The organism is Agromyces marinus, from assembly GCF_021442325.1.
Taxonomy (GTDB): domain Bacteria; phylum Actinomycetota; class Actinomycetes; order Actinomycetales; family Microbacteriaceae; genus Agromyces; species Agromyces marinus.
Map to the genome: position 1 here is coordinate 3,118,576 of NZ_CP087879.1, position 56,049 is coordinate 3,174,624.

General features: G+C 71.7%; 56 protein-coding genes (2 of these 56 cut by a window edge). 12 read left to right on the plus strand and 44 right to left on the minus strand.

Features of this window, described 5'->3' with window-relative positions:
- On the minus strand, window positions 1-1,084 hold the 5' portion of the coding sequence (locus DSM26151_RS14720; protein ID WP_234660269.1) for an AI-2E family transporter. Its footprint begins 50 nt before the window's first position; only the first 1,084 of its 1,134 coding nucleotides appear in the window; the start codon lies at window positions 1,082-1,084; its stop codon lies beyond the left edge, outside the window.
- The gene (locus DSM26151_RS14725) at window positions 1,081-3,438 is read right to left on the minus strand and encodes an arylsulfatase (RefSeq protein WP_234660270.1); all 2,358 of its coding nucleotides are present in this window, start codon (window positions 3,436-3,438) and stop codon (window positions 1,081-1,083) included. The genes DSM26151_RS14720 and DSM26151_RS14725 overlap by 4 nt, the downstream gene beginning before the upstream one ends.
- Window positions 3,439-3,583: 145 nt before the next feature.
- On the opposite strand from DSM26151_RS14725, the gene DSM26151_RS14730 reads away from it, so the two are divergent.
- Window positions 3,584-3,889: a carboxymuconolactone decarboxylase family protein gene (locus DSM26151_RS14730; protein WP_234660271.1), complete on the plus strand. Its 306-nt coding sequence runs from the start codon at window positions 3,584-3,586 to the stop codon at window positions 3,887-3,889.
- A gap of 31 nt (window positions 3,890-3,920) precedes the next feature.
- Here DSM26151_RS14730 and DSM26151_RS14735 read toward each other — a convergent pair whose 3' ends face one another.
- The 4 genes from DSM26151_RS14735 to DSM26151_RS14750 form a co-directional block, all read right to left on the minus strand.
- Complete coding sequence (locus tag DSM26151_RS14735; RefSeq protein WP_234660272.1) at window positions 3,921-6,155, minus strand: LuxR C-terminal-related transcriptional regulator; 2,235 nt, start codon at window positions 6,153-6,155, stop codon at window positions 3,921-3,923.
- 81 nt (window positions 6,156-6,236) lie between these two features.
- Window positions 6,237-6,641, minus strand: a complete 405-nt coding sequence (locus tag DSM26151_RS14740; RefSeq protein WP_234660273.1) for a DUF7144 family membrane protein — start codon at window positions 6,639-6,641, stop codon at window positions 6,237-6,239.
- Window positions 6,642-6,773: 132 nt separating this feature from the next.
- A complete protein-coding gene (locus DSM26151_RS14745) occupies window positions 6,774-8,453 on the minus strand; it encodes an FAD-dependent oxidoreductase (protein WP_234660274.1) in 1,680 nt (559 codons plus the stop codon).
- Window positions 8,454-8,557: 104 nt separating this feature from the next.
- Window positions 8,558-8,941, minus strand: coding sequence for an SHOCT domain-containing protein (locus DSM26151_RS14750; protein WP_234660275.1), 384 nt, complete (start codon window positions 8,939-8,941; stop codon window positions 8,558-8,560).
- Window positions 8,942-9,048: 107 nt separating this feature from the next.
- Between DSM26151_RS14750 and DSM26151_RS14755 the strand changes: the two genes are divergently transcribed.
- The 3 genes from DSM26151_RS14755 to DSM26151_RS14765 are packed head-to-tail and all read left to right on the plus strand — an operon-like array spanning window position 9,049 to window position 12,406.
- The gene (locus DSM26151_RS14755; protein ID WP_234660276.1) at window positions 9,049-10,611 is read left to right on the plus strand and encodes an APC family permease; all 1,563 of its coding nucleotides are present in this window, start codon (window positions 9,049-9,051) and stop codon (window positions 10,609-10,611) included.
- Window positions 10,608-11,060 carry a hypothetical protein gene (locus DSM26151_RS14760; protein ID WP_234660277.1) on the plus strand — a complete coding sequence of 151 codons (453 nt, stop codon included), beginning with the start codon at window positions 10,608-10,610 and terminating at the stop codon, window positions 11,058-11,060. Before DSM26151_RS14755 ends, DSM26151_RS14760 begins: the two co-directional genes overlap by 4 nt.
- Window positions 11,057-12,406, plus strand: a complete 1,350-nt coding sequence (locus DSM26151_RS14765; protein WP_234660278.1) for a dipeptidase — start codon at window positions 11,057-11,059, stop codon at window positions 12,404-12,406. The genes DSM26151_RS14760 and DSM26151_RS14765 overlap by 4 nt, the downstream gene beginning before the upstream one ends.
- A 30-nt stretch (window positions 12,407-12,436) precedes the next feature.
- Here the strand turns inward: DSM26151_RS14765 and DSM26151_RS14770 are convergent, their stop codons facing one another.
- The 6 genes from DSM26151_RS14770 to DSM26151_RS14795 all read right to left on the minus strand — a co-directional run bounded on the left by DSM26151_RS14770 (window position 12,437) and on the right by DSM26151_RS14795 (window position 19,674).
- Window positions 12,437-12,604, minus strand: coding sequence for a MetS family NSS transporter small subunit (locus tag DSM26151_RS14770; protein ID WP_234660279.1), 168 nt, complete (start codon window positions 12,602-12,604; stop codon window positions 12,437-12,439).
- On the minus strand, window positions 12,601-14,205 hold the full coding sequence (locus DSM26151_RS14775) for a sodium-dependent transporter (protein ID WP_234660280.1): 1,605 nt from the start codon (window positions 14,203-14,205) through the stop codon (window positions 12,601-12,603). The genes DSM26151_RS14770 and DSM26151_RS14775 overlap by 4 nt, the downstream gene beginning before the upstream one ends.
- A 45-nt stretch (window positions 14,206-14,250) precedes the next feature.
- Window positions 14,251-15,756 (minus strand): DUF2252 domain-containing protein, encoded by a 1,506-nt coding sequence (locus DSM26151_RS14780; RefSeq protein WP_234660281.1) that lies wholly within the window; start codon window positions 15,754-15,756, stop codon window positions 14,251-14,253.
- On the minus strand, window positions 15,756-17,468 hold the full coding sequence (locus DSM26151_RS14785; RefSeq protein WP_234660282.1) for an MFS transporter: 1,713 nt from the start codon (window positions 17,466-17,468) through the stop codon (window positions 15,756-15,758). The genes DSM26151_RS14780 and DSM26151_RS14785 overlap by 1 nt, the downstream gene beginning before the upstream one ends.
- Window positions 17,443-18,282, minus strand: coding sequence for a class II glutamine amidotransferase (locus DSM26151_RS14790; RefSeq protein WP_234660283.1), 840 nt, complete (start codon window positions 18,280-18,282; stop codon window positions 17,443-17,445). Before DSM26151_RS14790 ends, DSM26151_RS14785 begins: the two co-directional genes overlap by 26 nt.
- An 84-nt stretch (window positions 18,283-18,366) precedes the next feature.
- On the minus strand, window positions 18,367-19,674 hold the full coding sequence (locus tag DSM26151_RS14795) for a serine hydrolase domain-containing protein (protein WP_234660284.1): 1,308 nt from the start codon (window positions 19,672-19,674) through the stop codon (window positions 18,367-18,369).
- Between the two features lie 228 nt (window positions 19,675-19,902).
- On the opposite strand from DSM26151_RS14795, the gene DSM26151_RS14800 reads away from it, so the two are divergent.
- Window positions 19,903-20,310, plus strand: coding sequence for a DUF4383 domain-containing protein (locus DSM26151_RS14800; protein WP_234660285.1), 408 nt, complete (start codon window positions 19,903-19,905; stop codon window positions 20,308-20,310).
- Window positions 20,311-20,320: 10 nt separating this feature from the next.
- Entirely contained in the window at window positions 20,321-20,845 is a 525-nt protein-coding gene (locus DSM26151_RS14805) for a hypothetical protein (RefSeq protein ID WP_234660286.1), read from the plus strand.
- Here the strand turns inward: DSM26151_RS14805 and DSM26151_RS14810 are convergent.
- Window positions 20,839-22,194, minus strand: a complete 1,356-nt coding sequence (locus DSM26151_RS14810; protein WP_234660287.1) for an ATP-dependent DNA helicase — start codon at window positions 22,192-22,194, stop codon at window positions 20,839-20,841. The genes DSM26151_RS14805 and DSM26151_RS14810 overlap by 7 nt on opposite strands.
- A gap of 170 nt (window positions 22,195-22,364) precedes the next feature.
- Here DSM26151_RS14810 and DSM26151_RS14815 point away from each other — a divergent pair, with 170 nt between their 5' ends.
- Window positions 22,365-23,414 carry a hypothetical protein gene (locus DSM26151_RS14815; RefSeq protein WP_234660288.1) on the plus strand — a complete coding sequence of 350 codons (1,050 nt, stop codon included), beginning with the start codon at window positions 22,365-22,367 and terminating at the stop codon, window positions 23,412-23,414.
- Between the two features lie 100 nt (window positions 23,415-23,514).
- Here DSM26151_RS14815 and DSM26151_RS14820 read toward each other — a convergent pair whose 3' ends face one another.
- From DSM26151_RS14820 to DSM26151_RS14915, 20 genes are all read right to left on the minus strand, one after another.
- Complete coding sequence (locus DSM26151_RS14820; protein WP_234660289.1) at window positions 23,515-25,515, minus strand: cytochrome c oxidase assembly protein; 2,001 nt, start codon at window positions 25,513-25,515, stop codon at window positions 23,515-23,517.
- Window positions 25,516-25,622: 107 nt separating this feature from the next.
- Window positions 25,623-25,910: an HU family DNA-binding protein gene (locus DSM26151_RS14825; RefSeq protein WP_234660290.1), complete on the minus strand. Its 288-nt coding sequence runs from the start codon at window positions 25,908-25,910 to the stop codon at window positions 25,623-25,625.
- A 234-nt stretch (window positions 25,911-26,144) separates the two neighbouring features.
- Window positions 26,145-26,351, minus strand: a complete 207-nt coding sequence (locus tag DSM26151_RS14830; RefSeq protein ID WP_234660291.1) for a cold-shock protein — start codon at window positions 26,349-26,351, stop codon at window positions 26,145-26,147.
- Between the two features lie 119 nt (window positions 26,352-26,470).
- Window positions 26,471-27,577, minus strand: a complete 1,107-nt coding sequence (locus tag DSM26151_RS14835; protein WP_407651045.1) for a fatty acid desaturase family protein — start codon at window positions 27,575-27,577, stop codon at window positions 26,471-26,473.
- 163 nt (window positions 27,578-27,740) lie between these two features.
- Window positions 27,741-28,046: a 30S ribosomal protein S14 gene (rpsN, locus tag DSM26151_RS14840; protein ID WP_234660293.1), complete on the minus strand. Its 306-nt coding sequence runs from the start codon at window positions 28,044-28,046 to the stop codon at window positions 27,741-27,743.
- 3 nt (window positions 28,047-28,049) lie between these two features.
- Entirely contained in the window at window positions 28,050-28,217 is a 168-nt protein-coding gene (gene rpmG / locus DSM26151_RS14845; protein WP_021760158.1) for a 50S ribosomal protein L33, read from the minus strand.
- Complete coding sequence (gene rpmB / locus DSM26151_RS14850) at window positions 28,217-28,453, minus strand: 50S ribosomal protein L28 (protein ID WP_234660294.1); 237 nt, start codon at window positions 28,451-28,453, stop codon at window positions 28,217-28,219. Before rpmB ends, rpmG begins: the two co-directional genes overlap by 1 nt.
- Before the next feature lie 213 nt (window positions 28,454-28,666).
- A complete protein-coding gene (locus DSM26151_RS14855) occupies window positions 28,667-29,314 on the minus strand; it encodes a YrhK family protein (protein WP_234660295.1) in 648 nt (215 codons plus the stop codon).
- Window positions 29,315-29,327: 13 nt separating this feature from the next.
- Window positions 29,328-30,695, minus strand: coding sequence for a glutamate decarboxylase (locus tag DSM26151_RS14860; protein WP_234660296.1), 1,368 nt, complete (start codon window positions 30,693-30,695; stop codon window positions 29,328-29,330).
- A 163-nt stretch (window positions 30,696-30,858) separates the two neighbouring features.
- Complete coding sequence (locus tag DSM26151_RS14865) at window positions 30,859-31,755, minus strand: glycine betaine ABC transporter substrate-binding protein (RefSeq protein ID WP_234660297.1); 897 nt, start codon at window positions 31,753-31,755, stop codon at window positions 30,859-30,861.
- A 155-nt stretch (window positions 31,756-31,910) separates the two neighbouring features.
- Entirely contained in the window at window positions 31,911-32,870 is a 960-nt protein-coding gene (locus tag DSM26151_RS14870) for an ABC transporter permease (protein ID WP_234660298.1), read from the minus strand.
- Window positions 32,867-34,276, minus strand: a complete 1,410-nt coding sequence (locus DSM26151_RS14875) for a quaternary amine ABC transporter ATP-binding protein (protein WP_234660299.1) — start codon at window positions 34,274-34,276, stop codon at window positions 32,867-32,869. Before DSM26151_RS14875 ends, DSM26151_RS14870 begins: the two co-directional genes overlap by 4 nt.
- Window positions 34,277-34,642: 366 nt before the next feature.
- On the minus strand, window positions 34,643-36,016 hold the full coding sequence (locus DSM26151_RS14880) for a WD40 repeat domain-containing protein (protein ID WP_234660300.1): 1,374 nt from the start codon (window positions 36,014-36,016) through the stop codon (window positions 34,643-34,645).
- A complete protein-coding gene (locus tag DSM26151_RS14885) occupies window positions 36,006-36,734 on the minus strand; it encodes a TIGR03943 family putative permease subunit (protein WP_234660301.1) in 729 nt (242 codons plus the stop codon). Before DSM26151_RS14885 ends, DSM26151_RS14880 begins: the two co-directional genes overlap by 11 nt.
- The gene (locus DSM26151_RS14890; protein ID WP_234660302.1) at window positions 36,727-37,818 is read right to left on the minus strand and encodes a permease; all 1,092 of its coding nucleotides are present in this window, start codon (window positions 37,816-37,818) and stop codon (window positions 36,727-36,729) included. The genes DSM26151_RS14885 and DSM26151_RS14890 overlap by 8 nt, the downstream gene beginning before the upstream one ends.
- Before the next feature lie 10 nt (window positions 37,819-37,828).
- Window positions 37,829-38,221: a Fur family transcriptional regulator gene (locus DSM26151_RS14895; RefSeq protein WP_234660303.1), complete on the minus strand. Its 393-nt coding sequence runs from the start codon at window positions 38,219-38,221 to the stop codon at window positions 37,829-37,831.
- On the minus strand, window positions 38,218-39,060 hold the full coding sequence (locus DSM26151_RS14900; RefSeq protein WP_234660304.1) for a metal ABC transporter permease: 843 nt from the start codon (window positions 39,058-39,060) through the stop codon (window positions 38,218-38,220). The genes DSM26151_RS14895 and DSM26151_RS14900 overlap by 4 nt, the downstream gene beginning before the upstream one ends.
- Window positions 39,060-39,935 carry a metal ABC transporter permease gene (locus DSM26151_RS14905; RefSeq protein ID WP_234660305.1) on the minus strand — a complete coding sequence of 292 codons (876 nt, stop codon included), beginning with the start codon at window positions 39,933-39,935 and terminating at the stop codon, window positions 39,060-39,062. Before DSM26151_RS14905 ends, DSM26151_RS14900 begins: the two co-directional genes overlap by 1 nt.
- 37 nt (window positions 39,936-39,972) lie before the next feature.
- Window positions 39,973-40,731: a metal ABC transporter ATP-binding protein gene (locus DSM26151_RS14910; RefSeq protein ID WP_234660306.1), complete on the minus strand. Its 759-nt coding sequence runs from the start codon at window positions 40,729-40,731 to the stop codon at window positions 39,973-39,975.
- Between the two features lie 4 nt (window positions 40,732-40,735).
- A complete protein-coding gene (locus tag DSM26151_RS14915; protein ID WP_234660307.1) occupies window positions 40,736-41,827 on the minus strand; it encodes a metal ABC transporter substrate-binding protein in 1,092 nt (363 codons plus the stop codon).
- A gap of 125 nt (window positions 41,828-41,952) precedes the next feature.
- Here DSM26151_RS14915 and DSM26151_RS14920 point away from each other — a divergent pair, with 125 nt between their 5' ends.
- The gene (locus DSM26151_RS14920) at window positions 41,953-42,450 is read left to right on the plus strand and encodes a GNAT family N-acetyltransferase (RefSeq protein ID WP_234660308.1); all 498 of its coding nucleotides are present in this window, start codon (window positions 41,953-41,955) and stop codon (window positions 42,448-42,450) included.
- A 145-nt stretch (window positions 42,451-42,595) separates the two neighbouring features.
- Complete coding sequence (locus DSM26151_RS14925; protein ID WP_326491025.1) at window positions 42,596-42,895, plus strand: HNH endonuclease; 300 nt, start codon at window positions 42,596-42,598, stop codon at window positions 42,893-42,895.
- Here the strand turns inward: DSM26151_RS14925 and DSM26151_RS14930 are convergent.
- The 4 genes from DSM26151_RS14930 to DSM26151_RS14945 form a co-directional block, all read right to left on the minus strand.
- The gene (locus DSM26151_RS14930) at window positions 42,892-44,235 is read right to left on the minus strand and encodes a dihydrolipoamide acetyltransferase family protein (protein ID WP_234660310.1); all 1,344 of its coding nucleotides are present in this window, start codon (window positions 44,233-44,235) and stop codon (window positions 42,892-42,894) included. The genes DSM26151_RS14925 and DSM26151_RS14930 overlap by 4 nt on opposite strands.
- 55 nt (window positions 44,236-44,290) lie before the next feature.
- Window positions 44,291-45,256 (minus strand): alpha-ketoacid dehydrogenase subunit beta, encoded by a 966-nt coding sequence (locus DSM26151_RS14935; RefSeq protein ID WP_234661911.1) that lies wholly within the window; start codon window positions 45,254-45,256, stop codon window positions 44,291-44,293.
- 68 nt (window positions 45,257-45,324) lie between these two features.
- Window positions 45,325-46,458: a thiamine pyrophosphate-dependent dehydrogenase E1 component subunit alpha gene (locus DSM26151_RS14940; RefSeq protein ID WP_234660311.1), complete on the minus strand. Its 1,134-nt coding sequence runs from the start codon at window positions 46,456-46,458 to the stop codon at window positions 45,325-45,327.
- Between the two features lie 43 nt (window positions 46,459-46,501).
- Window positions 46,502-47,584 carry a histidinol-phosphate transaminase gene (locus tag DSM26151_RS14945; protein WP_234660312.1) on the minus strand — a complete coding sequence of 361 codons (1,083 nt, stop codon included), beginning with the start codon at window positions 47,582-47,584 and terminating at the stop codon, window positions 46,502-46,504.
- 155 nt (window positions 47,585-47,739) lie between these two features.
- Here DSM26151_RS14945 and DSM26151_RS14950 point away from each other — a divergent pair, with 155 nt between their 5' ends.
- Window positions 47,740-48,120, plus strand: coding sequence for a phage holin family protein (locus DSM26151_RS14950; RefSeq protein WP_234660313.1), 381 nt, complete (start codon window positions 47,740-47,742; stop codon window positions 48,118-48,120).
- 3 nt (window positions 48,121-48,123) lie between these two features.
- On the opposite strand, the gene DSM26151_RS14955 is transcribed toward DSM26151_RS14950, so the two are convergent.
- The 3 genes from DSM26151_RS14955 to DSM26151_RS14965 form a co-directional block, all read right to left on the minus strand.
- Window positions 48,124-49,632, minus strand: coding sequence for a hypothetical protein (locus tag DSM26151_RS14955; RefSeq protein WP_234660314.1), 1,509 nt, complete (start codon window positions 49,630-49,632; stop codon window positions 48,124-48,126).
- Complete coding sequence (locus tag DSM26151_RS14960; RefSeq protein WP_234660315.1) at window positions 49,620-49,970, minus strand: hypothetical protein; 351 nt, start codon at window positions 49,968-49,970, stop codon at window positions 49,620-49,622. Before DSM26151_RS14960 ends, DSM26151_RS14955 begins: the two co-directional genes overlap by 13 nt.
- Before the next feature lie 93 nt (window positions 49,971-50,063).
- On the minus strand, window positions 50,064-50,984 hold the full coding sequence (locus DSM26151_RS14965) for an aminoglycoside phosphotransferase family protein (protein WP_234660316.1): 921 nt from the start codon (window positions 50,982-50,984) through the stop codon (window positions 50,064-50,066).
- Window positions 50,985-51,084: 100 nt separating this feature from the next.
- Here DSM26151_RS14965 and DSM26151_RS14970 point away from each other — a divergent pair, with 100 nt between their 5' ends.
- Entirely contained in the window at window positions 51,085-51,612 is a 528-nt protein-coding gene (locus DSM26151_RS14970; RefSeq protein WP_234660317.1) for a low molecular weight protein-tyrosine-phosphatase, read from the plus strand.
- Complete coding sequence (gene purB, locus DSM26151_RS14975; protein ID WP_234660318.1) at window positions 51,609-52,994, plus strand: adenylosuccinate lyase; 1,386 nt, start codon at window positions 51,609-51,611, stop codon at window positions 52,992-52,994. Before DSM26151_RS14970 ends, purB begins: the two co-directional genes overlap by 4 nt.
- Window positions 52,995-53,137: 143 nt before the next feature.
- On the opposite strand, the gene DSM26151_RS14980 is transcribed toward purB, so the two are convergent.
- From DSM26151_RS14980 to DSM26151_RS14995, 4 genes are all read right to left on the minus strand, one after another.
- A complete protein-coding gene (locus DSM26151_RS14980; RefSeq protein WP_234660319.1) occupies window positions 53,138-53,422 on the minus strand; it encodes an ABC transporter ATP-binding protein in 285 nt (94 codons plus the stop codon).
- A complete protein-coding gene (locus tag DSM26151_RS14985; protein WP_234660320.1) occupies window positions 53,419-54,024 on the minus strand; it encodes a hypothetical protein in 606 nt (201 codons plus the stop codon). Before DSM26151_RS14985 ends, DSM26151_RS14980 begins: the two co-directional genes overlap by 4 nt.
- A 91-nt stretch (window positions 54,025-54,115) precedes the next feature.
- On the minus strand, window positions 54,116-55,423 hold the full coding sequence (locus DSM26151_RS14990; protein WP_234660321.1) for an NAD(P)(+) transhydrogenase (Re/Si-specific) subunit beta: 1,308 nt from the start codon (window positions 55,421-55,423) through the stop codon (window positions 54,116-54,118).
- A 70-nt stretch (window positions 55,424-55,493) separates the two neighbouring features.
- On the minus strand, window positions 55,494-56,049 hold the end of the coding sequence (locus DSM26151_RS14995; protein ID WP_234660322.1) for a Re/Si-specific NAD(P)(+) transhydrogenase subunit alpha. The gene runs 1,001 nt beyond the window's last position; only the last 556 of its 1,557 coding nucleotides appear in the window; its start codon lies off the right edge, out of view; it ends in the stop codon at window positions 55,494-55,496.

The following is a 56,049-nucleotide window of genomic DNA, read 5'->3' on the forward strand; positions in this document are numbered from 1 at the left end:
TCCGGTCCACGTCCTCGGCGTCCATGACGGCCTTCGCCTCGCCGACGTCGCCGAGCAGCGGCCTGATCCAGCCCGCCGAGGGGTTCGTGTCGACGAGGACCATCCGCACGAGGAGCGTCAACGGGATCGCGAGGATCGCACCGATCGGACCGAGCACGACCGCCCAGAAGAGCACCGAGAAGAAGGTCAGGCTCTGGCTGAGCGCCACCGCGTTGCCGACCACCCGCGGCTGGACGACCGACTGCACGCCGGCGTTCACGATGCCGTACACGATGACGACCGCGATCACCGTCGGCCACCCTCCGACGAGCGCGCCGAAGAAGATCGGCGGCACGATCGCGATGAAGTACCCGATGTTCGGGATGAAGCTGCACAGGAACGACAGCAGCCCCCAGATGAACGCCCCGGGCACCCCGAGGAGCACGAGCACGAACCAGTTGATGAGGCCCTGGGCGAGACCGAGCAGCGTCGTCACGACCATGTACCGCCGCACGCCCGAGCCGTACCCGGCGAGCGCGGTGACCACGAGCGGTCGATGCGGCTGGAGCTGCCGGAGCAGCGTGGGCAGGAACGCCGAGTCCATCGCCATCAGCAGGAGCATCGTCAGGATCACCACGAGCATCGAGATCGAACCCGTCACCCCGCCGAGCAGGCTGCCGACGAACCCGACGATCGACGAGGCGTCGAACCCCGCGGCGATGTCCGAGAGCTGCGCGGAGTTCAGCCCGATCGACCCGAGCCAGGCGGCCGCATCGCTCACCCACCCCTCGATCTCGGATGCGAACTGCGGCACCAGTTCCGTGAACTGGCCGATCGCGACCAGCACCGCGTAGCCGAAGCCCAGCAGCAGCAGGAACACCGCCGTGATGACCGATCCGGTGGCCAGCCCCCGCGGCACCCCGCGTCGCTCGAGCGCGACCCGCAGCGGGTGCACGCAGATCGTGAGGACCAGCGCGAGGAACACCGGCGCGACGATCGAGCCGATCGCCGCGAGCCCCGTGGTCGCGAGCACCGCACCGCCGATGCCGATCAGGATGAACGCGTTCCGGTGGGTCGACACGCGCCCCTCGCGCTCGGTGGTCATGTCTCGTCCGGCGGCGGCGCGTAGGCGACATGCACGCGCTCGATCCGCCCGTCGAACGCGAAGGGCATCCGGTCGGCGTACGCCCGCGACACGGCGCCGCCGTAGGCGCGACCGATGTCGAGGCAGTCGTTCGCCGAGAACAGCAGCGGCGCGCTCACGGGCACGACGCCCGAGGCCACCTCCGATCCGTCGACCTCGAGGCTCACGCTCAGGGGCCCGCCCGGTTTCGGCTCGACGTACGCCGTGCGCACCGTGACCTCGTGGGCGCCGGCCGCGAGCGGCTCGGGCGCGGCGATCATGGTCCGCTGGATGAGGAACAGGTTGTACTCGTACGTCAGCACGCCGTCGACCAGGTACAGCGTGAGCCCGCCGCCCGCTCCCCCGAGCTTGTAGAGCACGCCGTTCGCACGCTCGGGCGCGCTGAGCGAGATCGAGACGGCGTTCGGGCGGTTGCCGAGCGCCGGCGCGCAGAACTCGGGCACGCGCACGGTGTCTCCGCCCATCTCCCACTCGGAGTACGGCGGGGTGATCCGCAGCTCGGGATGCAGGGCGACCACCCAGAGGCCCCCGCCGATGGGCAGCGCCTCGTTGCGGGCCGCCTCGATCGCGAAGAGCTCCTTGAGCTCGGCGAGCTTCTCCGGGTGCTCGTCGGCCAGGTCGCGGGCCTGGCTCCAGTCCTCGTCGAGGTGGTACAGCTCCCAACGGTCCTCGTCGGGCGTCCAGGTGCGGATGCCGGGAGGCGCCCCCTTCGCCCACGGCAGCCGCGGCCCGAGCGCGGACGCCATCCACCCGTCGGCGTAGATCGACCGGCTGCCCATGATCTCGAAGTACTGCGTACGGCGCCGGCCGGCGGCATCCGCTTCGTCGATCGAATAGGCCATGCTGATGCCGTCGATCGGGTCCTGCGGGATGCCGTTGACCATCTCGGGATGCGAGATCCCGACGATCTCGTAGATCGTCGGGACGACGTCGATCACGTGGTGGAACTGGGTGCGGGGTTCCCGCTCGGGGCTGATGCGAGCCGGCCACTGCACGACCATCGGGTTGCGGGTGCCGCCGAGGTGGGATGCCAGCAGCTTCATGCCCTGGTACGGGGTCGACCCCGCCCAGGCCCACGCCGCGTGGTACATGTTGTCGGTCGCGGGCGTGCCGAGCGCGTCCAGCCCGCCGAGCTCCTCGAGCGCGGCGAGGTGCTGGTCGATCGTCGAGGGGATCTGGTTCTGCGCGAGCAGTTCGCTGATCGTGCCGTCCTGGCCCTCGCCCGACGACCCGTTGTCGCCCCAGATGTAGAAGACGATGGTGTTCTCGAGCAGGCCCAGCCGCTCGATCTCGTCGACCACCCGGCCCGCCTGCACGTCGGCGTGCTCGGCGAATCCCGCGCACACCTCCATGAGTCGTCGCTGGAACGGCTTCTGGTGGTCCGGGATGTCCTCCCACGCGGCGAGCCCCTCGGGCCGCGGCGTGAGTTCGGCGTCGGCCGGGATCCACCCGGCGTCCTTCGCGCCCTGGTGGGCGCGCTCGCGATAGGCGTCCCACCCGTCGTCGAACCTGCCGGCGTACTTGTCGGCCCACTCCTTCATGATGTGGTGCGGGCCGTGGATCGCACCGGTCGCCCAGTACATGAAGAACGGCTTGTCGGCGGCCAGCGCGTGGTGGTCGCGCAGCCACTCGATGGCGTCGTCGGCGATGTCCTCGCTCAGGTGGTAGCCCTCCTCGGGCGTCTTCGGCGGCAGCACCGACGTCGTGTTGCGCACGAGGTTCGGCTCGTACTGCGACGCCTCGCCCGCGAGGAACCCGTAGAAGTACTCGAAGCCGTACCCCGTCGGCCACCCGTCGAAGGGGCCCGCCTTCGTCGTCTCCTCGGCAGGCGTGTTGTGCCACTTGCCCCACGCCCCGGTCGAGTACCCGTAGTTGCGCAGCACCTCCGCGACCGTCGCACTGGACTTCGGGATGTGGCCCGAGTACCCGTCCCAGTCGTTCGCGAGCTCGGCGATCTGGCCGTTGCCGACGCGGTGGTGGTTCCGGCCCGTGAGCAGCGAGGCGCGCGTCGGCGAGCACATCGCGGTCGTGTGGAACCGGTTGTACCCGATGCCCCCCGCGCGGAGGCGATCCAGGGTCGGAGTGCTCACCGCACCGCCGAAGGTCGACGGCAGCGCCGGGCCGGCGTCGTCGATGAGCACGACGAGCACGTTCGGCGCGTCCTGCGGCAGGTGCCGGGGCGGCGGGTTCGGACTGTACGTCGACTCCTGCATGGTGCGTCCCGCCACGCTGCCCGACGGCGGCGGCGCGAATGGCAGGTGGGTCGTGGGCGGCAGCGGTGTTCCGATCACCGATTCGTGCGTGGCATCCGTCATGGTCATTCACCCCGGTCTTCCGATCGTCGCGGGCGACGCTAGGGCCGCGCCGGGCGCGCCGCATCACCCAGAACGCGTGATGCGGCGCGGGCCCCGGCGCGCTTGGCTTCCCATGCATGCCGGTCGAACGCGACGGAGGGTGACCATGGAACCTGTCGAACGTCTCAGGCGGCTGGCGGTCGATGGCGAGCACAGCCGTTCCCTCGCCCCACGCTCCCTCGACGGCCGGTCCCTCGCACTCAGCCGCATCGCCGCGCTCATCGCCGTCGGCGGGCCCGAGGCGTCGTTCGGTTCGGAAGTGGACGCCGCGATCTCCGAAGGGGCGACGGCGGAGGAGATCGTCGACGTCCTGGCCGGGGTCATCCCGGTCGCGGGGATGCCGCGGGCCGTCGCCGCGGCCCCGAAGCTGGCGCTCGCCCTCGGCTACGACGACCTGCTCGAGGCGGACTGAACCCGGCGAGCGCGGTATCCGCCCGGCACCCTCAGCCGCCGAGCAGCCCCAGTTCGACCGCGCGCACGACCGCTTCGCTGCGCGCCGTCACGTCGAGCTTCCGATAGATCGACGTGACCTCGGAACCGGCCGTGTTGCGCGAGATGTACAGGCGGTCCGCGATCTCGCGGATCGTCAGGTGGGTCTGCAGGTACGGCAGCAGCCGCAGCTCCGCCGGGGTGAGCGGCGCGTTGCCGTTCACGCTCGGCACCCGCGACACCTGTTCGCGGAAGGCCTCGACCTCGTCGGGGAGCCGCCCGAGGTCGGGCCGCTTCGCCAGGAGCTCCTGCATCTCGTGCACGAGGTGCATCGCCGTCGCCCGATCGCCCAGGGGCAGGTGCGCTCGCGCGAGCTGGAGGCGCACCTTGATCGCGAGGTAGGGCATCGTGTGCGTGCACTGCACGCGGGCACGCATGCCGCGCGCGAGCGTGCGCCGAGCGGATGCCACGTCGCCGCGGTGCACCTCGACCCGCGCGGCGCACGCCAGCGCGAGCGCCGTCGTCGGATACCCCTCCATGTGGTGCGCCTCGATCGCGCGCAGCGCGGTTCGCGCATGCGCCTCCGCGTCGGCCCATCGGTTCGCGTCGGCATCCATCGCGGCGAGCTCGGCCTCGGCGAGCACGACCGTGTCGGTGTTGCCCATGGTCAGGGCCTGAGCGGATGCCTCGGCGAACGCGGCACGCGCGCCATCGACCTCTCCCGCCAGCAGCCGGGCCGATCCGCACAGGTGCAGGGCCTGGTCGCGCCACGGACTCCACGTGGGCTCGCTCGCCACCGCGAACTCCGCGTCGGCCAGGGCGGCCCGCGCACCCTCGCGGCACATCGCCGCACGGAGCATCGCGCGACCCGACGCGAACGTCGGCTGGTCGTCGGCCTGGTCGCCGTCGAACTCGAGCCCGTCGACGATGTTCGCCCAGCGCTCGGCCGCGACCGCGTCGCCGGTCAGCAGCGCGGTCCAGGCCCGCAGGACCGCGAGGGGCGGATGCGCGATGATCGCGGCATCCCCGATGTCGGCCATCCATCGCCCCACCACCGCGACCCGGCCCTCCTGGTAGGTGGGCAGCGCAAGCCTGGTGATCAGGTGCACTGAGCGTTCCCGCTCTCCGGAGGCGAGGAGGTGGTCGATGGCCCGGTCGGGGGCGCCGTGCAGCTCATCCCAGTCGGCGGCCCGGCGGTGCAGGGCGTCGGCCTGCCGGGGATCGTCGCGGACCAGCTCCGAGAGCAGGAACTCGCGGAAGAGGGCGTGGTAGCGGAACAGCCCGCGGCTGCCGTCCAGCGGGATCAGGAAGAGCCCTGCGGCCTCGACCTCGCGCAGCCGGTCGCCGGAGTCGGTCGCATCGAGGAGCGCATCGCACGCCGGTGCGGACAGCCGGTCGAGGACCGCGGTGCATCTGAGGAAGGTCCGGGTGCGTTCGGGCAGGCCGGCGAGGCACTCCTCGTACAGGTAGTCCGCGATGAACCGGTCCTCGCCCGTGATCGCGAACCCGCCGGGCCCGCGCCTGCTGATCATGGCCGCGAGGAAGACGCCGGTGGGCCACCCCTCGCATCGCCGCACGATCTCGCCCAGTTCGTCGTCGTCCGCGACGGACTCGGCCGCGTCGAAGATGCGGCGCGCGCCCGCGACATCCACGCGCAGGTCGTCGATGCCGATCTCGACGAGGTCGCCCGCCACCCGTCGGCGCGCGAGGTTGGCGGGCTCGTGGCGGCTCGAGAGCACGATCTGCGACCCCTCGGGCACCCCGGCGGTCACGACCTCGAGCACGTCCCGGCAGGCGGGGGAGTCCGCATCGTGCAGGTCGTCGATCATGAGCACGAACGGCGACGCGGCGCTCGCGAGCGCACCCGCGAGCAGGGGTGCGGAACGGCCCAGCGAGGCCGGGCCGAGACCGCGCATCTCGCCGACGAGCGCCTCGACCGCGGGGAAGACCCGGGCCACCGCCGCGGCCAGGAGCGTGAGGAGTGCGGCGGGGTCGTCGTCGAACCGGTCGACCGACGCCCAGGCGACCGGCCTGGTCTCGAGGGCCGACCACTCGGCGAGCAGCGTCGACTTGCCGTACCCGGCCGGTGCCACGACGCTCACCACGCGCGCATCGCGTGCACGGGCCGCATCGATCACGGACCTGCGACTGACGCCCTCGCGCCGCGGGGACGGGGCGCTCGTCTTCGCCTCGGAGAGCACATCGCCGTACGCCGCGACGGAGCTCTGCTCGTCGAGATCATCGGTCACGCACGCATCCTAGGGCCGCGGCGGCCGGCGGTGGCGGGTCCGACGGCCCGCCGGCCGCCGGACCGCCGGCAGGTGCTCCGGCTACTCCGCGGGCTTCATCTCACGACCGTGCACGGTCAGCGCGTAGATCACGAGGATGTCCAGGACGATGACGATCATCGACCACCACGGCTGGACGGGCAGCAGGAAGAGCTGGCTGACCGCGTTCAGGATCACGAGGATGATCGCGATCACGCGAGCCCACGTGGCTCCGGCGAGCAGTGCGATCGCCACGAGGATCAGCAGCAGGCCGCTGATCAGGTGCCACCATCCCCACCCCGCGACGTCGAACATGAACAGGGTTCCCGCCCCGGTGAGGAAGTAGGCGCTGTCCGGCCCGATGACGGCCATCAGGCCGTAGATCGCGTCGAAGATGCCCGCGGTCAGCAGGACGATGCCGGCGAACCAGCCCCAGCCGACCCATCCGGTGCGTTCGATGTCGCTCATGTCGATTCCCTCCGCTCGTGTCGGTTCCTGCGCGGATGCCGCGCCCCGACGGATTCCGACGAAGCTATCGACGCGCGGGCTCGACGGGCATCACGCAGGTCGCGTGATCTTGCCCGGGTTCCTCGCCCGCGATCAGGCGGCGGTGCGGGGGGCGACGACGTGCGGCGCGGCGACGTGTGCGTGCGCGGCTCGGCCGGCGCGCCAGGTGAGGTAGCCGCCGTCGAGGTTGACGGCGTCGCGACCGTGCTGGGCGAGCAGCCGCACCGCGGTGTGGCCGCGCTGGCCGACCTTGCAGTGCACGATGAGTCGCCCGGCGGGCAGTTCGCCGATACGCGAGCGGAGTTCGTCGAGCGGCACGTTGATCGAGCCCGGGATGGCGCCGTCCGCGAACTCGCCCGGCGTGCGCACGTCGACGAGCACGTCGCCCGCCGCCATCGCGGCGTCGAGTTCGTGCCACTGGATCGACGGGGTGAGCCCGTCGACCGCGTTCAGCGCCACGTAGCCGAGCAGGTTCACCGGGTCCTTGGCCGACGAGAACTGCGGCGCGTAGGCGAGCTCGAGGTCGGCCAGGTCCGACGCGGCGAGCCCGCCGGCCATCGCGGTCGCGATGACGTCGATGCGCTTGTCGACCCCGTCGCCGCCGACGGCCTGCGCGCCGAGGATCTCGTCGGTCGCGGCATCCACGACGAGCTTGAACGCCATCTGCTCGGCACCCGGGTAGTACCCGGCGTGCGAGACGGGGTGGGTGTGGATGACGCGGAGCTCGCGCCCGGAACGGCGCAGCTGCTTCTCGGGCGAGCCGGTCGAGGCGATCGTGAGGCCCAGGACCCCGACGACGGCGGTGCCGAGGGCGTCGCGGACGCGGATGTCGCGGCCGGTGATCGCGTCGGCGGCGAGCCGCCCGTGGCGGTTGGCCAGGCCCGCGAGCGCGACGAGCCGGTGCTCGCCGCTGACCGCGTCGACCTTCTCGACGGCGTCGCCGACGGCCCAGATGCGGGGGTCGCTCGTGCGCAGGTCGTCGCCGACGCGGATGCCGCCGCGCTCGCCCAGCTCGAGACCTGCCGCGACGGCGAGCGCCGTGTCGGGCCGCACGCCGATCGATCCGAGCACGAATTCGGCGGGGACGACGGTGCCGTCGTCGAGCTGCCCGGTGTCGGGGCCGAGCTCGGTCACCTGCGTGCCGAGGCGCACGTCGACGCCGGCCTCGCGGAGGCGCTCGGCGACGGGCGCGGCCATCTCGGGGTCGAGCGGCGGGAGCACCTGGTCGCCGAGTTCGACGAGCGTGACGCCGAGGCCGCGGTGCACGAGGTTCTCGACCATCTCGAGGCCGATGAAGCCCGCTCCGATGACGAGCGCGCTGCGCGGGGCGTCGTCGAGCTCGGCCATGGCGCGGTCGAGGTCGTCGATGTCGCGCAGGGTCAGCATGCGGTCGCCGCCGGGCATGGGCGGCCGTGCCGGGGTGGCGCCGGGCGAGAGCACGAGCGCGTCGTAGGCCTCGGTGGTCTCCTCGCCGGTGACGAGGTCGCGCACGAGCACGGTCTGCGCCGCCCGATCGATGGCGACGGCTTCGGTCCGCACGCGCACGTCGAGGTCGAACCGGGCGGCCAGGGATTCCGGGGTCTGCAGCAGCAGGTCGCCGCGTTCCTCGATGACGCCGCCGAGGTGGTACGGCAGTCCGCAGTTGGCGAACGAGACGTGCCCGCCGCGCTCGAGCACGGTGATCCGCGCGTGCTCGTCGAGTCGTCGCAGTCGGGTGGCGGCGGACATGCCGCCGGCCACTCCGCCGATGATGAGGTAGCGCTTCGAGGTCATGGACCGATCGTAGGGCAATACCCCCTGGGTATTTCCTGACCGTCTCGCAGCGGGCGTGGAAACGGCCCCGCCGCGCGTCGCGACGGGGCCGGCATCCGCTCGTCTCAGAACTTGTGCCCGAGCGCCTTCGCCTTGATGGCCTCGAACTCGCCGTCCGAGATGACGCCCTGGTCGCGGAGCGCCTGGGCCTTCGCGATCTCATCGGCCGGACTCGCGAACGAGATCTGCCGGTACTCCTCGGCCGTGTGGTGCTCGTACTCGACCTGCTTGCGCGCCGAACGCTCGGCCATGCCGTTGCCCCGCGCGATGAGGTACACGAGCCCGGTGATCCACGGGAGGAACACCAGGAAGATCAGCCATACCGCCTTCAACCAGCCGTTCAGCGAGTGGTCGCGGAAGATGTCGATCACGATGAAGACGAGCACGACCAGGTACGCGACGTAGGCGAAGGTCCAGAAGAAGAACCAGATCCAGCTCCAGAGGTCCACGGGGGTTCCTTTCGTCGAGGGGGTGACGAGTGACACCGTACTCGCGGCATCCGCTTCGGATCGGCCTTTGGTCCCGAACCCGGCCCCGGCGCGTCGCTACATTCCCCATGGGACGGACGACGGACGACGGCCCGAATCGACTCGAACCGGGGGGTGCGTCGATGAGCGCAGCGGATGCCGCAGCGGAGCGGCCGCGGAATGCCGCGATGTCCAGGGCCAAGGCCGTACCCGGCACCATGTGGATCTCGTGGATCGCGCTGGCCCTGATGACCACGAGCTCGGTGGCGAGCCTCCGGCCGGCGCCGACCATGGCGATCTACGGGCTCGCCGCGATCTTCCTGTACCTCGTCCCCGCGATCGTGTTCCTGCTGCCGACCTCGCTCGTCGCCGCGGAACTCGCATCCGGCTGGGAGGGCGGCGTCTACAAGTGGGTGTCCACCGGCATCTCGAAACCCATGGGCTTCCTCGCCGTCTGGTGCCAGTTCGCGATGACGATCTTCTACTACCCGAGCCTGCTCGGTTTCGTCGCAGCGACGCTCGCGTACGTCATCAACCCGAACCTCGCCTCGAGCGGCGTCTGGACGGCACTGGTGATCATGGTCTGCTACTGGTCGGGCGTCTTCATCTCCTCGCGCGGGACCAAGGGCGTCGCCGGCCTCGCCAGCGGCGGGCTCATCATCGGCACGCTCATCCCGGGCGCCGTGCTCGTACTGCTCGGCGCGGTGTTCCTCGGCCAGGGCAACCCGTCGGCGGCGCCGATGACGGCGGACAACCTGCTCCCCCAGTGGGCGGGCCTGGCGAGCCTCGTGCTCATCGTCAACAACTTCCTGTCGTACAGCGGCATGGAGATGAACGCGGTGCACGTGTCGTCGCTGAAGAACCCCGCGCGCGAGTACCCGAAGGCGATGTTCCTGGCCATGGGGCTCGTGCTGGTCATCTTCATCCTCCCGGCGCTCGCGATCAGCTGGGTGGTGCCGGCCGAGCAGCTCTCGCTCACGGCCGGGGTCATGCAGGCGTTCGACGCCGTCTTCGCCGCCTTCTCGGTGTCGTGGCTCACGCCCATCGTGGGCATCATGCTGGTCGCGGCATCCCTCGGCGGCATGCTCACCTGGCTCGCCGGGCCGTCGAAGGGCCTGCTGCTGATCTCGCGCGAGGAGGGCTACCTCCCGCCGTTCCTGCAGAAGCTCAACAAGAACGGCGTGCAGCAGAACCTGCTCGTGACCCAGGGCGTCGTCACCTCGATCATCGCCCTCGGGTACGCGCTCATCCCGAACGTGTCGAGCGCCTACTGGATCTTCTCGGTGATCACCACGCAGGTGTACCTGATCATGTACCTGCTGATGTTCGTGGCGGCCATCCGGCTGCGGAGGACGCACCCCGACCACCCGCGCGGCTACCGAGCGCCGATGCTCATCGGGCTCGCCGGCATGGGGTTCGCCGCCTCGCTCGCCGCACTGCTGGTCGGGTTCATCCCGCCCTCGCAGTTCAGCGGCGGCAGCCCCCTGGTCTACTTCGCGATCGTCGCGGGCGGCGCCCTCGGGCTCGGGCTGCTCGTGCCGTTCCTGTTCTACAAGTTGCGCAAGCCGTCGTGGAAGATGCCCGGTGAAGCGGATGCCTCGGGGCCGCCGCCCGCGGCCGAGGCCGACGGATCGGAGGCGAACCCCTCATGAGCACGGACACCGAGAACCAGGGCACGCGAGAGCGTTCGGTGATCTACGTCATCACCGTCGTGGTGCTGGTCGTCCTGGCCGCGATCGCACTGCTCTCCTTCGTGACGGCCCGCCAGGGCGCCCGCGCCGAGCAGAAGGCCGAGGAGTTCATCCAGTCCCTCGAGGACGCGGGCGTCGACGTGTCGTTCTCGCCGCAGCAGGTCGCCGACCTCCTCGGCGAGGACGGCGGATTCGTGTGCGCCGACCCGAACGACGCCCTCACCCGGGCGCTCCTGCTCGGGGCGCTCGGCAACGGCGCGGGCGGACCGGGTCAGCGCCCGACGATCGCCGACAACCGGCTGCTCCAGGGCGAGCTGCTGGTGATTCAGACCTACTGTCCCGACGAGGCGGAGGAGTTCCAGCGATTCATCGACGGCCTCGAGACCGCCGACGACGGGAACGCATCGTGAGCGAGGCGATCCCGGAGCGCATCCGCGCGATGATGCCTGCGGCTCGCGGCGAACTCGCCGAGCTCGTCGCGCTCCGCTCGGTCGCCGACCCCCGCCAGTTCCCGCCGGAGGAGTGCGCGAGGGCCGCCGAGTGGGTTCGCGGGCGCTTCGCCGACCTCGGCTTCGCCGACGCCCGCCTCGAGCGCACGCCCGACGGAAGCGACGCGGTCGTCGGCGCCCGCCCGTGCGGCGACGACGACGCGCCGACCGTGCTGCTCTACGCCCACTACGACGTGCAGCCGCCGCTCGACGAGTCCGCGTGGAGGACGCCGCCGTTCGAACTCACCGACGTCGACGGCCGCTGGGCCGGACGCGGGGCGGCGGACTGCAAGGGCAACATCCTCATGCACCTGCTCGCACTCCGCGCACTGGCGGACGAGGTCCCCGTGAACCTGAAGCTCGTGGTCGAGGGCTCCGAGGAGCAGGGCACGGGCGGGCTCGAGCGTTTCGTCGAGGCGCACCCCGACGTGCTCCGCGCCGACGCGATCCTCGTGTGCGACACCGGGAACGCGGCGGTCGGCCGGCCCGCCGCGACGGTCTCGCTGCGCGGGATGGCCAACGTCGTCGTCCGGGTGCGGACCCTCGCGTCGGAGGTGCACTCGGGCATGTTCGGCGGGCCGGCACCGGACGCGCTCGCTGCGCTCATCGCGATCCTCGCCACGCTCCGCGCACCCGACGGGAGCACGACGATCACGGGCCTCGACCGGAGCCGTTCCTGGACCGGCGAACCGTACGACACCGCGCAGTTCCGCGGCGACGCCGGGGTGCTCGACGGCGTCGACCTGCTCGGCGACGGGTCGGTGGCCGACGAACTGTGGGCCCGCCCCGCGGTCACCGTGCTCGGCATCGACTGCCCGCCCGTCGTCGGCTCGACGGCCGCGATCGTGCCCGCGGCCGCGGCACGCCTCAACCTGCGGATCCCGCCCGGCACCGACCCGACGGCCGCACACGACGCCCTCGTCGCGCACCTGCGGGCCGCGACCCCGTGGAATGCGCACGTCGAGGTCGAGACCGAGGCGGTGGGAGCCCCCTTCCGCGCCTCGATCGACGGCCCCGCGTTCCGGACGATGAGCGCGGCGATGGAGCAGGCGTTCGGCACGCCGATGACGACGCTCGGCCAGGGCGGCTCGATCCCGCTGTGCAACGTGTTCGCAGACACCTACCCCGGCGCCGAGATCATCCTGATGGGGGTCGAGGAACCGCTCGCGCTCATCCACGCACCCAACGAGAGCGTCGATCCGCGCGAGATCGAGCGGCTCGCGGTCGCGGAGGCGCTGTTCCTGCGGGCGTACGCGACCGCGCGCTGAGCGCGCCGGCGCCCGCGTGCAACCGACCGGTCAGGTGTCGCGCTCGACGGGCGCGACGTCTTCGCGGTGGTCGTCCTCTCCGCCCGGCGGGAAGTCGAGCCGCCCTGGGCGGCGGCTGAGGCCCACCACGCTCGCGATGAGCCCGCCCCACACGAGCGCGACCGCGAGGACGAGGAAGAACACTGCGGTGGCGGTCACGACCGTCCCCCTTCCGTCGAGGCGCCGGCATCGGCGCGGGAACCGCCCTCGGGCAGCGCCGGCCACGGCCGGAATCCGTCAGGGCTCCGGCGCCATCGGATCGCGGTGAGCACGAACGCCGCGAGCACGAACACGAGCACGGTGCCCCAGCCCATGAGCGCGAGGTACCACGACGGGTACCCCTCGTAGCCGTCGACGATGAGCGTCACGATGCGCGAGACGAGCATGTAGCCGAGCACGATCGGCGCGAGGACGCCGGCGAGCACCGTCCAGATCCCGCCGACGCGGAAGGTCGACACGGCGTTCAGGTGGGAGCGCAGCTCGCTGCCCTTGCGCAGCACCCAGAACGCGAAGACCCCCGCGAGCACAGCGGATGCCACGATGCCGATGTTGTTCGCCCAGTTGTCGACGGTGTCGAGCGCGATGAGCCCGGTCGTGGTCGAGAACAGCAGCACCGAGAGCACCATCGCGACCAGGCCCACGCGGATCGCCGCCTGGCGCGGCGAGAGCCCGAACTTCTCCTGGAAGCCGGCCGAGACCACCTGCAGCACCGACAGCAGCGAGGTGAATCCGGCCATCGCGAGCGACCCGAAGAAGAGGATGCCGAAGATCGGCCCGCCCGGCATCTGCGACACGATCGCGGGGAACGTGATGAACGAGAGGCCGACGCCCGTGAGCCCCTCGAGTTCGGCGACGTCCACACCCTGCTGGAAGGCGAAGAAGCCGAGCGTCGCGAACACCCCGATGCCGGCGAGGATCTCGAACGACGAGTTCGCGAACGCGACGACGAGCCCCGGCGTGGTGAGGTTCGATCGCCGCCTGCGGTACGACGCGTAGGTGATCATGATGCCGAACGCGATCGAGAGCGAGAAGAAGATCTGGCTGTAGGCAGCGATCCACACGTTCGGGTCGGCGAGCGCGGCGAAGTCCGGCGTGAACAGCGCGTTCAGGCCGTCGGCGGCGCCGTCGAGGAACAGCGAGCGGATGACGAGGGCGGCGAATGCGACCACCAGCAGCGGCAGGAAGATCACGTTGATGCGCTGCACGCCGCGCGCGACGCCGAAGGCGAGCACGACGATGACCGCGACCCAGATCAGCACGAGCGGGATCAGCACGGCCGGGACGAACGTGAACGACAGCCCGGGGTCGCTCACCTGGAGGTAGTCGCCGACGAGGAACCCGGCCGTGTCGTCGCCCCAGCGCAGGTCGAAGGAGAACACGAAGTAGCTCGCGGCCCACGCGATGACCACCGTGTAGTAGAGCGCGATGACGAAGCAGATCATCACCTGGAACCAGCCGAGGCTCTCGAGCCACTTCATCCGGCCGCCGCCGAGCCGCCGGAACGCGGTCGGCGCGGACCCGCGGAACCGGTGCCCGATCGCGTAGTCGAGGAACAGGATCGGGATGCCGGCTGTGACGAGTGCGACGAGGTAGGGGATGAGGAACGCCCCGCCGCCGTTCTCGTAGGCCACGCCCGGGAAGCGCCAGATGTTGCCGAGCCCGACCGCCGATCCGATCGCGGCGAGGATGAACCCGACCTGACCCGTCCACTGCTCGCGCGGTTGCGCGCCCGCCACGTGCTCACCTGCGGATGTCGACATCGCCCCCCGGCCCTCCTCGTCGTGCCGCGGCGCCATCGCCTCGGCTCACTCCTGCACCGTACCAACCCCGCGCGGCCCGAGGCGACCGGATGCCAGGGCTCGCGTGAACTCGGCGAAGTCTCGATCGTTCTGGTCGGCGTAGTCGGCCGCGAACGCCGCGACGGCCCGATCGAACCGGTCGGACGCGCCGAGGTACTCGGCGATCGCGACCCGGTCGCCGGCGCGCGCGTGCGCGCGGGCGAGGGTCTGCCCGCACGCCTCCGCGTACAGCACGAGCCCGCGCGGGCGCATCCGTTCGATGTCGGCCGAGCCCTTCCAGTCGTGCAGTTGGCGCAGGTAGAAGTCGCGCACGACGCCGTCCTGCGCGACGATCCGCTGCCACCCGAGGAACAGGTCGCTCGAGGACTGCATGAGCCGCTGGCCCTGCACGACCCGCTCGCCGTGCTGCTCGTACCGGCTCGGCCCGAGGAAGCGCTCGAGCACCGACGCCTCGGCCTGCTTCGCCTGCAGCAGCAACGGGTCGCCGTCGTCGCGGCCGCGGAGCAGCACGACCCACGCGCGCGTGCCGACGCTGCCGACGCCGACGACCTTGCGCGCCATGTGGACGTACTCGAACTCGGAGATCGGATGCCGCGGCAGCCGCAGCGTCGACCGGTACTGCTGCAGGATGCGGCGCATGATGCGCTCGATCTCCTCGGCGTCGGCCCCGACCTCGTCGAGGTCCTCGACGGGCACGATGAGCGGGGGGTCGGCGGTGATCCGCATCCGCCCGTCGGCGTCGACCCCGACGAGCTTGGAGAACGCCCGCACGCTGTCGCGCGCACGCGACCGGTCGAGCATGGCGTCCGTGCGCGCCACCTGGCCCTTGCCGACCCGATTCGCCTCGAGCTCGCGCTGGAGCCGATCCCGGATCTGGTCGGCGTCGAGCCGGTCGTACCAGGCCTCCATGACCCCGGCACGCGCCGCGCTGCGCATCCGCTCGCGGTACGCGCGGACGACGGTGAGGACGACACGCTCGCGTTCGGCGCCGCCGATCCCCCGATGGCGGGCGGCGACCTCGAAGCTCGCCGCGAGCCGCTCGACATCCCACTCCCACGGGCCCGGGAGGGTCTCGTCGAAGTCGTTGATGTCGAACACGAGGTCGCGTTCGACCGACGCGAACACCCCGAAGTTCGACAGGTGCGCGTCACCGCAGATCTGCGTCGTGATGCCCGAGACCGGGGTCTCGGCGAGGTCGGCCGCCATGATGAGGGCGGCCCCGCGGTAGAAGTCGAACGGCGTGCGCGCCATCCGCTCGTACCGGAGCGGGACGAGTTCGGGCACGCGGGTGCGGGCCTGCTCCTCGAGCAGCGCGATCGGGTCGCCCCGGCCGGGCGGCGGCGTCCACCCGGCGTGCGACCTGCGGGGCGCGCGGGCACGCGCGGCACGGCCCGCTCGGGCGCGCGCTGCGAAGTCGTCACGGGGCGCGAGTTCGCCGATGCCGGTGGCATCCGCTTCGGACATCGGCTCGGCGGGCACCGCCGCGCCGTCGAAGCCGACCGGCCCGGTCATCATGCCTCCCCGGAACCCGTGCCGCCGGGGCGCTCGCGGCGGCTGCCCGGCGGTGCACCCGACGGCCGGTCGGGGATCCCGCGGGAGAGCAGCAGCGCGAGCAGCGCGATCGCGATCAGCCCCACGAACGCGGCCCGCAGCGCCTGCACCTGCGCCGATGAGTACGTCTCCTGCAGCGTCGTCGCATCGGCCTCGGACAGGCCCGCATCCTCGCCGATCCCGACGACGGTCGAAGCGGGAACGAGTTCGACGCCGTCGGCGGTCGCCGCCGAAACCGTGCCCTTCACGTCGTCCGGCAGGTCGCTCCGCGCGACCGCACCGGCGAACGACGTCGCCAGGGCGCTGATCAGCATCGAGCCGATGAGCGCGGTCCCGAGCGAGGAGCCGAGGTTCTGGAACACGCCCTGCATGCCCCCGACCTCGCTCGACTTCTCGGGTCCCACGCTCGACATGTTGACGTCGCCGAGCTGCGAGGCGAGCAGCCCGAGTGCGGCTCCGGCGACGAACATGCCGATGCTGAAGGCCACCTGACGCAGCTCCGCGTCGACCGATGCCAGCAGCAGGACGGATGCCGCGACCAGCACGACCTGGCCCACCCGCACGATCCGGCGCGGCGACCAGACCCGGGAGAGCCGGGTTCCGGCGAACGAGAACAGGATGAGCGAGATCGACAGCGGGAAGATCCGCAGCCCCGTCTGCAACGCGTCGAGCCCGAGCGTCATCTGCAGGTAGACGGGCACCATGAAGAAGAGCCCCGCGGTGACGGCGTACTGCGCGCCGAGCGAGGTCAGGCCGCTGCGCAGCCGGTGGATGTGCAGCAGCCGGATGTCGAGGAACGGCGTGCGACCGGAGTCGGCGAGTCGTCGCTGCCGGATCGCGAACCACGCCAGCAGGGCGGCGCCGAGCAGGATCAGCCACGCCGTGAGCGACACGCCGAGCGGCGCGACCTCGACGCCCGCGATCTCGGGCACCTGCAGCGGCGTGATCCACCCCCACGTCTTGCTCTGCAGCATGCCGAACACGACGCCGACCAGGCCCAGCGAGGAGAGCACCACGCTGAGCGGGTCGATCCGCAACGCCTCCGGCCGGTGGCGGTCGACGATGCGTCGCGAGAACAGCACGACGATCGCCATGACGACGACCTCGCCGATGAACACGTACCGCCACGACGCGTACGTCGTCAGGAACCCGCCGATGAGCGGGCCCGCGGCGACCGCGGCACCGGATGCCGCACCGATCATCGCGTACGCGGTCACCCGCGCACGCCCCTCGTAGTTGTCGGCGATGAGCGCCGCGATCGCCGGGATGACCAGCACCGCGCCCATGCCCTCCACGACCGACCAGCCCGCGAACAGCACGACGATGTTCGGCGCGAGCGCAGTCGTCAGCGACCCGAGCGCGTACACGATCGCCCCGATCACGAACGCCCGCAGCCGCCCCCAGAGGTCACCGAGCTTCGCGCCGACGAGCATCAGCGCGGCCATCGTGAGCGTGTAGAACGTGATCGCGGCCTGCATGGCCGACACCGTCGTGCCCAGGTCCTCGACGACCTGCGAGATCGACACGTTCATCACCGTGCTGTCGAGCACCATGACGAACTGCGCCGCGGCGAGCGCGGTGACGACGACCCAGCCCCCGTTCCGAGCGGATGCCTCGGGCAGCGGCGGCACGGCCGCGGCATCCGCTTCAGGCTGCGGTTCGGAAGGGCTCATGGTGGTACCCCTCTCGGTCGAGGACGGCGATGGTCGCCTCGGGCACCTCCACGAAGACGCCGGGCAGGTCGTTGAGGGGTTCGGACACGACGACGTGCGCGGTATCGCCGAACTCGGTGAGTCGATCGGCGTCCGGGTACATGCGTCGCAGCGTCGGGACGTCGACCGAGTGGAACAGCGTCCGCGACTCGCCCTGCGAGGAGTACCTCAGCGCCCAGATGGTCGCACCGTCGGCGACGGCGATCGTGCCCTGGACGGGGAAGAGGATGCCGTGCTCGCGGCCGACGCGCTCGACGTGGTCGACGGCCGCCGTGAGCGCCCCGACGGGGTCGTCGGCGAGCCCGAACGTGATCGCGAGGTGGAAGAGCACCTCGGAATCGGTGGTGCCGCGCACGTGCGGGTACAGGGACGGGTCGATCGCGAACGCCAGGTCGCGCGCGACCTTCGAGAACTCGGCGAGGAAGCCGTTGTGCATGAACAGCCAGTTCTCCCACCGGAACGGATGGCAGTTCGTGCGCTGGATCGGCGGCCCGGCGGCGGCACGCACGTGGCTGAAGAACAGCGGGCTCTCGACCGCCCGCGTGAGCTCGCGCACGTTGTCGTCGTTCCACGCCGGCTCGATGCTGTGGAACACGGCCGGATGCGTGCCGGCCTCCGACCCGACCGGGTACCAGCCGATGCCGAAGCCGTCGCCGTTGACCGTCTCCGCGCCGAGGGGCGAATCGAGCGACTGGGCGACGAGCGAATGCTTCGCGTCGAGGATCACCGCGGAGGTGCGGAGCGGCTCCCCCGAGTACGCCAACCACCGGCACATGCGCGCCCTCCCCCGGTCGCGGCGCACGTCGCGACCTCACAGCGCGAGTCTGCCCGCGGGTGCAGGCCGTCGCAGGGCCGAAGGTCACCCCTCGGTCGCGGGTGCCTCCTCGGCGGCATCCTCGCCGGCCTCGGCCGGCGGCGGGCACGCGGCGGTCTCGGTCATCCGCTGCACGGCCTGGTCGAACGACCAGGGCAGCTCGACCAGGGGCCGCTCGCGATCCTCGACCGCGGGGGCCTTCGAGGCGATGGATGCCAGGGCGAACGCCGCCTCGCGCACGAACGCCTCCCCAGAGGTCGAGTTGTTCAGCGCCACGACGACGGTCAGGCCGGACGCCGGGTCCGAGTACATCGCGCTGAGCGCTCCGACGGACTCCCCGGCGACCCCGCGCAACGGCCCGTACTGTTGCGCGCCGATCCCCTGCGACTGCCAACCGGGCGCCTCGCCGCCGAACGGCTCGAGCGTCCACACCTTCCGGGCGGTCGCCTCGGTGAACAGCGATCCGGCGGCGTACGCCTCGACGATGGCCTTCGCGTCGGCGAGCGTCGTCCGCGCGCCGGAGTCGGTGCCGCCGATCGAGCTCGACCGCTCCGAGACGTCGACGAGCACCTCGCAGCTCCGCGCGCCTTCGGCGTCGTATCCGGCCGCGTACCCGCCGAGCGCGCCGTCGTATCCGAACCGGTTCTCGGCGGGGATGACGGTGTCCTCCAGCTCGAGCGGTCCGAACACGTACTCCTCGGCCAGGTCGGCCCAGGAGCGCCCGCTGTGCTGCTCGAGTCCCATCGCGAGCAGCAGGATGCCCGTGCCCGACTCGGCCCACGTCGTGCCCGGTTCGCCGTGCTCGTCGGCCGCGAGTCCGCTCGCCACGAGTTCGCCCGCCGGCCAGACCCGCTCGGGGTTGCCGACGAAGAACCGGCGCAACGGGCCGTAGTAGTCGGCGATGCCCGAATCGTGGCGGCAGAGCTGCTCGACCGTCACGCCCTCGAGCCCGGGGATGCCCCGGACGAGGGCGGAGACCGGCTCGTCGAGGCGGAGGTCGCCGCGGTCGACCATTCCCAGCATGATCGCGCAGGTGACCTGCCCCGTCCCGGCCGCCAGTTGGAAGCCGGTGCTCGCGGTGGCCTCGGTCGCTCCGTCGCCGAAGTCGACCGTTCCGGCACCCGTGGTCCAGGTCCCCGACCAGGGCACCCAGACCCCGGCCACCGCGCCGCTCGAACCGCTCAGGCGGACCGCGTCGGCCAGGGCCGCGTCGAGTCGCTCGGCGACCTCGGAGTCCAGGCGCCCCTCGACCTGGCCGTGGTCGACGGCGGGGCTGCCCGCGCTGGTGCACCCGGCCAGGCCGACCAGGGCGCAGGCAGCGGCGACGGTCGCGACGACCAGTCGACGGCGCATCCGCCCTGTTCCTCCAGTCACCGTGCCCCCCGCCGTGTGTCCGGTGCGATTGTAACCCGGCCGGGCTGAGCCGGAGCGGTGCGCTCCGCATCATCGGCGGAGCCGGGTCGCCGAATCCGAAGCAGTGTCCCCCGAACGACGGACTGCCTCCGATCCAATCCGCATGCCGGGGTGCGTCGAACCCCAACCAGCACGGCGCACGCCGCGCCACGACAAGGAGGCATCGCCATGAAGAACTCACCCAACCGGATCGTCGCGACCGTCTTCGGTGCGGTCTACCTGCTCGTCGGCCTGCTCGGCTTCGCCGTGACCGGCGGCGTCGGCTTCATCGCAACGGAGGGCGGGCTGCTGCTCGGCGTCTTCGCCGTCAACCCGCTGCACAACATCGCCCACCTCGCCATCGGTGCGGCGCTGCTCATCGCCGGACTCGCCAACGCCGCCGCGGCGCGCATCGTGAACACGGTCGTCGGCGCGGCCTACCTGCTGCTCGGCGTCATCGGCTTCTTCATCGCGGGCACGCCCGCGAACATCCTCGCGCTGAACACCCCCGACCACTTCCTGCACCTCGCGAGCGCGATCGTGCTGCTGGGGGTCGGCGTGGGTGCCGAGCGCTCGACGCGCATGGCGACGGCATAGGGGGCCGACCATGCACGCACCGGCGACGATGACGCGGACGTGGCCCATGCTCGCCGCGCTCGGCGCGGGCCTCGTGCTCGCGGCACTCGCAGCCGGTGCCGGGGGTGCGCCGCGGATCGTCCTGGCCGGGCTCGGCATCGCCGCGCTCGGCTGGGGCGTCCGCGCGCTGCACCGGGGGCGGGTGGTCGCGCCGCGCGCGACCCTCGCGATCACGGCGCTGCTCATCGCCGCGACGGGGGTCGCGGCATCCGTCGGCGCCCTGCGCACGGTCCCGGGCCTCCCGGTCGCCGTGCTCGTCGTGTTCCTCGCCGTCATCGCGGCGGCAGCCGCCCACGCGGTGCGCTTCGGTGGATCGCGCAGGAGGCGGAGGGCCGTACCGGAACGGGGTGCGGCCCGCAGTCTCGCGGGCCTGGCCGTCGGCGCGATCCTCGTCGCCGCGCTCGCGACGCCCGCGCTCGCGGCGACCGAGGCGGGCCGCTCGGCGGTACCGCACGGCGAGCACGGCGACTCGGCCCCGGGCGGGCACGCTCACTGACCGCGGCCGGGCGCGTCGGGCGATGACGCACCGGCCGTCTCCTCCGCGATCGCCGCTCCGGCCTCTCGCTCCGCGCGCGACATGAACCGCTCCACGTCGCGGTCGACGATGATGTCGCGCGGAGCGAGCGGCCGCGCGAGGTACAGCCCGTCGAGGCTCGTGAGCCGCGACAGCGCGACGTACGTCTGGCCGGGGCTGAACACCCGCGGCCCGAGGTCGACGATCGCCGTGTCGTAGCTCGCGCCCTGCGACTTGTGGATGGTCACGGCCCAGGCCAGGCGCAGCGGGAACTGGGTGAACTCGGCCACGACCTCGCGCTCGAGCTTCTTCGCCCGCTGGTCCCACGAGTAGCGGAACTTCTCCCAGGTCGCCGGCTCGACCTCGTGCTCCTCGCCGTCGACCTCGACGCGCAGCTCGCGATCGAGCGAGGTCACCGTGCCGATGGTGCCGTTGACCCAGCGCGGCCCCTCGCCCCACGTGCCCGTGTCGTTGCGCAGGAACATGACCTGCGCCCCGACCTTGAGCTCGAGCCGTTCGTCGGCCGGGTAGCCGCGACCGCCGAACTCGCCGACGACCTCGGCCTCGTTCGTGAGCGAGTGCCCGGGCAGGCGGTGCAGCGCGGCCCGGTTGATGCGGTTCACGGTCTGGTTCGTGGTGGCGAGCGTGATCGCACCGTGCTCGGGCACGGGCCGTCGCGCGCCGGTGTCGTTCAGCACGCCCGCGATCTCGGCCGTCACCATGCCGTGGCGGACCGCGTTCAGCATGTGCTTGAACGCGTCGTCGTGCTGGCGGTGCACCTCGCCGAGCTCGAAGATCCGCAGGTCCGCCTCGTCCCAGACCTTCGCGTCGAAGAACCACATCGAGCGATACGTGTCGGCGAAGTAGCGCCGTTCGTCGCCCGACCCCGGAACCGGCGCGAGCTGGTACGGATCGCCGAACAGCACGACCTGCACGCCGCCGAACGGCTCGTGCGGCCGCTGGCGCGCCTGCCGGAGCGAGCGATCCATCGCGTCCATCAGGTCGGCGTCGACCATCGACACCTCGTCGACCACGAGCGTGTCCATCGCGTTCAGGATCTTGCGCACGGCGTCGTTCTGCTCGATCTCGCGATCGGCGATGACCCCGATCGGGAGCCGGAAGAGGGAGTGGATGGTCTGGCCGCCGACGTTCAGCGCGGCCACGCCGGTCGGCGCGCAGATCGCGATCTGCTTGCCCGTGTTCCAGTTGAGGTGGTTCAGCAGCGTCGACTTGCCCGTCCCGGCGCGGCCCGTGACGAACACGTGCTCGCGCGTGTGCTCGATCGCCCGGAACACCGCCTCCTGTTCGGCGGTCAGGGTGACGTGCTGCAACGGTCGGCCTTCGTGGGTCGTGGTCGGTCGGGGGCGGATGCCGCGGCGCGGGCGTCTTCACTGTAGACCGCGTGTCCTCCGTGCGTGCCGGGCACGCGGCATCCGTCGATGCCGACGGCACCCCTGTGGAGAAGCCGGGGGCTCGACGGGTGCTGTCTAGACTTGGCCGGGTGAGCAGCACCGTGCGACGCGAGGGTCGCCTGTCGCCGGCCGCGATCGCGGGGTGGTCGGGCCTGACCGTGCTGCTGATCGGTGCGTTCCTCGCCGCGCTGGGCGGCCTGAACCAGAGCCTGTACGGTGCGCCCGCGTTCGTCGAGCGCTACCTCGAGGCGGTCGCGAACGACGACATCCTCACCGCGATGACCACGCCCGGCGTCGAACTCGACGAGGGCCATCTCGCGGCGGCCGGGCTCCCGGAGGACACGTCGAGGGCGATGCTGCGGGCGGGTGTCGTCGAGTCCGGCCCGGAGGACGTGCGGGTGATCTCCGACGTGGCCCACCCCGACGGGTCCCACACCGTGACCGTGAGCTACCGACTCGACACCTCGATCGCCCAGACCGCGTTCGAGGTGAACCCCATCGAGCCGCTCTACGGGGTGCTCCACCGGTGGGAGTTCGCGACCAGTCCGCTGGCCGTCGTCCACGTCACCGCGGCGCACAACCCGCTGTTCACGGTGGGCGCCCTCACCCTCGACACGCGCGCCACGAAGTCGGGCGACGAACTCGCGGCGTTCACGCAGACCGCGCCGTACCTCGCGGTCGCACCCGCCGCGTACGAGTTCGGCTACACGTCGACCCTGCTCGAGGCCGTGCCCTCGCAGGTGCTCGCCGAGCCGGGCGCGGTCGTCGAGGCCACCGTCGACGCGCTGCCCACGGCGGCGTTCGTCGAGCGCGTGCAGACGAACGTCGACGAGTACCTCGAAGACCAGTGCGCATCGCAGCCGGTGCTCCAGCCGGCCGGGTGCCCGTTCGGCGTCACGATCGACGACCGCGTCGTGGGCGAGCCCGTGTGGACCATCGCGGAGTCGCCCGAGGTCACCCTCGTTCCGGGCGACTCCGCGTTCGAGATGCCGCCCACCCCGGGGGTGGCGCACATCTCGGTCGAGATCCAGTCCCTGTTCGACGGCACGTACTCGACGCTCGAGCAGGACGAGGGATTCATGCTCGCGCTCGACGCCACCGTGCGCCCCGACGGTTCGATCTCGATCCAGCTGCGCTGAGCGCGCCCGCCGGTCCACCTCGCGTCGGAATCCGGTTCCGGCCACGGAACCCGCACCTGATGGGGTTCCCACGCCAGAAGGGGATTCCAGCGCGGCGGGCTCAGCGCGCGCCGTCGCGATCGGCGAGCGCCGCGAGCCGGGCGTTGTAGGCCTCGAGCTCGGCCTCCCCCGTTCGGTCGGCGTGCCGGTCGCGCCGCCTGCTCTCCTTCGCATCCGACCGCGACCACTGCACCGCGACCGCGATCGCCAGTGCGACGGTCGGGATCTCGCCGATCGACCAGGCGATGCCGCCGCCGACCTGCTGGTCGGCGAGCGCGTCGATGCCCCACCCCATCGCGCCGTACCAGTCGGCGAGCATGAGGCCCGTGCCCACCATGATCGCCAGGCCGAAGAACGCGTGGAAGGCCATCGTGCCGAGCAGGAGCAGCAGCCGGAACGGATACGGGAGCCGGTACGGCACCGGGTCGATGCCGATCAGCGACTGCACGAACAGGTACCCCGTGATCAGGAAGTGCACGACCATCCACTGGTGGCCGATGACGTGGTCCTCCATCGACCAGCGGAACAGCCCGGAGTAGTAGAACACCCAGAGCGAACCGGCGAACAGCACGGCCGCGACGATCGGGTTGGCGATGACGCCGGCGAACCGGGAGTGGACGGCGAGCAGGATCCACTCGCGCCCGCCGCGGCTGCCGTCCTTGCGGGGGTGGATGGCCCGGGCTGCGAGGGTCACGGGCGCACCCGGGACGAGCAGCACTGGCACCGCCATGGTGAGCATCATGTGCCCGAGCATGTGCGCCGAGAACAGGTACTGCTCGTAGACCGCGACTCCGCCGCTCGTGACCCACGCGAGCAGCACGAGGCCTGCGACCCACAGCACGGTGCGGTAGATCGGCCAGCGGTCGCCGCGTCGCCGGAGCCGGACGGCTCCGGCGACGTAGAAGAAGATGCCGAACCCGCACGCGAGCAGCCACAGCAGGTCGGGACGCCACTCGGTGAGGTAGCTCCAGCCGTCCGGCCACGGCGGCAGGGGCTCGCCGGTGAGGATCTCGGCCGGGGTCCGGGCCAGCCCGCCGGACGTGTCCTCGGTCACGGGCGTGGCGGTCCGGGCGAGCGCCGCGGCGACACCCGACGCGAGACCCATGAACGCGAGCTCGACGACGACGAGGAGCCAGAACGTGCGGGTAGCCGACTGCGTGCCCGTCGCGCCCGGGCGGGCGGTGAGCTTCGCCATCCGCCCGATCATGAAGCGCCGTTGCACGGCGCCGAAGAGTCCGAGCGCGATGAGCGCGGCGACCTTCAAGACCACGAGCACCCCGTACGGGGAGACCAGCTGGTCGAGGGTGCCGATGCGCAGCGCGGCGCTCGCGTACCCCGAGATCGCGACGACGACGAACGCGATGAGCGCCACCGTCGAGTACCGGCCGAGGACGACGACCAGGCGGTCGCCGCCGAGCGCGGGCTTCAGCAGGACGATCGTGATGAGTCCGCCGAGCCATGCGGCGGCGAGCGCGAGGTGCAGCCCGAGCGCGACGACGGCCTCGGTGTGGCCGGACGACCCGGCGGCATGGCCCTGCTGCGCCATCGGCAGGAGTGCCACGAGGGCCAGCGCGGTCACGAAGACGAGCGCGGTGTGGTTGCGGACCGCGAACGCGAGGACGGTCACGGCTGCCGCGATGAGCGTCGTCGCGAGCCACGCCTGCCCGAGTTCGATGGCGGTGACGAACTGGCCGAGCTGCTGGCCGAACCGGTCGGTGAAGGAGAACTCCGCACCCGTGACCAGCGAGAAGGTGAGCACCGTGGTCGCGGCGCTCGCGACGGCCATGACGGCGGCGGATGCCGCGGCCACGTCGAGTGCGAGCCCGAACTCGCGCCGCTTCGGGCTGAGCGCCCACACGGCGAGCACGAGGGCGCCGATCATGCCCGCGGCGCCGAGGTTCACGAAGAGCTTCGCGACGGGCACGCCCCAGCGCGCGACCGGGCCCGGATCCTGGATCGGGTACGGGTCCGCTCCCCCGCCGTACGCGAGTCCGACGGTGGTCGCGATGAGGGCCACGGCGACGAGAGCGGCGGGGCCGAACACGCGGGCGGAACGAGTCACCGTACGAGCCTAGGCGAGTCCGCTGGGCTGTGGGCACGACGAAGGGGCGCACCGGATGGACCGGGCGCCCCTTCGGGAGTCTCGGGTGCGTCGTGCGACGCCGCCGACTACTTCGCGGCGGCCTTGAGCTTCGAGCCCGCGGTGACCTTGACCGAGTTGCCGGCGGCGATCTGGATGGTCTCGCCGGTCTGCGGGTTGCGGCCCGTGCGGGCGGCGCGGTGCGTGCGCTCGACGGCGAGCCAGCCCGGGATCGACACCTTGGTGCCCGAGCCGACGGACTCGGCGAGGGTGTCGAAGAAGCCGTTGAGCACGGCGTCGACGGACGTCTGGCTCTGGCCCGTCGCCGCAGCGATCTTGGCAACGAGCTCCGACTTGTTGAGCGACTTGTCAGCCATGGAATGTCCTCCTCGGACGTTCGCTGTTGGTACAGCTGTCGTGTGGAAACACGGGTATCGATCGTGACGATCTCCCCCGTGGCCGTTCAGGCCGCCTCGAATGTAGCAGAATCCCGCGGAATCACGCGGATTTCCGGGCTTTCTCCGGCGGTTCGCGGTCCCGAACGCACGACGCGGCACCCGCCCCTGCCCCGATCGGGGCGAGAAGCGGATGCCGCGTGCCGGGCGTTCGGACTAGCCGATCACCTGGATGTTCGCTGCCTGAAGACCCTTCGGGCCGCGTTCGGTCTCGAACTCGACCTTCTGGTTCTCCTCCAGGGAGCGGTAGCCACCGCCCTGGATGGCGCTGAAGTGCGCGAAGACGTCGGCGCTGCCGTCGTCCGGAGCGATGAAGCCGAAGCCCTTTTCCGAGTTGAACCACTTGACGGTTCCGGTTGCCATGCTGTGTTTTCCTTCTGTGTTCGTGCCACCGCCCGATTCGGCGGTGGCTGCGCGGCCGTATGGCCGTGCGGGTCCGGGCGCGTACTCCACGCCCGGCGTCTGTGGTCGACGTGCTTACATCATCGCCGACGGAGCTGCCCAGCGATAGGGCAGTCGAATGGATCGCGTGCGGCGAGGCCGACGCGATTGAGGTAGCGGACGACGATGGCGTAGGACTGCGCCATCGTGGCCTCGGTGTACGGAACGCCCGCCGTCCGGCAGTGCTCGCGGACGATCTCGCGCGCCCGCGCGAGGTGCGGCCGCGGCATCGACGGGAACAGGTGGTGCTCGACCTGGTGGTTGAGGCCGCCGTAGAGGGCGGTCGCCCACCACCCGCCGGTGATGTTGCGCGAGGTGAGGACCTGCTTCGAGAGGAAGTCGAGCTTCGCATCGGCCGGGACGATCGGCATGCCCTTGTGGTTGGGCGCGAACGAGGCGCCCATGTAGACGCCGAACACCGCGAGCTGCACGCCGAGGAAGGCGAACGCCATGCCGAGCGGGAGGACCCAGAAGACGGCGGTGAGCACGATCGCGAACCTGAGCGCGATCGAGCCGAGCTCGATCCAGCGCCCGCGGATGGGACGGCGCTCGAAGAGCGATCCGACCGACCGGACGTGGAGGTTCACGCCCTCGAGCGTGAGCAGCGGGAAGAAGAGCCAGCCCTGGCGGCGAGTGATGAACGCCATCACGCCCCGCTGCCGGGCGGCATCCGCCTCGACGAACGAGATCGTGTCGAACTCGATGTCGGGATCCTTGCCGAGCCGGTTCGGGTTGGCGTGGTGGCGGGTGTGCTTGGTCATCCACCACGCGTAGCTGATGCCGACGATGTTGGCGAGCAGGCGCCCGACGCGGTCGTTCGCCGGCCCGGAGGCGAAGACCGCGCGATGCGAGGCCTCGTGCGCGATGAAGGCGAACTGGGTGAGGATGATCCCGAAGGCGGCCGCGATGAGCAGCTGGTACCACGAGTCGCCGAGCAGGATGAATCCGGTGATGGCCCCGGCGAGCGCGAGGGTGAGCCCGATGATCAGGACGAGGTAGAAGACGGGGGTCCGGTTGAGCAGTCCCGTCTCGCGGATGACGCGCGCGACCGCGGTGTAGCTGCCGGTGACGTCGGTGCGGTCGCTTCGGGGCTTCGTCGCCCGGTATCCGCTGTTCGGTGGTACCTGGGAGAGGGTATGTGAGGTGATGCGGTGCTTTCCAGCCGGTCGTCGACTTCCCAGCCGGGTCACGCGGGCGAACGCCCACTGCAGATTGCTGAACAGTACACCATCGTCATGGACGAAGACTGTGTACCGGACGAGCGAAGGGGCGCCCCGCGATGCGGGACGCCCCTTCGAAGCGGGTGAACGCCTACCAGCTCGACTTGGTGATGCCGGGCAGCTCGCCGCGGTGCGCCATGTCACGGAAGCGGACGCGCGAGACGCCGAACTTCGTGAGCACGCCACGGGGGCGGCCGTCGATGGCGTCGCGCGAGCGCACGCGCACCGGCGAGGCGTTGCGGGGCAGCTTCTGCAGGCCGACGCGGGCGGCCTCACGGGCATCGTCGGTCGCGTTCGGGTCGACGAGGGTCTTCTTCAGCTCGGCGCGCTTCGCGGCGTAGCGGTCGACGACCACCTTGCGCTGCTCGTTGCGCGCGATCTTGCTCTTCTTGGCCATGTCTTAGCGCTCCTCTCGGAAGTCGACGTGCTTGCGCACCACGGGGTCGTACTTCTTGAGCACGAGACGGTCGGGGTTGTTGCGACGGTTCTTGCGGGTCACGTAGGTGTACCCGGTGCCGGCCGTCGAACGGAGCTTGATGATCGGACGGATGTCCTGCTGCTTCGCCATTAGAGCTTCACCCCACGAGCCTGGATGTCCTTGATGACGGCCTCGATGCCACGGGCGTCGATCACCTTGATGCCCTTGGCGGACACGTTCAGGGTGACCTTACGGCGAAGCGACGGCACGTAGTAGGTCTTCTTCTGCACGTTCGGGTCGAAGCGGCGCTTCGTCCGGCGGTGCGAGTGCGAGATGTTGTGTCCGAAGCCGGGGACGGCTCCGGTCACCTGGCACACTGCTGCCATTGGTCTTTCCTCCAATACCGAGGGGCCGGACGGCCCCTCCCAAGGTCTCTTGTCTGCAGGCGGATCCCCTCCGCGCGAGCGGGAGATACAGGGGATTCGTCCACGGTCCGGGCGGTGGAAGCGCCCAGCCAAACGTCGATCTTACCAGACCGGCCGGTGGCGGCCGAAATCAGGCGGATGCCGCGACACGCGCGGCACGCGGCATCCGCTCGCTCAGCCCTTCGGGATCGTGCGGCGCGACAGCAGCGCCGCGACCAGGAAGCAGACCCCGCCGAGGAGCGTGCCGAGGTTCGCCCAGAGCAGGTTCACGTACGTGCCCGTGTCGGGCAGCACGTACGCCCCGATCGCCGAGAGGCCGAAGAGCACCGAGCCGACCATGTTCAGCCAGGTGCCGTGCCAGGTGCGCGCATCCGTGTCCCAGAGCTCGCCCCGCTCGTGGGTCGCGGCCATGGCCAGCGCGCTCGAGACCAGGAACGCGATCGAGCCGAACGCGTCCGGGCGCCAGCCGACGCCCATCCGGGTCGGTTCGGCGATCGCGCCGAGCAGCGCGACCAGTGTGCTCCAGTTGAAGAAGAGGGTGCCGGCGAACTGGACGGCCGACGCCCACCAGTCGTTGCGGTCCGCGCGCGAGACGCCGCGCCGCGGCAGGTGGCGGCCGCTGAGGCCCAACTGGATCAACGCGGCGAGCGTGAAGAAGATCGAACCGACGAAGAACGTGACGCCGACCCCGACGGGGCCCGCCCACTCCGCGTAGTTCGGGACCGCGCCGACGATGAAGCAGAGGGAGCCGGCGATGAATCCCCACGCCTCGCGGCGCAGGCGTCGCACCGTCGGCACCTCCCGGCGGGTGGTCTCGACCACGTCGCCTCCCTGCTCAGTGGTGGAAGGTCTTGACGAGGCCCTCGTGCGGCATCGGACCGTCGAGGCCGTCGAGGAACTCGGTCTCCTCGCGGATGTCGCGCAGCAGGTCCTCGGCCAGGTCGCGGCTCAGCCCGTTCCGGCACACGATGCGCATGACGGTCTGCTCGGACTGGTCGCCGGAGAGCGGATAGGCCGGGACGAGCCAGCCCTTGATCCGGAGCCGCTCGGAGAGGTGGTACAGCGTCCACTTGTCGGTGTGGCCGGGCCTCAAGCGCCAGGCGAAGACCGGGATGTCGCGGCCGTCGGTGAGGAGCTCGTACGCGTCGAGCGCGGCGATCTCGCCGGAGAGGAACACCGCGACGTCCTGCGACGCCTGCTGGATCGCGCGGTACCCCTCGCGGCCGAGCCGAAGAAACCGGTAGTACTGCAGCAGCACCTGCGCACCGGGTCGCGAGAAGTTGATCGCGAACGTCGGCATCGACCCCCCGAGGTAGCTCACCCGGAACACGAGGTCCTCGGGCAGCGCGGCGGTGTTCCGCCACACCACCCAACCGACGCCCGGGTAGACGAGCCCGTACTTGTGGCCCGACGTGTTGATCGACTGCACCCGCTCGACGCGGAAGTCCCACTCGAGATCGGGCTGCAGGAACGGCGCGACCATCGCGCCCGAGGCGCCGTCGACGTGGATCGGGATGTCGAGGCCGGTCGCAGCCTGGATCTCGTCGAGCTTCGCGGCGACCTTCGTCACGGGCTCGTACGAGCCCGTGTAGGTGACGCCCATGATCACGACGACGCCGATCGTGTTCTCGTCGACCACGTCCTCGAGCCCGGTGCCGTCCATGAGCGGGTGCTCGTCGCTCGTGTCGATGAACCGCATCTCGATGTCGAAGAAGTTGCAGAACTTCTCCCAGCACACCTGCACGGCGCTCGACATGATCAGGTTCGGCGTCTCGGTCGACTTCCCCGCCGCACGACGCGCGTGCTGCCAGCGCCGCTTCAGGGCGAGCCCGCCGAGCATGCACGCCTCGGACGAGCCGATGGTCGACGTGCCGATCGCGTCATCCGGGTCCGGCGCGTTCCAGAGATCGGCGAGGATCCGCCAGCAGTACTCCTCGATCGCCGCAGTCGCCGGGTACTCGTCCTTGTCGATCATGTTCTTGTCGAACGCGTCGTGGTACAGCCGATCGCCGTGCTCGTCCATCCACGTCGTCACGAACGTCGCCAGGTTCAGGCGCGCGTTGCCGTCGAGCATCGACTCGTCGTGGATGATGCGGTACGCCGTCTCGGGCAGCATCTCGCCGTCCGGGATCCGCGTGTACCTCGCGGTGGTCGCCTCGCCGGCCCGCGTGAACGTCGGCTCGAGCTCGTCGTCGTGATGCATGGTCCCCCTCCAGCCCTCGCGCCCGAACCTAGCGCCGACGCGGCCCGGCCGCGTCACCCGTTCTGGGTGAGATGGTGGAGACGACGGATGCCGCGGGCCCGAGGGCACCGCGGCATCCGCTCTTCGCTGCCGGGACGGGCCGTCGGGCCCGACCGAGCGCGAATCAGGAGGTCAGCGAGTCGACGTACTCCTGGTTGTCGGCGATCCACTGCTCCACGATGGGGCCGTAGTCGTCGCTGTCGTTCTCGTTGAACATGACGTTCTCGAGCGAGTAGAGCAGCTCGCTGTCCATCTTGAAGCCCTTGAGCCAGCCGGAGAGCGTCGGGAAGTTCTCCTCGAAGCTCTTGCCGCCGAAGGAGTGGATGCCCTCGGCGTCGCCGAGCATGTTCTCGGGGTCCTCGAGGTCCTTGATCGGGAACGCGTCGTACGCCCAGTGCGGGCGCCACAGCGTCACGGCGATGTTCTCGCCGCCGTCGGTCGCTGCGGTCAGCTCGGCCAGCATCGCCGGGGTCGACGAGGTGAGGTACTCCATGCCCTCGAGCCCGTAGGTCGGGATGACGCTCTCGGTGGTGACCCGGTTCAGGCCCGAGCCGGGCTCGATGCCGATGAGGCGGTTCTCGAACGCGTCGGCGTTCGCGGCGAGGTCGGCGAGCGAGTCGACCGGGGCGTCCTCGTTCACGGCGATGGTGAGCTTGGCGTCCTCGTTCCAGGCGCCGAGGTCGACGAGGTCGTCGCCGTACTCGTCGATGTAGTCCTGGTGGGTGATGGGCAGCCAGGTGTCGAGGACCACGTCGTAGTCGTCGGTCGAGAGACCCGAGTAGACGGGCGCGACGTCGGCGTACTCGAGCTCGACGTCGTAGCCTTCGCCCTCGAGCACGGCCTTCCAGAGCTCGCTCGCAGCGATGCCCTCGTCCCAGCCGTTGAACACGGCGATGGTGACGTCCTTGCGGTCGCCGTTCTCGAGCGTCTCGGCGTCGCCGCCGGAGGTCGAGCAGCCCGACAGCACGAGTGCCGCGGCGCCTCCGAGGGCGAGAGTGGAGATCAGGTGACGCTTGGTCATTGCAGGGTGTTCCTTTCCTCCCGTGTGCTGTGGCACGGGTGTTGGGGATGTTCCGCGCGGGGGTTGCGCGGGTCCGGGGGCGGCGGATGCCGCGTCCCGGGCATGCCGGGCATCGCCGTGCCGCAGGGCGGTCGTGCGATGACCGGATGGTCTGGTTACTTCGAGCCGACTGGCGCCGTGGCTGCCGAGTGCTTCACGGGCAGGCCCGTGCCGCCGGTCTCGGCGAGATCGGTCGTCTTCGAGGCATCCGTCGCCTTCGCGGGCTCCGAGCCCCGCCGGAACAGGCGGCGCCGGCCCGTGCCGAGCGCCCCGGTGATCCGGTCGAGCACGATCGCGAGGATCACGACCGACAGGCCCGCCTCGAAGCCGAGGCCCACGTCGATGCGCGTGAGCGACTGCACGACCTGGCCGCCGAGGCCGCCCGCGCCGACCATGCCGGCGATGACGACCATCGACAGCGAGAGCATGATGACCTGGTTGACACCGGCCATGATGCTCGGCATCGCGAGCGGAAGCTGGATCTGGCGGAGGATCCGCGCGGGCGACGAGCCGAACGCCTGGCCGGCCTCGACGACCTCGCGGTCGACGCCGCGGATGCCGAGCTCGGTCAGCCGCACGCCCGGAGCCATCGCGAACACGATGGTCGCGACGATGCCGGGAACGACGCCGACGCGGAACAGGATGAGTGCGGGGATCAGGTAGACGAAGGCGGGCATCGTCTGCATGAAGTCGAGGATGGGGCGGATGACGCGGCTTGCGAGGTCGTTGCGTGCCGCGAGGATGCCGAGCGGGATGGCGATCGCGACCGCGATCGCACTCGAGACGAGCACCAGCGCGAGGCTGTCCATCGCGTTGTCCCACTGGTCGACGCCCACGATCACCAGGAGGCCCAGCGCCGTGCCGATCGCGAGCTTCCAGCCCTTCGCGAGCCACGCGATGGCCGCGATCACGGCGATCACCGCCCAGAACGGCGGTGCGGAGAGCACGAAGTCGACGGCGCCGTAGAACCCGGCGAAGATGGCGCGGATGACGGCGAAGAGGCCGTCGAGCGCATCGGTCAGGACGTCGATCGCCGACTCGACGATCGTGCCCAGGGGCAGGCGGAAGTCGTTCATGCGCGGCTCCCCTCGTCGGCGGCGGAGACGGGTTCGGGTTCGGACCCGCCCGGCTCGGTGTTGCGGAGGGTCTCCGTGATGACGTCGACCGGCACGGTCGCCGGCGGGTCGACCGCGGGGAACTCGCCGGTCGTCGCGACGTTGCCGAGCGCGGCGAGCAGCGTCACCCGCGGCACGACGCCGAGCAGGCGCCGCTCGTCGTCGACCACGGCGAGCGGAAGCTCCTGCTCGACCGAGCTCTCGAAGAGCTCCGAGAGGTACACGTCGGGGCCAACGGTCGCGATGTCGTCGCGGACCGCGTCGTCGAGCCTGCGCGCTCCGCGCTGCACGAGACGCAGGACCTCGCGGTCGTGCGCCACGCCCAGCAGGCGACGACCGGGCGCGACGACGAAGACCGTCGAGGTCTGCTGGTCGCGCATGATGCGCAGCGCCGCACGGGGTCCGGCCGACGACGACACGATCGCGCGCGGCGACTCCATGACGTTGCCCGCCGTGAGCACGCGGGCCCGGTCGACGTCCTGGACGAACTGGGCGACGTAGTCGTCGGCCGGGTCCGTGAGGATCTCCTCGGCCGTCCCGAGCTGCACGATGCGGCCGTCCCGCATGACCGCGATGCGGTCGCCGAGGAACATCGCCTCGTTCAGGTCGTGCGTGATGAAGACGATGGTCTTGCCGAGCTCCTGCTGGAGCTCGACGAGCTGCTCCTGCATCTCGCGGCGGATGAGCGGGTCGAGCGCCGAGAAGGCCTCGTCCATGAGCAGGATGTCGGTGTCCGCCGCGAGTGCGCGGGCGAGCCCGACGCGCTGCTGCATGCCGCCCGAGAGCTCGGAGGGCCGCTTGTCGCCCCACCCGCCGAGGCCGACGCGCTGGAGGACGCGCTCGGCGCGCTCGCGACGCTCCTCGGCAGGGACGCCCTGGATCTCCAGGCCGTACGCCGCGTTGTCGAGCACGCTCCGGTGCGGCAGCAGTGCGAAGTGCTGGAAGACCATCGACACGTGGTCGCGGCGGATGGCGCGGAGGCGCTTCGGCGACACGCCCGTGATGCGCTCCCCCATGACCGTGACCGACCCCGAGGTGGGCTCGAGCAGGCCGTTGAGCATGCGGATGAGGGTCGACTTGCCGGAGCCCGACAGGCCCATGACGACGAAGATCTCGCCCCGGCGGACGTCGAACTCGGCGTCGACGACCGCGGCGGTGCCGAGGTGGGCGACATCGGCGCGCGAGGCGCCGGAGCGGAGCTTCTGCAGCGCCTCGGCGGGGCGCTTGCCGAAGAAGCGGGTGAGCGAGCGGACCTCGATCGCGGGTGCTGCGCGGCGGGCGGTCTCCGCGGCACGCTCGGCGACGGGGTCGAGTTCGGGTTCGGGTTCGGTTGTGGTCTCGGGGTCGATTGCGGGCGATTCGAGCATGTGGTTGGGGGAACTCCGAGGCGCGCTCGGACGCCGGCCCGGGTGCTGTGCGGCCGGCAGGCAGGAGCGTGCTCGTGGTCACGGCCGGGTTCTCGCGATCCGGGAGACGGGCTCGAGCCGCGGTGCGTGCTGTGCCACCGGGGCGAACACCGAATCCAGCGCGCCCGGCCATCCGGGCCGGACACCACGCGGAGAACCGTACGACCCCGTTCGGAATCACGGGACGAGCCGTGGCGACCGGGGGCGCGGACTAGGTGGTCTGGTCCGAAGCGGACCGTCCTCCACCGTATCGGCGCCCCGGACAGGGCACAAATCGCCTGCACTGAATTCGCACTGATCAGGGGTTTCAGCGCGCTTGATCGGTCGTCAGCACCAGGATGGGCGCCCGCCGCCCAGGCGTGCGAGCGTTTCGCCCGTCGCGATGTCGACCAGCGCGGTCGTCTCGGGTCCGCCCGTCGACGATGCCGCGGTGACGGCGGCGGTACGCCCGTTCGGCGACGGGCACACGTCCGTGACATCCGTTCCCGGCTCGGATGCGAACAGCACGCGCGAACCGCTTCCGTCCACGTACGCCACGACCCGGGTGGGCCGGTCGGCATCGACCAGCAGGACGTCGACGAGGTGCGCGCCGTCGGCGTCGAGCGGGACGAGCCTGCCCGGGATCGCGCCGTCGGGCAGCGCGGCCGACGGCACGTCGACCCGGCGAGCCGCCCCGGTGGCCAGGTCCAGCACGGTCGTGCCATCCGGGTCGGCCACCACCGCGGCCGAACGCCCGGGGAGCACGCCCCGCAGTTCGGCGTGCACGCCGAGGTGCGTGAACCCACCCGACCCGGCGTCCACGATGCCGACGCCGCCGTCGCGCAGGTGGACCACGAGCGACGCGCCGCCCGGCACCCACAGGGCATCGACCACGTCGAGCGGGTCCCCTGCCGCGTCGGTCACGTCGACGGGAGCCGACGCCGCCGCCCCCGCCAGCTTCAGGACCCTGAGCCGGCCCGGCGCGTTCGCCCCGCGTTCGGCGGACTCGATCCACGCGACCGTGGCCGACGTCGGCGAACCCGTCAGGCGACGCACCGTCGCCGCGCCGTGCAACGGCAGCCGTGCGGGTTCGTCCTGACCTGGTGCCGCGAACGCCAACGTCAGGGCGCCCGCAGCGTCGGCCTCGAGCGCGACGACCACCTCGGCCGCGAGCGCCACGCGCTGGATCCGCTCGGCACGGTGCACGGCCTCGGGCGATGTCGCCGAGGCCGTCGTCCGCTTGACCAGGTCGGGACCGGTCGGATCGCGTTCGAGCAGCAGCAGGCCCAGAGCTGGGGTCTCGAAGTCCGCATCGGCCCTCGAGCTCGCTCCGGTGGATGCCGCGACCTCCACCTCGACCCGGTAGCGGGCGCCGTCCGCCAGCGGTTCCGCGAACCGCACCTCCACGATCCGGTCCGCCACGTCGACCTCGACCGGTGCGAGCGGCTCGGTCCGGATCTCGTCGACCGAATCGACCGGACGATCGAACCGGAACCGGACCATCGCTCCCGCCGCGGCCGACGCCTGGTCGACGGCCAGCACGGTGTCGAGCACGCGCGGTCCCCGTGCCGTTCCGGCGACCGTCGCCGCGGCACCGACCGTCGCGAGCACGCAGAGCAGCGCGGCCGCCGTCAGTCGGAACGAACGGCGGGCGCGTCGGCCGTTCCCCGGGCGATCGCGCGCCTGCTCGTGCCCGCGCTCGTGCCCGTGCTCAGCGGACATACGGGTCCTCGGGTGCCGGGATCGGCTCGACCGAGGTCGCCTCGATCACCGGGGCCCGGCCCGGCTCCGCGCGTGCGCCGAAGACGCCCGCGACGCTGACCCACTCCCCCTCGGCCAGCCTCGAACGCCAACCGGACAGCGACACCTCCACGCCGACCGGTTGCGCGTCGATCGCGCAGTGCGTGATCGCGAACCGGGTCAACACGAACCCGTCCTCGCCCAGTTCGTCCGACGGCATCGCGAAGCCGATGAGCGCCTCGGGCGGCGCCAGCGCGCCCGGATCCGCGCCCGACGCGACGACCGAGGCCCAGTCGCGCACGGTGAACTCCGACGAGTCCGCACCGACCGCGTCGGCGGGGTCGCCTGCGAGCAGGGCGGGAGCGACATCCGTCACCCGGTCTGCGGCGAGCGCCGGCGAGAGCGCGGCCGGCGGGAGGACGAGCATGCCCACCGCGAGCACTCCGACCGCGGCGAGGCTCGACGCGGCCCTGCGTCCCGAACCGGGCTCGCGTGCGGCGGCCCCCCGCCCGCGTCGCTCGTCGGTCGCGCAGGCGACCGCCACGAGCACTCCCCCGAGCACGGCCATCACCACGGCGAACGGCACGTGAGCCGGGTGGACGTACAGGGTCATCCGCCCGGTCGCCGCCAACCACACGATCGAGACCACCCCGATCGCGACGAGTGCGACGCCGCCCCATCGGGCCGCGAACTCACGCAAGCGCGTTCACCCCCGCTCCGAGTGCGAAGCACGCGGCGGCGACGACCGCGGTGACCAGTGCGAGCGTGCGGGCCGTGAAGGTCGTGCGCATGAGGGCGAGCATCTTCACGTCGATCATCGGGCCGAAGACCAGGAAGGCCACGATGCCGCCGGGCAGGAACGCGCCGGCGAACGGGAGGATGAAGAACGCGTCGACGTTCGAGCAGATCGAGACGACGAAGGCGAGCGCCATGAGCACGAGCACCGACAGCAGCGCGTTCTGCCCGAGGTCGACCAGCACGCCGCGCGGCACGGCGACCTGGATCGCGCCGGCGATCGCGCAGCCGACGACGAGGGCGGGCATGACGGCCCCGGACTCCTCGCGGAACATCCGCCCGGCGCGCGTGAGTCGCGAGGCGGGCGCCCCGTGATCGTGCCCCGCGGCACCGTGGTCGTGGCCGGTGGCCCCGTGGTCGTGCCCGGTGGCCCCGTGGTCGTGGCCGGATGCCGCGACCCGCTCGGGCACGAGCATCCGCCGCGGATCGGGGTGCCTCGCGAGCAGCCATCCGACGAGGTTCGCGATCGCGAACCCGCCGATGATGCGCCAGAGCAGGATCCCGTCCTCCCACCCGAACACCTGCCACGTCACGACGATGGTCACCGGGTTCAGGATCGGGGCGGCGAGGAGGAAGGTCATCGCCTCGGGCACCGAGAGGCCGCGCATGAGCAGGCCGCGCGTCATGGGCACGTTGCCGCACTCGCAGACCGGCAGCACGACCCCGAGCAGCGACAGGATCGCCCGCCGCACCGCGGGCCGACGCGGCAGGCGCGCGAGGATCCGCTCGGTGGGCAGGTACACGCGCACCGCGATGGCCAGCGCGATGCCGAGGATCACGAACGGGATGCTCTCCAGCAGCACGCTCAGCGCGAGGGTGATCCCGTCCTGCAGGCCGCCCTCGGGGAGCGCAGCGGACTCGGGTGCCAGCACGCGCACCGTGACCAGCGCACCGAGGAGCGCCATCGCGGCGAGCAGGCCCGGCGCGACGGCCCGGGCTGGGGTGGGTCGCGCCTGCGGGCCGTCGCCGCGTGCGGGTGCGATGGTCACCGGCGCGTGCTCATCCGCCGAGGCGTGCGCTGCACTCGGCGCAGAAGCCGAACACGTCGACCACGTGCGCCGCACGCGTGAATCCGTGCTCGGCCGCCTGGCGCCCGGCCCACTCCTCGACCTCGTCCGCGCCGATCTCGACGGTGAGCCCGCACGAGCGGCAGATCAGGTGGTGGTGGTGACCGGTGCTGCACGCCCGGTAGAGCGACTCGCCCTCCGGCGACTGCAGCGAGTCGGCGTCGCCGCTCGCGGCGAGGTCGCCGAGGGCGCGGTACACGGTCGCGAGGCCGATGGGCGATCCCCCAGCGTGCAGCGCGGAGTGCAGCGCCTGCGCGCTGATGAATCCGTCGGTGCCGTCGAGCGCCTCGCGCACCGCCTCGCGCTGCCAGGTGTTCCGTTTCATGCGATCCGTGCGTCCTCTGCGGTCTCCACCGGTATGGGGGCTCGCCTCGAGGGTAGCCGCCGCAACTGGGAACCGAGGAGCGCGATGAGCAGGAAGCCGGTCGCCGCGAGCGCGATCGCCGGGCCCGCCGCGACGGCGGCCGCCCGGGAGACGAGCACCCCGATGACGCCAGAGGCCGCGCCGATCACCGGCGCGGCGAGCAGCACGCCGCGGTAGGTGGGCACGACCGCCTTCGCCGCTGCCGCCGGCGCGGCGATGAGCGCGATGGCGAGGATCGCCCCGACCGCGGGCAGCGAGCTGACGACGGATGCCGCCGTGAGGCCGAGCACGAGCACCTCGACGGGCCATTCGCGGAAGCCGGCGGCGCGGAACCCCGCGGGGTCGAAGGTCGAGAACACGATGCGGGGCCCGAAGGCGACCACGAGGGCGACGGATGCCACGAGCACGACAGCCGCGAGTGCGATGTCCTGTTCGGTGACGGTCAGGATCGAGCCGACGAGGATCGACTCGGGGTGCACGGGGAGCCCGGGGATCACCGCCTGCAGGATCGCCCCGGCGGCGAAGCCGCCCGTGAGCACGATCCCGGCCGCGACCTGGGCGCCCTGCCTGCGGACGCGGGCGATGGCCGCCATGACGGCGACGATGACGACGGATGCCACGGCCGCGCCGAGCGGCACGCTGAACCCGAGTGCCGCGGCGAGGACCGCGCCCGGGTAGGTGGCGTGCGTGAGCGCCTGCGCGAAGAACGTCCGCCGACGCAGGACGACGAGCGCGCCGACGAAGCCGGACCCGGCGCCGATCACGACGGCGGCGAGCAGGGCACGTTCGAAGTAGCCCATCAGTGCGCCCCCGCCTTCGCCGTCGCCGCGACGCGGTCGCGGATGAGGCGCGCCGCGAGCATGACGGCGTAGATCCCGACGAACACGGCCACGACCGTCGCCCCGGCGGGCACGTCGACGCCTGCGCCGACCGAGATGCCGAACCCGACCGCGAGGCCGAGCCAGGCGCTCACGGCACCGACGAGCGCGGCGACGGGGAACAGCAGCCAGAGCCGATGCGTCGCGAGCCGCGCTGCGGCGCCCGGGACGATGAGCAGGGCCAGCACGAGCAGCGTGCCGACCGTGCTCGCGCCGGCGACGACGACCAGCGCGATGGCGCAGTTGAGCACGAGGTCGAGCACGATGCCGCGGTCGCCCGCGGCGCGGCTGCCGCCCGGGTCGAACGCTCGGAACACCTGCTGCTTGAGCGTGAGGGCCACGGCCGCCGCGGCCACCAGCGACACGATCACGAGCGGCACGACGTCGCCCGGTGCGATGGTCAGGACCCGGCCGAACAGCAGCGCCTCGAGCTCGCCCGCGTAGTCGTCGCTGCGCGAGACGACGATCACGCCGACGCTGAAGGTCGCGGTGAGCACGACCGCGACGGCCGCGTCGGAGGTCACCCCGACGCGCACGAAGAGCGTGAGGAGCACGGCGCCGATGAGCGCGGCGATCGCGGCGCCCGGCACGAGGCCCGCGGTGCCGCCGACCGCGAGGCCGATCGCGAGTCCGGGGAAGACCGCGTGGGTCAGGCCGTCGCTGACGAACTCGAGTCCGCGCAGGTTCACGAGGACGCCGACGATTCCGGCGACGATCGAGAGCACGAGCAGGACGAGCAGCGCACGGCCCATGAACGGCAGTGCGAAGGCGCCGAAGAGCATGTCGCCGACGCTCATCGCACTCGTCCGTGCCGCGCGCATGCCGTGGGCGGCATCAATGCCCCTCGTGGTCGGGCACGACGAGCGTGTGCTCGTCGATCTCGACGCCGACGCCCTCGAAGCACTCCTGGACGTGCTCGAGCGTGAGCATCTCTTCGACGGGACCGCAGCCGACCTGCCGGCCGTTGAGCAGCAGGACCGTGTCGCAGACCTCGCGCGCCAGCTCGAGGTCGTGCGTCGAGACGATGATCGCGACGCCGCGGGCCTTGAGCTGCCGGACGGTCTCGAGCAGTGCGTCGCGGTTGGTCTGGTCGAGCCCGTTGAACGGCTCGTCGAGCAGCAGGAACGCGGGCTCGGAGGCGAGCGCGCGCGCCAGCAGTCCGCGCTGCCGCTGGCCGCCGGAGAGGTCTCCGAACGGAGTGCGCGCCCGGTCGGCGAGGCCAACGGTGCCGAGTGCGCCGCGCACGACCTGCCGGTCGTGCCGGCCGGGCCAGCGGAGCAGGCCGAGTCGGCGGTACCTGCCCTGCATGACGACCTGCTCCAGGCTGATCGGGAAGTCGGGGTCGATCTCCGCGGTCTGCGGCAGGAACCCGATCATGCCGTCAGCGGCATCCGTATCGCCGCCGATGCGCATCTCCCCATCGACGAGGGGCACGAGCCCGAGGATGCCGCGCAGCAGGGTCGACTTGCCGGCTCCGTTCGGCCCGATGAGCGCGACCGCCTCGCCGGGCGCGACCTCGAGTCGCACGCCCGAGATGCCGGCGCCGCCCGGGTGGCGGAACGCGGCATCCGCGAGGGCGAGCACGGCGGTCATGCCGTCATCCTTGCAGCACGGCCGGGAGCTCGGAAGGCTCGACGCCCCACGACTGCAGGATCAGGCGCGTGTTGTGGATCTGGCTGCCGAGGTAGGTCTCGCCGTCGGTGCCCGGGCGACCGAGCGAGTCGCCGTAGAGCGCTTCGTCGCCCGCGTACACCTCGACGCCGGCCTCGGCGGCGATGGTCTCGGCGGTCTTGGACGAGATCGACGCCTCCGAGAAGACCGCGTGCACGCCCGTCTCCCGGATCCGCTCGACGAGTTCGTCGATCTCGGCGGCGCTCGGCTCGGCGTTGTCGTCGAAGCTCGGGATCACGCTTCCGACGAAGGTGATGTCGTACGCGTGGAGGAAGTAGGTGTACGCGTCGTGGTTGGTCACGAGCAGGCGCTCGTCGACGGGGACCTGCTCGACGTTGGCGGCGATCCACTCGTCGAGCGCGTCGAGCTCGGCGACGTAGTCGGCGGTGTTCGCGTCGACGGCTGCCGCGTCGAGACCGGGGACGTCCGCGAGCCCCGCGGCGATGTTCAGGGCCATGCGCTCGGCCAGCGCCGGGTCGGTCCAGATGTGGGGGTTCCCGCCGGAGTGGTCGTGCTCCTCGTCGTGGTCGTGAGCGTGGTCGTCGTGAGCGTGGTCGTCGTGGTCGGACTCCCCCGCCTCCCCGGCTCCGTCTGTGCCGTGGTCGTGATCGTGGTCGTGATCGTGGTGCTCGGCGTCGGTGGCCTCCAGCTCGATCCCGGTGCTCGCGTCCACGAGCACGCCGTCGAACCCGGACGCGGCGACGGCGTCGTCGAGCCACTCCTCGAGTCCGGCGCCGTTCACGACGAGCGCGTCGGCGGACCCCAGCGCGAGCAGTTGCGCGGCCGACGGGTCGAACGCGTGCGCGCTCTGGCCCGGTGCGAGCAGGCCGGTCACCTCGGCGCCGTCCCCCACGATCCGCCCGGCGAAGTCGGCGACCTGGGTCGTCGTCGCGACGATCTGCACGCCGTCGCCGCCGGCGCCGTCGCCGGGGGCGGCGCATCCGGCGAGCAGGGCGATGGACGACACGGAGAGAGCGAGCGCGGGGATCGTGGCGCGACGGGTCGGAGTGCGGGGCATGTCCACGAGCGTACGTTTTATTGATAATGATTGTCAACACCATCTAGGAGACGCCGCGGCGAGACGGACGTCGCTCGCGGAAACAGGGCTATCGCTCGTCGGTCGTCCGTGCGAGAGTGTCAGCCGTGGAAACCGCCACGAGCCCGATAACCCTGCACCCGTTCACCCTCGCCGACGCCGAGCGACTGCTCGGCGGAGACGTCGACCCTCTCGACGGCTGGGAGGGCGGATACTCGTTCACCGATGAGCCCGAACTGCTCGCCGAGTACATCCGCGCCGTTCGCGAGGACGGCGACCCGGCCCCCTTCGGCCCCTATCTCGTGCGCCGGGTCGACGACGACGCCCGCGAAGGCGCCGCCATCGGGGGAGTGAACCTGTTCGGCCCGCCCGACGAGCGGGGTGCCGTCGAGTTCGCCTTCGGCCTCGTCCCCGCCGCCCGCGGCGAGGGGCTCGCACGCCACGTCGTCGAGGCTGCCCTCGACGTACTCCGCGACGCCGGCGTCTCGACCGCCCGAGCGGAATGCGAGATCGCGAACCTCCCGGCCCGCCGAACGCTCGAGCAGGCCGGGCTCGTCGAGGTCGCGCGCGTCGACGGCTCGGTCCTGCTCGAAGCGCGGCTCTAGGCCTCATCGGCGCGGTGAGCCCGACCTGTCGGCGACCACCGCGCTGTACGGTGAACGTGTGCCTCCGCGCCGCAGGTTCCCCGCCACGCGATCGGCTGCGGCCGCCGCGCGATATGCGAAGCGACGCAAGCGGCGGCTGGCCGCCGTGGACAACGACCTCACCGACGAGCAGTGGACCGCGCTCCGCGAAGCCTGGGCCGGCTGTGCCTACTGCCGGGCCGCAGACGTCCCCCTGCAACGCGACTGCATCCAGCCGGTCTCCCGGGGTGGCCGCTACACCTTCGAGAACGTGGTTCCCGCCTGCGCGTCATGCAACGCCAGCAAGCACAACGGCGAGGTCACGACCTGGATGCGACGCAGGAAGCTCGACGAACGCGCGTTCCTCAGCCGCCACGCATCGATCCTCGCCGCACTGCGACCGCGCCCGAAGGCCGAGGAGGCCTAGTCGAGCAGCAGCGCCGGCTCCTCGATGATCGCCGCGACATCGGCGAGGAAGCGGCTCGCGACGTCGCCGTCGACCACGCGGTGGTCGAACGACCCGCCGATGGTCGTCACGTAGCGCGGGCGCACCTCGCCGTCGACGACCCACGGCTTCTGCTTGATCGTGCCGAGCGCGACGATGGCGACCTCACCGGTGTTCAGGATCGGCGTTCCCGTGTCCATGCCGAACACGCCGATGTTCGTGATGGTGATCGTGCCGCCCTGCATCTCGGCGGGCTGGGTGCGTCCCTCGCGCGCGGTGAGCGTCAACTGCTCGAGTGCCGAGGCGAGTTCGACCATCGACATCGCCTGGGCGTCCTTGACGTTCGGCACGATGAGCCCCCTCGGCGTCGCGGCCGCGACCCCGAGGTTCACGTAGTGCTTGACGATGATCTCGTCGTCGGTCCACTGCGCGTTGGCGGTGGGGTTGCGCCGTGCCGCCCAGATCATCGCCTTCGCCATGATCAGCAGCGGCGACACCTTCACCCCCGCGAAGTCGGGGCTGCTCTTCAGCCGCTTGACGAACTCCATCGTGCGGGTCGCGTCGACGTCGACGAAGACCGATACATGCGGCGCGGAGAATGCGCTTCGCACCATGGTCTGCGCGATCGCCTTCCGCACGCCCTTGACCGGGATCCTCGTCTCTCGATCGGCCGGGAGCTCGGGCGTCTGGATGTTCCGGAACACGCTCGCCTGGCTCGCCTCGCGGATCACGTCGTCGCGCGTGACCTCGCCGAGCGGGCCGGTGGGGGAGACCCGGGACAGGTCGACGCCCAGGTCCTTCGCGAGCTTGCGGATCGGCGGCTTCGCGAGGACGGGCGTCGACTGGGCGGCCGACGCCGGTGCCGCAGCGGCGGCCGACGCGGGCTGCGGGGGAGAGAGGTGCTGGTGCGCGCCACCCTGCCCGGGGTGGCGGCGGCGGCTTCGCGCCGGGCCGCTGCTGCCGTGCCCGACGAGCACTGCGCCCCCGGTCTCCTCCTCGGCAGCAGGCGCCTCGGCCACTGCCGGCGCCTCGGCGGGCGCGGGCGCGGGTGCCGCCTCGGGTGAAGACATGCCGGTAGCGGCATCCGTCTGGATCACCAGGATCGGAGTCCCGACGTCGACCGTCCGGCCCTCCTCGACGAGCAGCTCGCTCACGACGCCCTCGTAGGCGCTCGGAAGCTCCACGAGCGACTTGGCCGTCTCGATCTCGACGAACACCTGGTCGAGGGCCACGCGATCGCCGGGTGCGACGCGCCACTGCACGATCTCGGCTTCGGTGAGGCCCTCGCCCACGTCGGGCAGCGGGAACCGGATCTCGCTCATCGTGCTCCTCGGAATCGGTTGGTGACGGGTGTCGTCGGGGCGCCGCCCCGACAGGTCAGTAGGACAGCGAGCGGTCGACGGCCTCGAGCACGCGGTCCGCGCTCGGCAGGTACTCGCCCTCGAGCGCCGCGGGCGGGAACGGGGTGTCGAACGCCGACACGCGAAGCACGGGCGCCTCGAGCGAGTAGAAGGCGCGCTCGGCCACCGTGGCGGCGACCTCCGAGCCAACGCTGACGAAGCCGTACGCCTCCTGCGCCACGACCAGCCGTCCCGTGCGCTGCACCGAGTCGACGATCGGATCGAAGTCGATAGGCGAGATGGAACGCAGGTCGATGACCTCGAGGCTGCGCCCCTCCTCGGCCGCGATGTCGGCGGCCTGGAGCAGCGTCGCCACCATCGCGCCATGCCCGACCAGGGTGACGTCGTCACCGCGACGCATCACGCGGGTCGAGTGCAACGGCAGGCCCGAGTGGTCGAGATCGACCGGGCCCTTGGGCCAGTACCGGCTCTTCGGCTCGAAGAACAGCACGGGATCGTTCGAGGCGATCGCCTCCTGGATCATCCAGTACGCATCGTGCGGCGACGACGGGCTCACGACCCGCAGGCCCGGCGTGTGCGCGAAATACGCCTCGGGGCTCTCCTGGTGGTGCTCGATCGACCCGATGTGCCCGCCGTACGGCACGCGGATCACGACCGGCATGGGCATCGTGCCGCGGTGGCGCAGGTTGATGCGGGCCAGCTGGGTCGTGATCTGGTCGAACGCCGGGAAGATGAAGCCGTCGAACTGGATCTCGAGCACAGGGCGGTACCCGCGCATCGCCAGGCCGATGGCCGTGCCGACGATGCCGGACTCCGCGAGCGGCGAATCGAGCACGCGCCGGTCGCCGAACTCGCCGAGCAGGCCCTCGGTGACCCGGAACACGCCGCCGAGCGCGCCGATGTCCTCGCCCATGAGCAGGACCTTCGGGTCGTTGCGCAGCGCTTCGCGCAGACCGGCGTTGATCGCCTTGGCCATCGACATCGTGTGCACGCCGCGGAGCTCGGCGTCCGCGACCGCGTCATCCGCCACCCGGGCGGCCGTCGGTGCCGTCATGCGCGGTCTCCTTCGAACGAGGTCTCGTACTCCTCGAGCCAGGCCGCCTGCGCCTCCATCAGCGGGTGGGCGTCGTGGTAGACGTGCTCGAAGATCTCGCGACGCGGGGGAGCGGTGATCGACAGCGAACGGTTCCTGACGTCGGCGGCGATGTCGCCGGCCTCCTCGTCGACTGCGTCGAAGAACTCCTGCGACGCGCCCCGGCCCGCCAGCCAGGTGCGGTAGCGGTCGATCGGGTCGCGCGCCGTCCAGTACGCGACTTCGTCGTCGGTGCGGTACTTTGTCGGGTCGTCGGCCGTCGTGTGCGCGCCCATGCGGTAGGTCACCGCCTCGATGAACGTCGGACCCTCGCCCGCGCGGGCCTCCTCGAGGGCGCGCCGCGTGACCGCGTAGCTCGCGAGGACGTCGTTGCCGTCGACCCGGATGCCGGGCATGCCGAACCCGCCGCCGCGAAGCGAGAGCGGGCTGCGCGACTGGCGCGAGACCGGGACCGAGATCGCCCACTGGTTGTTCTGCACGAAGAAGACCTGCGGGGTGCGGTAGCTCGACGCGAACACGAGCGCCTCGCTCGCATCGCCCTGGGAGGTCGAGCCGTCGCCGTAGTACACGAGCACCGCGGCATCCGTCTCGGGGTCGCCGGTCGCCGTCGCGCCGTCGAACTGCAGGCCCATGGCGTACCCCGTGGCGTGCAGGGTCTGCGAGGCGAGGACGAGCGTGTAGAGGTGGAAGTTGCCGTTCTCCTCGGGATCCCACCCGCCGAGGGTCGCGCCGCGCAGCAGCGAGAGGATCGCGACCGGGTCGAGGCCCCGGATCATGCCGACGATGTGCTCGCGGTACGACGGGAAGAGGTGGTCCTGCGGGCGGGCGGCACGGGCCGATCCGACCTGCGCGGCCTCCTGGCCCGAACTTGGCACCCAGAGCGCGAGCTGACCCTGCCGCTGCATGTTCGCCCCCGCGACGTCGAGTCGGCGCGAGACGACCATGTCGCGGTAGAACTGCTCGAGCGCGGCGTCGGGCAACGCCTCGATCACCGGCAGGAGCTCCTCGGCCTCGGGGGTCGGCCGGAGCTCTCCCTCGGGCGTCAGGAGCTGGACCGTCGGTGCGGTGAAGTCGCGTGAGGGGGCTGCCACTGTTCCACGGTACCCGGTCGCCCGGGGGCCGAACTTGTGGAGGTCAGACAAGACCCTTGAGAACCCTTAGGAGCACATCGACAGACGCCTCCTCGCCCACCGAGACCCGGATCCCGTCGCCCGGGAAGGCGCGCGCGACGACACCGGCCTCGAAGAGGCGATCGGCGACCTCGGCCGTGCGCTCACCGGTCGGGAGCCAGACGAAGTTGCCCTGCGCGGCGGGCACGGCCCAGCCCTGGTCGACGAGGGCCGCGCGCAGCGCATCGCGGCGGGCGGCCAGCGCGTCGACGCGCTGCAACAGCTCGGCCTCGTTCGCGGGTTCGAGGGCGGCCAGGGCACCGGCGGTCGCGACGGCCGTCACTCCAAGCGGGATGGCGGTCGTCCGCGCGGCGTCCAGGATCGGCACCGGCCCGATCGCGTACCCGACGCGCACGCCGGCGAGGCCGTACGCCTTCGAGAACGTGCGGAGCAGCACGAGGTTCGGGTACCGGCCGATGAGCGAACCGCCGACGACGGATGCCTCGTCCCGGACGAACTCCGCATACGCCTCGTCGAGCAGGACCAGACGGTCCTCGGGCACGCGCGCCATGAACCGCTCGAACCCCTCGGCGGTGACGGGCACGCCGGTCGGGTTGTTGGGGGAGCAGACGATGATCACCCGCGTGTGTTCGGTCACGGCCTCGGCCATGGCGTCGAGGTCGTGGCCGTGGTCGGCGCGGTTGGGCACCTGCACGCTCGTCGCACCGGCGACGGTCACGAGCCCCGGGTAGGCCTCGAAGGAGCGCCACGAGTACACCACCTCGTCGCCGGGGGCGCATGCGGCCAGGATGAACTGGGCGAGCAGCGAGACCGAGCCGGCGCCGACGAGCACCTCGTCGACACCCACGCCGTAGCGATCGGCGAGGCGTTCGCGCAGGCTGAGCGCGGTGGCATCCGGATAGCGGTTGACCTCGCCCGCAGCGTCGGCGACGGCCCGACGCACCGCCTCGAGCGGCGGCCAGGGGTTCTCGTTGCTCGAGAGCTTGAAGCCGTCGGCCGGAGCGGGACGCCCCTGTCGGTACGGCGGCAGTGCGGCGATCTCAGGGCGCAGGCGCACCTGCGTGGGCGTGGGCTCCGATGCGGTCACGGCATCCACGGTACCTCTTCGCGAGGGGCCGCTCCGCGGGGCGATCCGCGGGCGGTGCCGCGGGCGGTGCTGCGGGCGGTGCTGCGGGCGGTGCTGCGGTGGCCCGCCCGCGGCGGGTCTGTCGGCAGCGGGCGGCTCGCTGACATAGTGGGGCCATGCGTTTCTTCGTCAAGGTCATCGTCTCGGCGTTCGCGCTGTGGCTCACGACGCTGCTCGTCTCGGGCGTGCGGGTCGTCCCGTACGAGAACACGGATGTCGCGACGGTGCTGACCTACCTGCTCGTCGCCGCGATCTTCGGCATCGTGAACGGCACCCTCGGAACGTTCATCCGCATCGTCGCGTTCCCGCTCTACGTCATCACGCTCGGCCTGCTCTCGTTCATCGTCAACGGCCTGCTGCTGCTGCTCGTGGACTGGGTCAGCGGGCTCATGGGCTTCGGTCTCGTGGTCGACGGATTCTGGTGGGGCGTGCTCGGCGCGCTCGTGCTCGGGTTCATCAGCTGGCTGATCGGGCTCGTGGTCCGCCCGGGGGACTGACGCTCACACCCCGCCACCGCCCGAGCCGGCGACCTCCTCGGCGGGCACCCGAGTTCCCGTCCAGTGCGTCGTCTCGGGCACCTCGCCGCGCGTGAGGTCGTCGACGATGCCGCGGAACGCGACGAGTCGCGCGTCGTCGGACTCGTCGATGAGCTCGGCCGTGACCCGGTACTCGGTCAGGGCGTGCGCGGGCAGCGGGGCGCCCTCGCGGGCGCGGACCTCGCCGAGGCTGCGCTGCACGTCGATGCGATCGGCGACGGGCCGGCCCGCGCCGCCCGTGGCCGGAACGAGGTCCTCCGGGTGCGTGACCGAGACCATCGGCGTGCCGCCGGTGTCGACCTGCACCACGGGACCGCCGAGGCTGACCGCGCCGACCACGGCGAGCCCGGGGTCGGCGGCGAGGTTCGCCGCCACGATGCCGCCCGCCGAATGCCCGACGACGACGATCGGTTCGCCGGGCGCGACGCCGGCCTGTGTCATCGCCTCGCGGACGACCCGCTCGGCGGCAGCCGCCTCGAGAGTGAGGGGGAGAGCGGATGCCGCGGCCACGGCGTGCAGGTTCGAGGTCATGTCGTACGGCTCTCCGGCCGGCACGACGCCGAAGTCTCGCGTGCCGCCCGAGTACACGATCCATCGGCGCTCCTCGGGCGGGCCGTACCGTTCGATGCGGACCTGGGGGCTGCCGTCGCCGCCGGTCGGGACACGGTCGGCGAGATCGCCGACGCCGCGCGGCGGCGGAGCGGGGCCGGCGCCGGTCGCTCCGTGCCGCCCGTCCGGGCTGCCCGCGGCCGTCGCGCGTTCCGCCCTGACGCCGGTCTCCCCGAACGCGGCGACCGCGGTGCCCGCACCGGTCGCGAGCCCGACGATGGCGGCGGCCGCGAGCAGCACGCGCGCGTTCTCCGGCGCGTCGAGTTCTGCGCCGACGGCGAACAGCGCCCCCGAACCGAGCAGGCCCGCGACGAACTCGTCTGCGCCATCGGCGACGCCCCGGACGAGGTCGACGAACGCGGGATCGGAGAGGATTCCCGAGCCCGCGGCCTCGATCAGCTCCGCGAGCGCCGCATCGGCGGCGTGCTGCCCGTGAACGAGCGTCACCGCCCGGTGGCCGAGCCACCCGGACGCAGCGACGATGCCGCCTCCGATCGCCAGCCCCGGCAGCATCGTCGAGGCCATGATCCCGAGCAGGCCCGTGCCCAGCCGCCGCCCGACATCGGCGAGTTCCTCGGCACGTTCATACTCGGCGGCCGCGAGCACGAGCCCCCGGGAGGCGAGCTCGGCGCCGACCACCGCTCGGCGGAGCCGGCCGCTCGCCGCCTCCGCGCTTTGCCCGACGCGGCTCAGCAGCGGGCCGGGCGACGCCTGACCGCTCGCGAGGCGCCCGCCGATGGCGCCCGCACGCTCGGCCCATCCGCCGATCAGGTGGGCCGCCGCGGCCAGCCTGACCGCCTCCGCGGTGATCGACTCCGTCCGGACGGACACCGAGTCGCCGCTCGTGACGCTCAGCCCACCCATGGCGCACCCGGGTTCGGCCGATGCGGCGTCGGCGGGGCCATCGCCAGTCGGCGCGCCGTGGCCTCCGCCTCCTCGAGCGCCAGGACCGCCGCCTGCGCTTCGCGCTCGGCCCGCTCGAGCTCGGTCTCAGCGTCGGCGAGGGCGCCGGCGAGGTCGCGCATGAGATCCGCGTACCGGTCGCCGGCGAGCGACTGCCACCCCTCGACGCGCTCCACCAGCAGCCCGGGTCGCACGCACGCGATCTCGGCCCGCAGCACCCGAAGGGCCAGGAGTTCGGGTTCGAGCATCTCGCGGCGCCGCGCGGCGAGCGTCGCCGCCCACTCGTGATCGATCAGCACCAGGCGATCCTCGTGCAGCCGACCCGCCGCCCCGGCGGGCGAACCCGTACCCGTGCTGAACCCGCGCACGCGCCGCGCCGTGGAGGAACGGTCTCAGACCCCGAGCACCTCGACGAGCGCGTGGGCCCCGACCCGGCCGATGGGCCCCTCGACGCCGATCGCGTCGACGATCGCCGTCCCCATCAGGATCGCCCAGCCGCGCGCACGGGCCCAGTCCGCGGCATCCGTCGCCCGCAGCGACTCGATCCGTCGGCGGAAGCGCCGCCGACCCTCGGCGTCGAAGACCATCCATGCGGCCGCGAGGTCGGTCGCGGGGTCGCCCGCGCAGAGGTCGCCGAAGTCGAGCACGGCGACCAGGCGCACGCCCCCTCCGTCGGCCGGCTCGACGAGCAGGTTGCCCGGATGCAGGTCACCGTGCACCCAGCGCGGCGCACCCGTCCAGGCGGGCGCTGCGAGCGCGTCCCGCCAGTGCGCGGCGAGCGCAGCGGCATCCGTCGCCGCGACCCGCTCGAGGCGACCCGACGCGATCCGCTGGGGCACGACGTCGGCGCGCGACGCGAGCGGCACGCCGCGGAACGGGTTGTGGGGCGCCTCGGCGGGTGCCGGGCGCCCGAGCGTGACGATCACGTCGGCGAGCGGCTCGGCGAGGTCCCGGCGCATGATCGGGTCGACGGATGTCGCGGCCGCACCGTCGAACCACGGTGTGATGCTCCACGGGTAGGGGTAGCCCTCGGCGGGTTCGCCGGCGGCGACGGGCACGGGCGCGAGCACGCCGTCGGGCAGGGTTCCGGCGACCTCGCCGAGCCACCTCAGCTCGGATGCGACGAGCCCGGCCGCGACCTCGCGCCGCGGCATCCGCACCGCCCAGCGCTCGCCGAGCCGCAGGATCGCGTTGTCCCATCCCGAGGCCACCGGCCGGACCTCGCCGAGGAACTCCGGGTGCTGCGCCGCGACGAGCCGGGTGACGAGTGCGGCGTCGACGGCGACATCCGCTTCGGGTGCGTCGCCGCTCATGCCTCCCCCTCCTCCTCCGCCTGCTCGGCACCGGCCCACGGTACCCGCACCCCATCCGGCTCTGTTCGCGGGGCGGGTGCGGGGTCCAGAATAGGGTTCCATGACGCGTGCGGACGCCGTGGTGGACTCCGCGCAGCGCTTCCGGGTGTCCTTCGTGTGCACCGGCAACATCTGCCGGTCGCCGATGGCCGAAGCCGTGCTGCGCTCCCTCGCCGACCGGGCGGGGCTCGCCGACCGGCTCGAGATCGAGTCCGCGGCGACGGGGGACTGGCACGTCGGCGAGCAGGCCGACCGCCGGACGCTCGCGGCCCTGGAGCGGGCCGGCTACGACGGCAGCCGTCACCGGGCCCGCCAGTTCGACCCGGCCGACTTCGTGCGCCTCGACCTGATCGTCGCGTTCGACCGGGGCCAGTCGCGCGTGCTCCGCAACTGGGCGCGCACGAGCGTCGACGAGCACAAGGTGCGCCTGCTGCTCGAGTTCGACCCCGAACTGGCCGGGGTCCATGACGTCCCCGACCCCTACTACAGCGACGATGCGACCTTCGACCGGGTTCTTGGGATGATAGAGCGGTCGACGTCGGCCCTCTTCCGGCAACTCGCTCCCGCTCTCAGACAAGGAATCCGATGACTTCGCTGCCTCCCCAGCCGCTCAGCCCGCTCGACGGGCGCTACCGCGCCGCCGTCGGCGAACTCGGCGAGCACCTCTCCGAGGCGGGCCTGAACCGGGCACGCGTGCACGTCGAGATCGAGTGGCTCATCGCCCAGACCGACCGCGGCTTCTTCGGCACGAGCCCGTTGGCGGATGACGCGAAGCAGGCGCTCCGACGCGTCGTGACGGAGTTCGGGCAGGAGGCCATCGACGAGCTCGCCCGGACCGAGGCGACCACGCGCCACGATGTCAAGGCCGTCGAGTACTACGTCCGCGCCCGGCTCGACGAGCTCGGCCTGTCGCACCTGGCCGAGCTCACGCACTTCGCGTGCACGAGCGAGGACATCAACAACCTCTCGTACGCACTCACGGTGCGCGACGCCGTCGCGCAGGTGTGGCTGCCGAAGTACCGCGCGGTGATCGCGAAGCTCATCGGGCTCGCGCACGAGTACCGCGACGCGGCGATGCTCTCCCGCACGCACGGGCAGCCGGCGACGCCCACGACCATGGGCAAGGAACTCGCGGTCACGGTGCACCGGCTCGAGCGGATCCTCCGCCAGGTCGAGGCGACCGAGTACCTGGGCAAGTTCTCGGGTGCGACCGGAACGTTCTCGGCGCACCTCGTCGCGGCCCCCGAGGTCGACTGGCCCACCGTGTCGCGGGAGTTCGTCGAGGGGCTGGGACTCGGCTGGAACCCGCTGACGACGCAGATCGAGTCGCACGACTGGCAGGCCGAGCTGTACGCCCGCATCTCGCACGCGAACCGGGTGCTGCACAACCTCGCGACCGACGTCTGGACCTACATCTCGCTCGGGTACTTCCGGCAGATCCCCGCGGCCGGCGCCACCGGCTCGTCGACGATGCCGCACAAGGTCAACCCGATCCGCTTCGAGAACGCCGAGGCCAACCTCGAGCTGTCGTCGGCGATCCTCGACTCGCTCGCGGCCACGCTCGTCACCTCGCGGCTCCAGCGCGACCTGACCGACTCGAGCTCGCAGCGCAACATCGGCGTCGGCTTCGGCCACTCGCTGCTCGCGCTCGACAACATCCTGCGCGGACTCGGCGAGATCGACCTCGACCGCGACCTGCTGCTGGCCGACCTCGACGGCAACTGGGAGGTGCTCGGCGAGGCGATCCAGACGGTCATCCGCGCCGAGGTCGCCGCGGGGCGGTCCTCGATCGCCGACCCGTACGCGCTGCTGAAGGAGCTCACGCGGGGCAAGCGGGTCGGCGGTGCCGAGCTCGCCGAGTTCGTCCGCGGCCTCGAGATCGGCGACGACGCGAAGGCGCGCCTGCTCGCCCTCACGCCGGCGACCTACGTCGGGCTCGCCGACGCGCTCGTCGACCGCCTCGACGCCTGACGCGCGCGCCGCGCCTGGCGCGGGCGCCCCGGCGCGGGCGACCCCACTCTGAGTGCGCCAGTTGCGCGGCGTTGCGCCACTACAGCCGGCGCAACGGGCGGCGAAGTGGCGCAGACCCGGCGAGTGTCAGTGCCCCGCCCGCGTCAGTGCCCGGCGTCGCCCGGGGGCTTGCGCGCGGGGTCGCCGCCGGTGCCGTCGCCGTGCTCGCCGGGGTTCGGCTTCACGGCCATCGTGAACAGGGCGAGCACCATGAGCACGACGATGAAGACGCCGCCGAACGTGATGAGCGTCAGCGTCCAGTCGTGCGTTCCGAAGAACACGATGATCGAGGTGAACACCGACGCGATCGCGGCGCCGCCGACGTACTCGATGGGGCGCAGGAGGTCGCGGCGCTTCGGGCGGTACCCGCCGTCGGGAGTGTTGGTCACGATCGCTCCGATCCGGGTGCGGCGTCGTCGGAGGCCACGACCCCCGACGTCGCCCACTTGAGTGAGAGTCCGCCGATCACGAGCAGCACGCCGATCACCACGAGGTAGGCGCCGAAGAGGCCGACCGCGGTGACTGGATCGAGCGGGAACAGGACGAATACCAGGGCGAGGGCCGCGGTCAGCCCTCCGACGGCGAGCCAGTCGCGCGCTGCCGCGATGCGCCCTCGGGCGCGAATGCCCGCGAACAGTTCGAGGATGCCGGTGACGGCCGCCCACACGGCGACGGTGAAGGTGAACAGCGCGACGCTCGCCGAGCCGCCGACCACGAGCTGCAGCGCGATGAGTCCCGCGGCGGCGGTGATCACTCCGTTCGCGACGAAGATCCACCGGGAGCGCCGGTCGGCGATCAGTCGCGCGGACAGCGCGCCGATGAGTGCGCCCGCGCCCAGCGCCCACCAGCCGAACACGGCCAGGCCGAGCATGGGGGAGTGGTCCTGGCTGAAGGTGATGACGACCGACGGGACGATCGCGACCGCACCGCGGATCACCGGCAGCAGCCAGGCGCCTGCACGTTCGGGCGCGGCTTCGCGGGCTTCGGCCACGACGACCTCTCTCGATTCGGGGGGAACGTCCCCAATCCTACGTGGAGCCCGATTGTGAGGATGCCGCACGCGACCCGTCGATGCGCCAGGCTCAGAGCGCCTTGAACACGATGACGTTGTCGGCCTCCCACACGCGCAGCACGGGCATGCCGGCGATCGGGCTGCCCGGGTCCTCGGCGGCCGCGGGGTTGACGGTGTCGTTCGCCCCGATGACGAGCACCACGGTCGTCGCGGCGAGGTCGTCGTTGATCTCGTCCATCTCCTCGACGATGTCGTAGGGCACCTTCGCCTCGGCGAGGAGCACGTTCATGTGGCCGGGCAGGCGCCCGGCCACGGGGTGGATGCCGAAGCGAACGTCGATTCCGCGCTCGCGCAGCTTCGCCGTGAGCTCGGCGACGGGGTACTGGGCCTGCGCGACGGCCATGCCGTACCCGGGCGTGATGACCACGCTCGACGCGTTCGAGAGCAGCTCGGCGGCATCCGTCACCGTGATCTCGCGGTGCTCGCCCGACTGCTGGTCGTCCTTGCTCGGCGCCGCGATGCCGAAGCCGCCGGCGATGACCGAGAGGAACGACCGGTTCATCGCCTTGCACATGATGTACGAGAGGTAGGCACCGGAGGCGCCGACGAGCGCACCGGTGACGATGAGCAGGTCGTTGTTCAGCAGGAAGCCGGCCGCGGCCGCGGCCCACCCGGAGTAGCTGTTGAGCATCGACACGACGACGGGCATGTCGCCGCCGCCGATGGAGGCCACGAGGTGCCAGCCGAGCGCGAGCGAGAGCGCGGTGACGACGACGAGCAGCCACATCTGGGTGTCCGCGACGTACCAGACGGTGAGTCCGAGGAACGCGACGACCGCGCCGAGGTTGAGCGCGTTCTTGCCGGGCAGCACGAGCGGGGCGGACTTCATGCGCGCCGAGAGCTTGAGGAACGCGACGATCGATCCGGTGAACGTCACGCCGCCGATGAAGACGCCGATGAAGACCTCGGCGTGGTGGATGTCGAGCAGCGCACCCTCGAGGTGGGGCTCGGCGAGGGCGCCGTTCCAACCGACGAGGACGGCGGCGAGGCCGACGAAGCTGTGCAGCAGGGCGATCAGCTGCGGCATCTCGGTCATCTGGACCCGTCGGGCGCGCCACAGGCCGATGCCGGCTCCGACGAGGACCGTGACGACCAGGAGCACGAGGCCGGTGACGCCCGCGGGCGAGTCGAGCGCGTCGTGGAAGGTCAGCCAGACCGTCGCGGCGAGCGCGATCGCCATGCCGGCGATGCCGTAGGTGACACCCCGTCTGGCGGTTTCGTGCTTGCTGAGCCCCGCGAGGCTCAGGATGAACAGCAGCGCGGCGACCAGGTACGCGGCGCCGGCGATGGATTCGGGGGTGATGAGGCTTTCGGACACGAGCGGGTCTCCTCGGGGGAACGGACGAACGAGATGGGTTCGGGGTCGGCCGGCGCACCGGCCCATCGGGTCACGTCGTGGGACGGTCGCCCTTGGCGAACATGCCGAGCATGCGCCGGGTCACCGCGAACCCTCCGAAGATGTTGATGCTCGCGATCAGGATGGCGATCGCCGAGAGCACCTGGACCACCGGCACCGGGCTCGTCACCTGCAGGATCGCGCCGACGATGATGATGCCCGAGATCGCGTTCGTCACGCTCATGAGCGGGGTGTGCAGCGCGTGCGCGACCTTGCCGATCACGTAGAAGCCGACGACGATCGCGAGCGCGAGCACCGTGAAGTGCTGCGGCAGCGGCGGCGGTGCGATCGCGTTGATCGCGAACAGGGCGAGGATGCCGACGCCGATGAGCGCCGCCCGGCCACCGGCCGAGAGCTTCTTCCTGGGCTTGGCAGCGGATGCCGCGGCATCCGCTGCACTCGACGCCGGCGCGGCAGGCGCCGCCGAGACCTGCACGGGCGGCGGCGGCCAGGTGACCTCGCCGTCGCGCACGACGGTCACCGACCGCTGCACGATGTCGTCGAAGTCGAGCACGAGCTGCCCGTCCTTGCCCGGCGTGACGAGCTTG

What these genes read in the sequence shown, in the direction of transcription:
- DSM26151_RS14725 (WP_234660270.1), bottom strand. Translation starts at nt 3,438, where the DNA reads ATGACGGATGCCACGCACGAATCGGTGATCGGAACACCGCTGCCGCCC.
- DSM26151_RS14730 (WP_234660271.1), top strand. Translation starts at nt 3,584, where the DNA reads ATGGAACCTGTCGAACGTCTCAGGCGGCTGGCGGTCGATGGCGAGCAC.
- DSM26151_RS14740 (WP_234660273.1), bottom strand. Translation starts at nt 6,641, where the DNA reads ATGAGCGACATCGAACGCACCGGATGGGTCGGCTGGGGCTGGTTCGCC.
- DSM26151_RS14745 (WP_234660274.1), bottom strand. Translation starts at nt 8,453, where the DNA reads ATGACCTCGAAGCGCTACCTCATCATCGGCGGAGTGGCCGGCGGCATG.
- DSM26151_RS14755 (WP_234660276.1), top strand. Translation starts at nt 9,049, where the DNA reads ATGGGACGGACGACGGACGACGGCCCGAATCGACTCGAACCGGGGGGT.
- DSM26151_RS14760 (WP_234660277.1), top strand. Translation starts at nt 10,608, where the DNA reads ATGAGCACGGACACCGAGAACCAGGGCACGCGAGAGCGTTCGGTGATC.
- DSM26151_RS14775 (WP_234660280.1), bottom strand. Translation starts at nt 14,205, where the DNA reads ATGTCGACATCCGCAGGTGAGCACGTGGCGGGCGCGCAACCGCGCGAG.
- DSM26151_RS14780 (WP_234660281.1), bottom strand. Translation starts at nt 15,756, where the DNA reads ATGACCGGGCCGGTCGGCTTCGACGGCGCGGCGGTGCCCGCCGAGCCG.
- DSM26151_RS14785 (WP_234660282.1), bottom strand. Translation starts at nt 17,468, where the DNA reads ATGAGCCCTTCCGAACCGCAGCCTGAAGCGGATGCCGCGGCCGTGCCG.
- DSM26151_RS14790 (WP_234660283.1), bottom strand. Translation starts at nt 18,282, where the DNA reads ATGTGCCGGTGGTTGGCGTACTCGGGGGAGCCGCTCCGCACCTCCGCG.
- DSM26151_RS14795 (WP_234660284.1), bottom strand. Translation starts at nt 19,674, where the DNA reads ATGCGCCGTCGACTGGTCGTCGCGACCGTCGCCGCTGCCTGCGCCCTG.
- DSM26151_RS14800 (WP_234660285.1), top strand. Translation starts at nt 19,903, where the DNA reads ATGAAGAACTCACCCAACCGGATCGTCGCGACCGTCTTCGGTGCGGTC.
- DSM26151_RS14805 (WP_234660286.1), top strand. Translation starts at nt 20,321, where the DNA reads ATGCACGCACCGGCGACGATGACGCGGACGTGGCCCATGCTCGCCGCG.
- DSM26151_RS14825 (WP_234660290.1), bottom strand. Translation starts at nt 25,910, where the DNA reads ATGGCTGACAAGTCGCTCAACAAGTCGGAGCTCGTTGCCAAGATCGCT.
- DSM26151_RS14830 (WP_234660291.1), bottom strand. Translation starts at nt 26,351, where the DNA reads ATGGCAACCGGAACCGTCAAGTGGTTCAACTCGGAAAAGGGCTTCGGC.
- rpsN (WP_234660293.1), bottom strand. Translation starts at nt 28,046, where the DNA reads ATGGCCAAGAAGAGCAAGATCGCGCGCAACGAGCAGCGCAAGGTGGTC.
- rpmG (WP_021760158.1), bottom strand. Translation starts at nt 28,217, where the DNA reads ATGGCGAAGCAGCAGGACATCCGTCCGATCATCAAGCTCCGTTCGACG.
- rpmB (WP_234660294.1), bottom strand. Translation starts at nt 28,453, where the DNA reads ATGGCAGCAGTGTGCCAGGTGACCGGAGCCGTCCCCGGCTTCGGACAC.
- DSM26151_RS14860 (WP_234660296.1), bottom strand. Translation starts at nt 30,695, where the DNA reads ATGCATCACGACGACGAGCTCGAGCCGACGTTCACGCGGGCCGGCGAG.
- DSM26151_RS14865 (WP_234660297.1), bottom strand. Translation starts at nt 31,755, where the DNA reads ATGACCAAGCGTCACCTGATCTCCACTCTCGCCCTCGGAGGCGCCGCG.
- DSM26151_RS14870 (WP_234660298.1), bottom strand. Translation starts at nt 32,870, where the DNA reads ATGAACGACTTCCGCCTGCCCCTGGGCACGATCGTCGAGTCGGCGATC.
- DSM26151_RS14875 (WP_234660299.1), bottom strand. Translation starts at nt 34,276, where the DNA reads ATGCTCGAATCGCCCGCAATCGACCCCGAGACCACAACCGAACCCGAA.
- DSM26151_RS14880 (WP_234660300.1), bottom strand. Translation starts at nt 36,016, where the DNA reads ATGTCCGCTGAGCACGGGCACGAGCGCGGGCACGAGCAGGCGCGCGAT.
- DSM26151_RS14895 (WP_234660303.1), bottom strand. Translation starts at nt 38,221, where the DNA reads ATGAAACGGAACACCTGGCAGCGCGAGGCGGTGCGCGAGGCGCTCGAC.
- DSM26151_RS14900 (WP_234660304.1), bottom strand. Translation starts at nt 39,060, where the DNA reads ATGGGCTACTTCGAACGTGCCCTGCTCGCCGCCGTCGTGATCGGCGCC.
- DSM26151_RS14905 (WP_234660305.1), bottom strand. Translation starts at nt 39,935, where the DNA reads ATGAGCGTCGGCGACATGCTCTTCGGCGCCTTCGCACTGCCGTTCATG.
- DSM26151_RS14910 (WP_234660306.1), bottom strand. Translation starts at nt 40,731, where the DNA reads ATGACCGCCGTGCTCGCCCTCGCGGATGCCGCGTTCCGCCACCCGGGC.
- DSM26151_RS14915 (WP_234660307.1), bottom strand. Translation starts at nt 41,827, where the DNA reads ATGCCCCGCACTCCGACCCGTCGCGCCACGATCCCCGCGCTCGCTCTC.
- DSM26151_RS14930 (WP_234660310.1), bottom strand. Translation starts at nt 44,235, where the DNA reads ATGAGCGAGATCCGGTTCCCGCTGCCCGACGTGGGCGAGGGCCTCACC.
- DSM26151_RS14935 (WP_234661911.1), bottom strand. Translation starts at nt 45,256, where the DNA reads ATGTCGATGGCCAAGGCGATCAACGCCGGTCTGCGCGAAGCGCTGCGC.
- DSM26151_RS14950 (WP_234660313.1), top strand. Translation starts at nt 47,740, where the DNA reads ATGCGTTTCTTCGTCAAGGTCATCGTCTCGGCGTTCGCGCTGTGGCTC.
- DSM26151_RS14955 (WP_234660314.1), bottom strand. Translation starts at nt 49,632, where the DNA reads ATGGGTGGGCTGAGCGTCACGAGCGGCGACTCGGTGTCCGTCCGGACG.
- DSM26151_RS14965 (WP_234660316.1), bottom strand. Translation starts at nt 50,984, where the DNA reads ATGAGCGGCGACGCACCCGAAGCGGATGTCGCCGTCGACGCCGCACTC.
- DSM26151_RS14970 (WP_234660317.1), top strand. Translation starts at nt 51,085, where the DNA reads ATGACGCGTGCGGACGCCGTGGTGGACTCCGCGCAGCGCTTCCGGGTG.
- purB (WP_234660318.1), top strand. Translation starts at nt 51,609, where the DNA reads ATGACTTCGCTGCCTCCCCAGCCGCTCAGCCCGCTCGACGGGCGCTAC.